Below are 57,671 nucleotides of genomic sequence, written 5' to 3'. Positions count from 1 at the left end.
TACTTGTTCAGGAATGCATCATGAGTAAAAATGAGTAAAAAAGAGAAAAAAAGAGTAAAAAAGAGTAAAGGAGTAGACGTGAATGGATAATGAAAATACCAAAAAAACGGCACCATCGATTGATGCCTGGTTAAAAGAAGCAAAAAATGATCCCCAAGCCTTACAGGAAGGCATGTATCTGGTTCATAATGGTACCGTCCGCCAAACCCCCAAAGCCAAGGTGCGAGAGGGTGTCGATGATGGATCGTTGGTTACCGGGATGGCATTCTTTTATGATGCCAGCAAGGTGGCGGCGGCGATCGAAGCGACCAAAAAAATGGACGGCATTTTCCACGTCCGGGTCTGGCTCAATGAAGGCCAGTTAGACCTGGGCGACGATATTATGCTTGTCCTCATCGGTGGTGATATTCGCCCCCATGTGATTGATGCCCTACAGTTTTTGGTGGAAACCATCAAATCCACCTGTGTCACTGAGATTGAGCAGAAGTCACAAGTTTGAGAATAATGAACAGACGCTAGCCCTTCAATGGAACAATGAAAGAGTACCAGTTTTGTCGCTAAATAAAATTTCGTGACAAAATAAGCCATAACAAAAAGCCAGCTGAAAGCTGGCTTTTTGTTTTAAATCATAGGATCATTAATTAATTGAAGCGGCTTTAACCTGCTCAAACTCATCCTGGATTTCCTGGGATGGTTCTTTGGTCAGTAGTGAAACGACCACAATAAAGGCGCAAGATACTAAGAAGGCGGGTAGTAGTTCGTAAATTCCGAAAACGCCGCCGATTGGCTTGATGAACAGTCGCCAGATAAAGACCATCCCAGCGCCGCCAAGCATTCCGGCAATAGCGCCTTCGCGGTTGGTTCGTTTCCAGAACAGCGAGAAGATCATCAGCGGGCCAAAGGTAGCCCCAAAACCGGCCCAGGCAAAGGATACAATATTAAAGATGACGCTGGTTTCATCAAGTGCCAGCAGCACCCCGATGATCGAAATGACAATCAGGGTAATATGGGAAACCCGCATGATTTCTTTATCGGTGGCATCTTTTTTGAGAATGCCCTCATAAATATTCTTAGAAAAAGCAGATGCGGCAATTAGCAGGTAGGAGTCGGATGAACTCATCGTTGCTGCCAGGATCCCGGCCATGACAAAGCCAGCAATGAGTGGTGGTAGCAGATTGGTTGACATCACGATAAAGATACTTTCCGCTCCGCTTGGGGTTAGTAGTTCTGTCGGGTATAAAACCCGGCCGATCAGACCGATAAAAACGGCAGCAAACAGCGAAATCACGCACCAAGTGGTAGCAATCCGTCGGGCTTTAGGAATTTCAGCAGCATCGCGGATGGCAATAAATCGCAGCAATACCTGGGGAACTCCAAAGTAGCCAAGACCCCAGGACATTGTCGAAATGATCGTTAAAAAGGTGTATGGTAAGGCGGGACCAAAAACCGGGTTACCAGCCAAGACCTGTTGGGCGCCGTCGACCACGGTGGGGTTGGCAATGCCAAAGAAATCAAAGAATCCGGGAATCCTCTGAATGTTTTCGCTGATCGCATTAATGCCACCGGCAGCGGTTGTACCCATCACCAGTACCAGTACCAAAGCAATGATCATGATAACCCCCTGCATAAAGTCTGAAACACTTTCAGCCAGGAAGCCACCTAATAAGGTATATAAAATAACAAAACATGCACCGGCGATCATCACAACCTGGTATTGAATGCCGAAAAGCGAATTAAACAGCTTACCCACGGTTACAAAGCAGCTGGCCGCGTAAACCGTAAAGAAAACCAGAATAAACAAGGAAGCAATCAGCATAATGACTTTTTTGTTTTCTTTAAAGCGATTACTAAAATATTCCGGAATGGTGATCGCATCACCAGCAACAGCGGAATAGTTTCGTAGTCGTCTGGCAGTAATCTTCCAGTTTAGATAGGTGCCGATTGCCAGACCTAAAGCAGTCCAGAAGGCATCGCTCCAGCCAAACCAGTAGGCTACACCGGGTAAACCCATCAAAAGCCACCCGCTCATATCAGATGCTTCTGCACTCATTGCCGCAACCCAGGGTCCCAGGGTACGACCGCCGATAAAATAATTGTCACTGTTTTCGTTGGCGATCTTTAAAAAATAGACGCCAATACCGAGTATCGCCGAGATGTAAATGATCATGGCGATCAGTATTTGGATGTTATCAGTACTCATTCTTTTCCTCCTCAAACAAAATTCATTGTATTATAGCATAGATTGAATTTTTATACAAAGAAATGGGTGAAAAATGGACAAAAAATACCGCTGCGATATGTCTAATGGCTTTCGAGTAGCATTTGAATGGGGATGATAAATTGCTCTTTTGGCTAATTTATAAATAGCTACCATGTCAATAGCTGACGATTCTTGAATTCTGAAAAAAAAACTGGCACACAAGTTGCCACATCTTGAAATATTTGGGTATAAAAGATACAATGTTTTTAATAAATTTAAAAGAAAGAAACAGTTTGTTCAATTGGCACCATTAGAATACGCGTAAAGCCGGCACCTCTGGTCTTGGTGGGAGCCGTGTAAATTGAGTAACGTTTAGAATTCTAGGATTGGTCAGCAGGGGCGATGAAAAAAGAGAAAATCACCATAATCGAAGAACAAGCAAGAAGCATATTTAACCAGGAATACCAGATTATAAAGATCTTGGGCAATGGTGGAATGGGTTGTGTTTTTCATGTGCAAAGTAATGGCCTGGAAAAAGCCGACTTTGCCTTGAAAGTACTGGATAAGGAAGCCTATACCGACAATCAATTGGATTTTATGCGCGAGGCAGATGTGATGATAGGCCTTGATCACCCCGGGATTCCTAAAATCATCGCAGTCACTGAGGATCAGGACTATGTCTATATGGTTCAGGAATATATCCGAGGAGAACCGCTCAGTCTGGTTATCCGAAAGTGCGGTAAAATTAGGGAAGAGTATCTGCGAATCTGGATGGAGAGCATGGCCGAAACCCTGGACTATCTGCATCGGCAGGGGCTGATTCATCGCGATATCAAACCGGATAATATGATGCTGACCGATAATTGTGAAATAAAAATCATCGATTTTGGGCTGGCTCGTAAAAAAGAGCAGATTGACCAGGCCGATAAAAAAGTCTTTGGAACGCTGTCCTTCACCGCTCCGGAGCGGTTTACTAAGAAGGTGGGGACGGCGCAAACCGATATTTATGGCTTCGGAGCGACCATGTATTATGTCACCACAGGTAAAAAACCCGAAAATATGAAAACCAGTCCCCAGGAAAGTTTTGCGATGATGGAGAAAAAATTAGCTAAAATCGTTCCACCGGAGATCACTCAGATCCTGACCAAATCGATTGCGGTTAAGCCCCATCAGCGTTACAAGAGTTTTGTTGAAATTCTAAGCGATCTCAATCATGACCAGCAGACGAAAGCTGAGCGAATTCAAGAGCGTCAGGTACAAGCCATCAATGTGTTGTTAATCTGGGCAACCCTTTTTATAATGGGGTTAATAACAGCCTATTAACTGTGAAGAGAAGGTATGGAAGAAGCGATGAGTAAAAAAATTAAGGACAATATAAAAAGTGATTTGGTGCTGATGTATGACGGCAAGATTTATGAATTGCAGGTAAGCCCGTTTATTTTGGGGCGGGATCCTAATTCAAGTGATTTTCATATCAACAATAAAAGAGTCAGTCGAAATCATGGTCAATTAACTCTAACGGATGGCAGTTGGTATCTGGAGGATCTCCATTCTAGTGCCGGGACGATTCTTAATGGGGTCAAGATTGAGCCTTCAAGAAAATATCAGATCGTCGCGGGCGATCGGCTGGAATTGTCCGAGGTGATTCTGGATGTATTGCCCGTCAATAATCAATCGACAGGCTCAGCAAATGCCGCAGATCCTCAAAAAAGTCAAGAACCGGTAGAAATTAAGACGGAAAAACAAATGAAGCGGATTCAGGGAAACCGCAGTTTTAAAAATCATCGGAGTGGTGACGGAGCCGGTTCTATTGGGGTTTTGAAAAAGGATGACGAAGTCCGGGAGTTGAATCATTTCAAGTCAACCCTGAGGCAGTTTATAAATGAGAATGACCTCGATCATAAGGCGATCAGCCGCTTAAAAAAAATCATTGAGCTGGCTCAGCGCTTGCCGGGAGAAGAAGCGGGTTTTAAAAATATCGTTCAGGACTTTTTCGACGAGGAAAATAAAAAAACGCTAGCTTTTGAACCAACCGTGAAATCAGCTTCACATAAAAAAGCATCTGGGGTCAAAGACAAGCCGCATCAAAATCAGGAATTAGCGGCCGATGGCGGGGTTCACAATGGGCCTGGAAAATTACCGGTGTTTCATCCGGTTAAGGTTGAAGGTGACTGGCTTGAAATAGTCGTTTCAAAAATACCATTCACCATTGGCAGAGGCCCCGATAATGTTGATTTTGTTTTGCGGGCAACCGGCATCAGCCGATCTCATTGTCTGGTTAGCTACCATGATGGTTGCTACCACATTGCAGATCTTGGTTCCACCAATGGCATCTTATTGAATAAAAAACAATTGAAGCCGAATGATAATTATGTCATAAAAAATGGCGATAGCGTTAGTTTTGGCGTCAACCAATTTTATCTCGAAATTCGATAAACGTTTAAAAGTAAAAATCAGCTTTTGCTGAGCACTTTTGCATGAAATAAAGGTTTGAAAGGGGTACTTATGAATTCAAAATCACGAAGAAAAAAAAGGACATCCTATGGAAAAACTGAGCTGCCAATCGAGCGAAATAACGACACTTTGGTAACTGATCAAAACAACACAAGTGCCGACGAGCAGGAAAAAAAGCTTGAGCAAGAAAAAAACCAGGTCTTGGCAGATCTAGTAGAAAACGAGCGCCATGAGGATTCGGTTGTTGACACAGAAGTAGAGCAAACCGCGGCGCTTGATAGCGATGATGGCGATCCTGAGGATGCTGCTGTCAAGCAGCAACTAGATCAAAAAAGCGAGGCTCAGCTTGCCGAAGAAAAAGCGATTGCGGGTGACGAGGAAGCCATTGAGGATGAAGAAAAAACCGAAGCCTTAATGATCGAAGATACAGAGGCTTTGATGAACGAGCAGACCGAAGCCTTAATGGACGAAAAAACCGAAGCACTTGTGGAAGTGATAAACGAACCCTATGTGATTGAAAATACCGAGTCGCTGGTGTTTAAACAACAGAAACCATTTAAGCATAAAAAACCGGTGATCATTGTCAGTTCCATCATCCTGAGCTTATTGCTGGTTGGTGGCGGTGTGGCTGCGTATTTAAACTACCAGCGCAACACAGAAATCAGTAATGACCTGAAAAATGGCGAAACGTTGCTGAGCGAAGCCAAATTCGATCAAGCGATGAAAGCTTTTGAAGACGTAGGCACGTTGGATGCAGACAATCCCGATGCTATCTTTGGTAAAGCTAAGGCTTATGCCGGTCTGGGAGACTATGGCAATGCCAGAACCTATTTTGAAGATAGCTTGAAACGGATCACTGATCTTGAAAAAATGAAACAGGTATATAATGCTTATATTGATTCAGAGGTTAATGCAAAGATCGGTGAAGAAGCCCTCTTTGCTCTGATGGATCGGGCGGCAAAGGATACTGGGGACGAGGGCTATATTAAACGAAAAGGTGAGTTTATGGTGAAAGCGCCTTCCTTTAATTTAAATCCCGGCTCTTACCAGGGAACACAGGCGGTCGATATTATCAAAGGCGATCCGGCTGATAAGATTTACTTTACCACCGATGGCTCGCAGCCAACGACCGCCTCGCCGGAGTACACGACGGTCATCGAACTGACCCCAGGGGAAAAGACCATTAAAGCCATTGAAGTCGGAGCCAATGGTTATCCCAGCAAAACGATTGAAGGTAAATATATCATTTCGGCTAGCAGTGAATCAATTCTGGAAAATAATATTTCCGGTTCATGGACATCGCGCTCCGGGTCTTATTTTTATCGATACTACTTTAGCAATGGGTACCTTACTTATTCATATAGTTATGGCAACAATAGTTCCTACTCATCGACCGGAAATTATCAGATTGTTGGGGTGAATCCCAATGGCACCATCGCAACCCTTTCCGTTTTCAATGTTACTGGATATTCGCTACCTAGCACCCTGAACATCAATTGTGAACCCCTGGGAGATAATATGATCTCGATCAATACCCGGGGTTACACGTATAGCCCGTGAACGTAAAAAAGGAGAGGAGAAAGCCATGCATATTCAAAATAAGAAGCGGTTCTATCTGATGATGGGACTGCTGGGATTCATAATCATCCTGCTGGGTTTTTCAATTTATATGATCTGGACCGCTATTTCAGCAAGAAATGTGCCGATAGCGCCGACTAGCAATACCGCTACCGTTGATTCGACCCAGGGAAACCGTACCGATACAGTGACTAGTCAGGCCATCGCCGACCCCACGGATATACTGGTCTTAGTCAATAAAACTACCAGTCTTGATCAAGATTATCTGCCACCTGATCTGGTATCGGTCGATTTACCGGGGGTTCGGGAAACCCAATTACGCAAAGAAGCAGCTACGGCGCTAGAGGATCTCTTTGACGCAGCCGCGCTGAAAAACCTGACGCTTTACTGTTGTTCGGGCTATCGTTCTTATCAAAGCCAGGATCAGCTATATGCTGAAAATGTCAATGCCTATGGTCAGAAGGAGGCCGATCTGGTCAGCGCAAAACCCGGCCAGAGCGAGCATCAGACCGGATTGGCAATGGATGTCACGGCTGAATCGGTTAACTTTGATCTGCTGGAAAGTTTCGGACAAACTCCGGAAGGCCAGTTTATTAAGAATAATGCCCATCTATATGGCTATATTATTCGTTATCCGGAGGATCAAACAGCCATCACCGGATACGCTTACGAACCCTGGCACCTACGTTACGTGGGAAAAGATGTAGCAGCAGAAATATTTAAAAATAGCCTGACATTTGAAGCCTATCTAACACAAGTTCAATAATTTGCAAAGACATTTTTGCTGGCCGTTTCGGCTATGGCGGAAGGAGCTAAAAAAACCACCGGTCGTGAAGTTTACTTCACAGACAGGTGGTTTTTTTATCAATAAACTGATACAATATGGCTATTCTAAAAAAACCGGAGGTCAACCGTGCAACCAAAAATAATTCTTGCTAGTCAGTCGCCCCGCCGACGGGAGCTGTTTAAGCTGGTAGCTAAAAGCCAGGGCATCAAGGATTTCGTTATCCAGGCGGCCGAAATCGACGAAAAACGGATTGAAGCTGAGATGCTGGCAGATCATGACGGCGATTTTCAGGAGACTGTAAAAAACCTGGTTGGTCAACTGGCGTCCAGAAAGGCTAGCGTTGTCCAAAAAATCAATCCTCGGGCACTGGTGGTCGGAGCAGACACGATGGTCGTGCTTGATGAACAGATTTTAGGCAAACCAGCCGATGAAATAGAAGCCTACCAGATGATTAAACAACTGGCCGGAAACACCCATCAGGTCTTAACCGGTGTCAGCATCCGCTATCGCGACCACGAAGAACGATTCGTCGCGATTTCGACGATCCGTTTTTATCAGTGGGATCATCAGATGCAGCGGGAAGTGGCAGATTATGTGGCCTCCGGAAAAGCGATCGACAAGGCCGGAGCCTATGGCATCCAGGAAGAAGCCGGCCTCTGGGTCAAGTGGATTAAGGGCGATTACAATAATATTGTCGGACTACCGATTGCCAAACTTAACAAGCAGCTCGGTAAAATGCTGGAGCAGATCGCTAACCAGTAAGCAAACCGACCGCCGAAATAAGCGGCCATTGAAAGGAAATAATAAGGATGTATTATGAAGAATATGGGGATCAGAAAAACCCGACCATTGTGTTACTCCATTGCGCGGCGATAGTCGAAATCTATTTAAAACAGCATGAGCTGTCCAGTCAGTATCATCTTGTTATTCCGCACCTTTATGGAAGCGGCCGCGAAGTGAAACAGGATTTTGAACTGGAAAAAACAATGCTGGCACTGATCCGTCTGATCAAAGGATTGGGCAGTCAGCCAGTTTATCTTGTCGGTCATTCAGAAGGGGCCAATCTGGCTTTGGCACTTGTTTCTCAGGAGCCTGAATTGTTTAAAAAGGCCATTATCAGCAGTCCCATGGTCGATGAAAATGATCGCATTTCGCGGCGTAAGGCCAGCTTTGTTTCGTTATTGTATCCACTGCTAAAGAAAGCTTGGATGGGCAAGGTTTACGTCAAATTTTTGGGGATTGATGAACCCGACCAGGCGCAGTTTTTTCTGGACTATTGGACTAAAATCAGCCGAACCACCTGGAAAAACTATTATACCGATCGGGTCACCTTTGAAAAATATCCGGGCTTTCCGGTCAGTTCGGTGCCAATTCTTTGTCTTTATGGGGAAAAAGAACCCAAAGTTATCGCAGCAACGGTAAAAAAAATGCTGGCTCTCAATCCCCATTGTGAAGTGAAGCGGATTGAAAAGGTCGGTCATGATCATCCCATTAAGAAATGGCGAAATTTTCAAGCCGAAATGAAGGGCTTCTTTAGATCGTAGTCCGCTGATGATTTGAAGCAGATCGGGTTGTTTGTTAGCGTAACCATAAGTTGCGATAAGCTAGGGTTCAATATTTTCTACAATTATTAAGTCAAAAATCGGACATGGCGGCAAATTTAGGACCAAATCTGATTAGTTCACCGCAATTGGGGTATAAAATAAACAGCTAATAGAAGGAGGTCTAACTTTATGAAATTCAGAGAATTTACGGTCAATAGTCACTCAACCAGAGAATTTGTCGATAGCAGTGTGGAAGAACGGGATATGAATGAGGTACAAACATATCTGGATGAGCTAAACACTAGCGTCGGTCAGGAAAAGGGTTTTTCCCTGTTCGTCTTAAAAAACGGCGCCGATGTGTATAGCGATCTGGAAGGCTCCGGCGGTTATGGTGGATTGATGATCAAGAGTCCGCATTACATCGCTTTGCGGTTGGATAAAGCCGACCAGGAACTGGAGGTTTACGGAGCTTTTTATATGCAGTCAGTGGTAAAAAAAATCTATGATCTGGGTTTAGGTAGCTGCTGGATCACCCTAAAAGAAATAAGCTCGGCACAAGAAGAAAAATTACTGGCGGGACAGACTGGTACAATTCAGCATTTGCTGGCGTTTGGAAAGCCCGCTAAAAAAGAAGCAAAAAGTGATAGGCATACAACGATCATTAATTGTGATACAAAATACGAACAAAACCCCTATGGAATCACTATGATTAATACTAGCGATGATGCGCGGCTGTCAGTGGTCGATACTATTTTTCTCCAAAACTGGGGAAACGTGGCGCCATTTAAAGAAATGGAAAAAAGAGGGGTTCTGGATCTGCTTTACTACGTCAGAAATTCACCCTCATATCAAAATGGTCAGCCTTGTCGACTGATTCTAAAGGATGGCTATGCGGAACTGTGCGTGGTTAATCCAGAGCAAGAAGAAAACTATACCGATGCCGGAATTATGTTATTCACCCTGGAGGGACTGGCCAAGGAACTGAGCTTTCCGTCTAACTGGCATTTTATCCAGGACGATTCTGGTAATACCGAATATCGCCGGGTCGCCCATTTTGATCTGTAAAACAATTATTAAACAAATAATGAAACTAAAAAGGGCTTTTGCACATCGTTTCTGATGGCAAAAGCTCCTTTTTTATAGATGCTGGAGATGTGTATTGGATCGATTGAGGTACATCAGAGCCAATTCCAGTTTCATTTCGATGCTATTTTTGAGATAAGCCCATTCATCTGTTCGCAGTTTTTTTGCTAAAGCGATTTCTTTTTCTGTGGGTAAGTTGGAACGAAGTTGTGACTTATCTATTGTTTTGCTGGTGCCTAGAATCAGTGAAATATCGTTAGTCTCTGGATGGTTTTCATAATAGGTTGCAAATCTTGACTGTACCATTGTTATTTCCTTTCGTAAAACAAATTTCGGATTAATCTTGTAAATACTTAATCGCTGATCTGATATCAGTATAAACTAAATTTGTTAAGGACTTTTGAACAAAAGGTTAAGGTTTTGTGAAGATTGCAAGAATATCCAAAAAATATCCCCAAAATATTCCGAGAAATTAACCCTGACTCGAAATCAACAGGACTTTTGTGAGTGCCCCTTCCTTGTCAGCAGCGGTCTTTTAACTTATAATAAAGATATCACAAAAGTCAGGTTCCCCACGGAACCGTCTATCGGAAACACCGATTTACAGGAGGTTGATCGTGACACTTAAAAAAAACCTGAGCCAGTATTTTGGCTATGATACATTTAAAGAAGGACAAGAAAAAATCATTACCGCCGCTATAAATGGCCAGGATGTGCTGGGGATCATGCCCACGGGTGGGGGCAAATCGCTGTGCTATCAGCTGCCTGCTACCCTGCTGCCGGGTATCACGCTGGTGATCTCACCGCTGATTTCACTGATGAAGGATCAGGTCGATGCACTGGGTGAAATGGGAATTGCTTCGACCTTTTTAAACAGCAGTCTCGATGACACGACCTATCAGGAGCGGCTTAAAAAGATCCGTGCCAATCACTATAAGCTCCTATATATCGCCCCGGAACGACTTTGCGCGCCAGCCTTTGTTGACCTGGTGCGGGAGCTTTCGGTTTCTTTGGTAGCAGTCGACGAAGCCCACTGTATTAGCCAGTGGGGCCATGATTTTAGACCCCACTACCGGGAGATTCCCGCTTTTATCAATAATATTTCACCCCGGCCGGTGGTGGCGGCCTATACCGCCACCGCCACCAAGAAAGTTATTCAGGAAATTAAAGCCTTGCTGGCGCTTAAGGAGCCGGTTGAATCGATCATTGGCTTTGACCGGCCCAACCTGCTTTATCAGGTCGTTAAAACCGGCGATAAACTCGGCTATCTCAAGAATACCATCACCCAGACATTTCCCGATCAGTCCGGGATTATCTATTGTGCCACCCGAAAAACGGTCGAAAGCGTTACGGCCAAGCTCAACAGTCTGGGATTTTTAGCTGGTGCCTATCATGGCGGGATGAGTCCCGAGGCGCGCGAGCAGAACCAGCAGGATTTCATTAATGACCGCCTCCATCTGATGGTGGCCACCAATGCCTTTGGGATGGGGATCAACAAGCCGGATGTCCGTTTTATCATCCATTATAATATGCCCCAGAATATGGAGGCCTATTATCAGGAAGCCGGTCGTGGCGGCCGTGATGGTGAACCCAGCCACTGCACCATTTTATATTCACCCGCCGATATTGTTAAACAGAAACAGCTGATCCAGCTCAATCAGACCTCTCCAGAGCGGGAGACCCTGCTGTTTGAGAATCTTCAGTATCTGGTCGATTATTGCCACACCAATGACTGCCTTAGAAAAAGCATCCTCCAATATTTTGGCGAAACCGCAGACTTTGAACGTTGTGGCAATTGCGGCAATTGTCTGGATCAGTCGGAAATGGTCGATATCACCCTGGACGCCCAAAAGATTCTTTCTTGCATTTATCGGATGAAAAACCGCTTTGGCCTGAACATGGTGATTGCGGTACTGCGGGGCTCGAAAAACAAAAAGGTCTTGGAGCTGGGCTTTGATAAGCTCTCAACCTACGGGATTCTGCAGGACCAGAGTGCCGAAAGCCTGCGGGAAATCATCATGACCCTGGTAGCAAAGGGCTATCTTGTTGTCACCGCCGATGAGTACCCGGTGCTCAAGCTGACCGCGGCCGCTGGCGGGATTTTAAAAGGCCAAGAAAGGGTCTTTCATAAAAAACACTTGCTCAATATCAAGGCTGCCAAAGCAAAAACTTCAGGTAAGGCCAAACCGCCGCTGGATTGTGATGAAGCCCTGTTTGAAGAATTGCGCAGCTTGAGACGCAGGATTGCTCAAGAAAAGGGGTTGCCGCCCTATGTGATTTTCCCCGATGCCGCCTTGAAAGAAATGGCAGCTTATTTTCCCCGCACGGAAGCCGAATTTTTAAAGATCAACGGCGTCGGTCAGGCCCGTTATGATCATTACGGGGCGGTTTTTATTGAAGCGATTAGCAGTTTTGCCGATCATAACCCGATCACCATCAGACCCCGGCCGATCGCGGCAGTTGATGACTCAGAAGCCCGGGTGTACATGCGACAAAGAGGAGAAAGTGAGGCCAAGCTTCCCTCATGGGAGCTCAGCTATGATCTGTTTGCTGGCGGGATGACCATTGCTGACATCGCCAAACAGCGTGACCTGACCGAAACCAGTATCGTTAATCATTTAATCCGCTGTGATCAGGAAGGGAAAGCGATCGACTGGAGTGATTTTGTCGATGATCAAAAAGAAATGGCAATCATCAACGCGATCGGAACAGTCGGTCTGGAAGCGCTGCGGCCGATCAAAGAAGCCCTGCCGGAGTCCTGCTCTTATAATGATATAAAAATTGTCATCCATAAAAATGACTTGCAATAGATAAAAATGACTTACACTAGATTGGAGAAAAGATGACCTCGACAAGTTTAAAAGTAATCGCCCTGATCTTGATGTTTCTGGATCATGTCGGGCAGTTTATCCCGGGCACGCCGTTGTGGCTGCACTGGATCGGACGGATTTCGGCGCCGGTGTTTTTTTTCTGTATGGCCTGGGGTTTTTATTACACCCATGACCGCAAAAAATATCTGCTGCGGATGTACCTTTTTGGTGTGGGGATGGGCTTAATTGATCTGATTAGCAATATTATCATCGCTGAACCCTATGCGCTGCTGTTTAACAATATCTTTGTGACGCTCTTGTTGGTCGGCGTGATTGTCTGGCTGATCGAAATCCGAAAAACCGATAAGCAAAAAGGCAACAAATATCTTGCCTTATTTGCAGTTTATCAGATTTTTACCACCCTGCTTTGCATCCTGGCGGGGCAAGTATTACCCCTTAATGGGATGATGAGCTTTGTCGGAGCTATCACCGGCAATCTGATTTTTAACGAGGGCAGTTTTATCTTTGTTTTTATGGGAGTGCTGATCTATTTTAACCGGACTGATAAAAAACGCCTGATCCTGGCCTATGGGCTTTTCTGCCTGGGCTTTTTAGGCCTTGAATGGGCAATCGATCCGCGACCAACCGCCCTGCTTTACAATAATTACCAGTGGATGATGATCGCGGCTCTGCCACTGATGCTTTCTTATAATGGCGAAAAAGGCAGCGGCCTGAAATACCTCTTTTATATTTTTTATCCACTGCACATTGTCGTCTTATTCTTTGTCGGCAATCTGTTTTTTTAGGGCGGATTGATAATTCCGGATAGTTTAATATGTCAAGCAATCAAAGGCCAATAAAGGGATCCATCAGTCAATGATGCCATGCCTGTATCAAGAAAGGAAGATCGCAGATGCCAAAATCCGTTAGAGCGCAAGAAGAAATAACCATCAAACTCCGCCACGAGATTCTGCTCTGCGGCCAGGAACAGGGAGTTAGTGCGGCCTGTAAAAAATACAAGATCTCCCGAACCCTTTACTATCGCTGGCATAAACGGTTTGATGAACAGGGGCTGGAAGGCTTAAAAGATCAGGTTCGCCATTATCTCCCGCCCAATAAAGCGGCGCTGGCGGTGGAGCAGGCGGTGCTGGATGCGATCGTTTCCTTTCCCGACTATGGCCCTCAAAGCATTGCCTGGTTGTTAGAGGATCAGGATATCATCATCAGTAGCAGCGGGGTTTACAATATTATGTGCCGTCATGAACTCAACCAGAGAGCGGCCAGAAAAAACTATAGCCGCAAAATAAGAACCGAACAGCATCAAGTACAAGAACCTGAGCAAAAAAACCGCTCGGATCGGGCGCCAGAGCCAGAGCAGCTGACTGTCGGCGAATGCTGGCTGGCCTGGACGGTTGAACGCGGTTATCAGCCGGGGATCGGCAATCTTTATCAGTATGCGGTAGTCGACTTAAAAAGCGGGGTGGCCTGTTCCCGGCTCTATACCAAAAAAAATTCCGCGTGTGCCCTGGATCTGCTACTGGGGGTGGCCATTCCGATGGGCAATGAGTTACTGATGCAGCCAAGCTGGATGATGACGCCCCATCAACAAGAATATACCAGTGGCAGAATTCACAGTCGCCATCTGTATAGCAGTAATCTTCGCGAAATCAATATCAAGCAGGTGATTTGGGAAGAAAAGAATAATCTGTATTCAAAAACCGTCCAGGTATTCAACCAGAAAAGTGGTGATTACCTGGAGTCACTGTTGGAATCGGCCGGTTCTTTTGAAGAAATCAAAGATGAATTTCAGAAATTCATTCGTGATTATAATCTTGAGATGTCGCTCGGTTATGGCGAAAATGCCGAGAAAACGCCGATGGAAATCGTTGTCGCGATCAAGGGCACCGGGGTGACATTGCCCCTGTGGTCTTATCTTAATCGAAAATACTAAGATCAAAAATATTAAAATCAAAAACGCTAGTGGCTTTTAAAAGCGAATGCGATGCTAGCAAGTGGCTAGATTAAAAGCGTCTAGAAATGACGATTAGCAAGGAGAGCAGAACCATGAAAAAGCAAATAGCAGTGGTCGGCGGTGGTTATGGTGGCCTGACGCTGGCCTTTTTTCTTGAAAAAGCCGGCCATGCAGTGACGGTTTTTGAACAGGAAGAACGGGCTGGTGGCCATCTCTGCACCGTCTTTCATAAAAAAGAGTGCTGTGAACTGGGAGTGGTGCTGGGAACCTCAGAAGCATTGATCAAGTTTCTCCGCCACTTAGGTGTTAAGGCCGAGTACAAGTATTTTCATCGCAATTTTTTAGGAGCAGACGGAAAAAAACAGGCACAGATCGCCCCTGATGAAATTGCTGCTTTTCAGGAGCAATTAAAGCGGCTGCCAGAAATTCTGGCGCCGTATCAAGGCGCCTTAAATGCGCTGGGCTGGGAAAACATTCCCGACGCCTTGACGCAGTCCTTTGAATCATGGTGCCATAAAAATAAGCTCCATACCTTGCTTAAGGTTTATACCCCCCATCTGGTCGCCTTTGGCTTTGGGAAGTCAAGTGAGATTCCGGCCATCTATGCCCTAAAGTATTTGGATCTGATGACCCTGTCATCGATGATTGAGTCGCGGAAGCTGATTGCCTTTAGCAATGGCGCTACCGAAATCATGACGAGACTGGCACAAAAGTTGGAAGACCTCCGCTTAAATACCCCCGTTACCGGCATTATTCCCGGAGAGCATCATCGGGTGACGATTGCAAGTCCCGTCGGCAAGGAGGATTTTGATGCGGTGGTGATCACCGTGCCGCTAGATCAGTCAGTGATCCAATCCCCGGAGCATGCCAGTCTGATGGGCTGCTATAGAAGAAAAGCCTACAATGTGCTGGCCTATGTGGCGCAGCAAAACTACCGTACCACTACTTATTTTAGCCATAATTTTGAAAAGGAAGGGCACCTGTTGCTTTTGTATAGCAGTAAACCGGATAAGCCCGGCCCGTTGTTGACCGCCTATGCCACCGGCGAGCTGCCGATTAAGGATTTGAAAGCCCAGATTGACGTCGATCTGAAAGCGGCTGGCTTTAAAGCCGACCGCCTGTTTGCCTATAAACAGTGGCAGACCTTTCCCCATGTCAGCGGGGCCAAAATAAAAGATGGCTTTTACGATCAGGTAAAGACCTGCCAGGGCAAGCAGGGGATTTATTTTTCGGGCAGCCTGACCTGTTTTCCGACCCTCGACAAACTGACCCAATACCTCAGCGATTTTGCCAACCGCTATTTTGGATCTGAGGAGTAGTTATTTAGTTTAGCTTGCTGTTTACAGAATTGTACTAGCAGCAGGGGTTCCCTATGAAGACATCCCGTCAAACTGTTAACACCAAGTGAAAACAGCTGGCGGGATGTGTTTTTATGCGCTGTTAAATTGTTGTCAAAGTTATTTGGATAGCATATAATCAATGCAAAGAAGCAGCTGAAAACAATTACAAAACGGATGAACCGCCGTCTGCTTGGCTGCTGCTTTCTGACAAACAATTGTGTTGTGGAAACCAACAGCTAAGCACCTATCGTTTGGTAAGGTGAGTCTTGTAATTAACAAAGAACAAGGGAAAGCGAGAAATAAAATGGAAATTTACAAGGTTCTGGAAATCAAAAAAAGCGTTTATGAGAATAACGACCGCGAGGCAGATTTACTCAGACAGGAATTAAAAAAGGAGCAGACCTTTTTATTGAATCTGATGTCATCACCAGGCTCGGGAAAAACAACAACCCTGCTGAGAACCATTGAAGCACTAAAAGATGAGCTGCGCATTGCCATCCTAGAAGCCGATATCGACTCAGATGTGGATGCCCATGCTGTCGCCAAAACCGGAACCCGGGTGATTCAGCTCCATACCGGTGGGATGTGCCATCTCGATGCCGGGATGACCCGCCAGGGTCTGGAAGGGATTGGTACCGATCAGACCGATCTGGTGGTGCTGGAAAATGTCGGCAATCTGGTCTGTCCGGCTGAGTTTGATACCGGTGCCTCTAAAAACGCGATGATTCTGAGTGTCCCGGAAGGCGATGATAAACCACTGAAATATCCGCTGATGTTTTCGCTGGTTGATGTGCTGCTGATCAATAAGATCGATGTAAAGGATCATTTTGATTTTGATCTGGCGGTGCTGCGGGAGCGGGTTAAAAAATTAAACCCTAACCTGGTCGTCATCCCGATATCGGCCAAAACTGGCGAGGGCATCGGGGAATGGGCCGACTGGCTGCGCGGGGCGGTAAAAAGCTGGAATCAGCCGGAATAACCAGAAGCGCGTCAAGACCGAGACCAGTGCTATGCGTTTTAGGCGCTGTTTGTAAATTTGGAATCACTTATGGCTAGGGTGTCGTAAGCAGTTTTGACCGGGTTGACATACATTATGTTGATATAACAATCACTCGGAAATTAATATGCTGTACAGCAAACGGCTTGAATTGAATTTTGACACCACAACCACTTATTGATAAATAAAAATTGAGAAGTAAAATTATAAAAATAGAAATAGAGGAGCTCAAATGAATAATAAATCAGAACCGACAAATTTTAACAAGTCAACCCGCTTCAATTTTGCCTTAAGCTGGGCGGATGTCAATGACCGGCCCTATCGTCAGGAAATTGTTGATCTGGCCAATAAAATTGGCCGTACCAAGGCCGGAACCGGCCGCGAAGCAATTCCCTATGGGCCTGAGTATTATGCCCTGGCGCCAATTCTTGATCCCTATCAGGCCAAGATTGCGATGCATCTGGCATTTCGGGAAAAGATGACTGCACAAGCCGTCGCGACCGCCGCCGGCGAACCGCTTGATCAAGTAACGGCCGCTCTTGAGCATATTGCCTGGGCTGGGGTTGCCTTCGTTAATACCGTCGATGGGGTAGATCTATACTGGCAGGATATTTTTGTCCCCGGTCATCTGGAAATGATCAACAATAACAAAGAACTAGTCGCCAAACATCCGGAAGTTGCGGAAGCATTTTATTATTTTGGCGGTAAAAAAGGCCCCATGGCTGTTGGCATCATGCCAATTGGTAGCGGTCCGATGCGGGTTTTACCGATTGAACGGGCCATTGATGGCAATTCAAAAAAAGTGACCTATGAAGAGGTGTCCCACCATTTGAATGAGGCGAGCGTTTTTTCGGTCTCGGATTGCTCCTGTCGAACCTCCCGGGAAGCCATGGGCGAAGGTTGCGGCCACTTAAAAGAAGAAATGTGTATTCAACTGGACCATGCGGCCGAGTATTATATCAAAACTGGTCGGGGACGGGAAATCTCCAAAGCGGAGGCCTTTGAGATCATCAAGAAAGCCGAGGACAATGGCCTGATGCATTCGGTTCCCAATCTCGATAGCCCGGGACACACCCATGCCATTTGTAATTGCTGCGGCTGTGGCTGCTATGCGATGCGGCTGGCCAACGAATACTTAAACAATGACATCGTCCGATCCAATTATAAATCGGTGGTTGATGAGAGCAAATGTGTTGCCTGCGGGGAATGCGTCGACGTCTGTCCGACTAATGCCATCAGACTGGGCCAGAAACTATGCACTAAAACACCACTTGACGAGACCATCACCAAGGTGACACCGCGCAATACCGAATGGCAAGAAGACAAATGGAACAGCGATTACCGCATCAACCGCAAAAATGCCCTGGATTCGGGAACTGCTCCCTGTATTACCAAATGCCCGGCCCATATCCCGGTTCAGGGTTATATTAAACTGGCCTCCCAGGGACGCTATACCGAGGCGCTGGAGCTGATTAAAAAGCATAATCCACTGCCGGCCGTCTGCGGACGGATCTGTCCGCGGCTATGCGAGGAAGATTGTACCCGCGGCGATATTGACCAAGCAGTCGCGGTTGATGATATCAAAAAGTTTATCGCCGAAAAGGATTTGGAACTGGCCTCCCGTTTCATCCCGGTTAAGCGACACGATTACAGCGACAAGAAAATTGCGATCATCGGTTCTGGCCCATCGGGACTGACCTGCGCCTATGATCTGGCTATCGACGGATACGATGTTACTGTTTTTGAAAAAGAACGCCGCCTGGGCGGGATGCTAACCATGGGGATTCCTTCGTATCGACTGGAAAAAGACGTTTTAACCGCAGAAATTGAGATAATTAGAGAGCTGGGGGTCAAGTTTGAAACCGGCGTCGAAATTGGTCAGGATATGACCCTTCAGGAACTGCGAAAGCAGGGGTTTAAGGCCTTTTATGTGGCGATTGGCGCCCAGGATGGACGCACCCTCGGGATTGACGGCGAAACGGCTCAAGGGGTCTTTAGCGGAGTCGATTTTCTGCGCCGCACCAATTTAGCCGAAGCAATCGATGTTAAGGGCAAGCTTGTGGTAATCGGCGGCGGCAATGTGGCCATTGATGTAGCTCGCAGTGCGACCAGACTAGCAGGCGTCAGCCAAACTGATTTGTACTGTCTGGAAGCCCGCGATCAGATGCCCGCTCATCCCGAGGAAGTGACCGAGGCGGTGAGTGAGGAAATTGCTGTTCATAATGGCTGGGGACCAACCCGGATCGTCAGCGAAAATGGCAAGGTCACCGGGGTGGAGTTTAAGCGCTGCCTGTCGACCCTTGACGTTGCTGGTCGTTTTAACCCCCAATTTGAAGAAGCCGACCGGATCGTGGTCGCCTGTGACAATGTGATCCTGTCAGTCGGACAAACCTATGCTTATGGCAATTTGTTTGCCGGTGAAGCGGTTGAGCTGAGCAGCCGTAACACCGTGGTCGTCGATCCAATCACCTTACAGTCTTCAAGAGCTGACATCTTTTCTGGTGGCGATGTCGCCAGCGGACCCAAACTGGCTATTGACGCGATTGCAGCCGGTAAAGAAGCGGCGGTATCGATCCATCGCTTTGTCCAAAAAGGTCAGTCACTAGTGTTTGGCCGCGATAATCATAGTTATACGATGCTGGACAAGGATAATCTCGATGAGCACATCGATTACGACGGCAGCGAGCGACAACGGATTGCCCATGTCGATGGCAAGGTCTCGAAAACGACCTTTAAAGATTTGCGCGGGGTTTTAACTGAAGCGCAGATTCAGAAAGAAACAGCCCGCTGCTTAAGCTGTGGTGCCAGCAAGGTTGATGAGTATTTATGCGTTGGTTGTGGCGCCTGCACCCTGAAATGTAAATTTGAGGCGATTACGTTAGAACGGGTTTATGATGAGATGGGCTATGAAATTGATGACTTGCCAAAAGCAGTCCTTAAAAAAGCCCTCGGCCGAAAAGCCAAAATCATGCTGAACAAGGTCAATCCTTTTTCAGAAACACGATAAGTTTGTTGTTTAACTAAAGAAATAGAAAAAGAGGTGTCAGGCCATGCATGAACTTGGGATTGTTTTTGAAGTGATTAAAATCGTTGACGAATTTGTTATAGCAAATGATTTAACTAAGGTCGATAAGATAATTTTGGAGATCGGGCAATTGTCACAGACGATTCCTCATTTTGTCGAGGCCTGTTACCCGGCGGCAGTCAGTGATACCCCTTATCAAGAGACTAAACTGGAAATCATTGTGCTGCCGGCCAGGGGGGAATGCCAGCTTTGCCATCAAATTTTTAATGTGGTTGACCACCGCAAGATTTGCCCAAACTGTCAGGGTGAAGATTTCCGTTTGATATCCGGCCGGGAGTTTAATATCAAGGAGGTCGTCGCCTATTAAGATGGGGCGACGACCACGCGTGCTTGATTAATAAATGATCCATAATAAATCCTTTTAGCTTTATTTTTCCGGGAATTCTGGTATACTAAGTTTATCTTTTAAACGAAACTAATAAAGGAGAACTTATGCCCGATAAACGATTTAACCTGGAGGATTATCTTAAGCGGATTGATTATAGCGGGGACAGCCAGGTTTGTGCCAAAAGCCTGAAACAACTGCATCTTGGCCATGTGATGAACATTCCCTTTGAAAACCTCGACGTTTTTGAAAGAAAGAATATTTCGCTGGAACTTGACGATCTTTTTGAGAAGATGGTAAAAAACCGTCGCGGCGGTTATTGTTTTGAAATGAATAGCCTCTTTGCGGCGGTGCTGACCGAGATGGGTTTTTCGCTGACCCGCCACCTGGCGCGGGTCTATCATGGCGGTTTTGACAACTCGGGTAAAACCCATATGGTATTGCTGGTTCAAGCCGACGGTCAGAAGTGGGTCTGTGATGTGGGCTTTGGTGGGAACAGTCTGGCCGCACCGCTATTATTTGAGGAAGGCCTGGAGCAGCAACATCTAGGCCGTATTCATCGGGTGATGGCCGACCCGGTTTATGGTTACCGGGTGGAGTTTAAAACTGCCACCGGTTTTGAACCGATCTACGCCTTTACTTTGGAAGCCTGCTGTCCGGCCGATTATCTGATTGCCAATCATTATACTGCCACCTACCCGGAATCCTTCTTCAGGCAGGCACAGATGTGCGCCCTGGTCACCGCAACCGGCAAGATCACCTTTTTTGACGGTCAACTAAAGATCACAGACGGTGAGTCGCTGACCGAAACCACCATCACCGGCGCTGCCGCAATCAAAGACGCCTTGAAAAGCTATTTCGGAGTGGAATTGTCTTAAAAGCCGGTACTAAAAAAGCAACAAACGCTGATGGCGATTTGTTGCTGAGGTTGTCGAATACTGCCGTACCGACCAATTGTTAATCTGTTGTTCGCTGCGGAATCGGACAGGCTATCGCCATGTCCGCTCCGATGCGTACAACATGATGTAACAATTGTCGGTACTGGGTCGTGCTTCTGAACAAACTGGTTACTAAAAAAGCAACAAGCCTTTAATCGGTTTGTTGCTTTTGCGTTTTAAGAGTTATTTCTGGGTGGCCAGGAAGGCGTCTATTTCTGCGGCGGTGGGCAGCGATGGCTGTGCACCGAGCTGGGTACAGGTCAGAGCGCCAGATGCGCTGGCATATTTGGCTGCTTCAACCAGGTCGCCCATTTCGACAAAGGCCTTGGCCAGGGTTCCGGTGTAGGCATCGCCGGCGGCGGTGGGATCGATGGCGTCAACCTTGTAGGGTGGTACCATGACATCCAGGCCATCGCCATAGAGATAAGAGCCGCGTTCGCCCAATTTCAGCACTACAAATTTACAACCGTTGCGCTCCATCAGTTTTTTGGCGGCGGCCCGACAAGATTCTTCATCAGCGGGGTAGATGCCAACCAGGGCTTTGGTTTCGGTTTCGTTGGGGGACAGGATGGTTACTGGCGGCAGTTTTTCCAGCGGATAAGGCTGCGCTGGGCCGGCATCCAGAACCGTGATAATGCCTTTTTTATTAGCCAGTTCAATCGCCTTGGCATTGGTTTCCAGCGGAATTTCAAATTGTAGCAGGACGGCATCAAAGTCATTTTCAAATACTTTTTCCAGTTCGTCCGGAGGGGTCAGCATATTTGCGCCCGGGAAGATGATCAGGCGGTTTTGGCCGCTGTCTTCCAGGGTGATAGCCACAAAACCGGTATTAGCACCATCTTTAACGATGGTATAGGTGGTGTCCACCCCTTCTTTTTTCCAACAATCCAAGAGATATTCACCGTTTGTATCATTGCCAACAGTGGCATAGGCGGAAACCTGGGCGCCGGTTCGGGCGGCTGCTACTGCTGCATTGCTGCCCTTTCCTCCAGGAGCATTGCGGTAGTCGTGCCCTAAAACACTTTCACTGGGTTCTGGTGCCCGTTCACACCGAAGAATAAGATCCATCATCACACTGCCGACTAATAGAATTTTAGCTGCCATAAATAGCCTCCTTAAAATTTGCCGGGTCAGGGTAAAAGCATTCATTACACCTCGGGGACGACAGAACAGATGTCGAACAAAATGATCCCACTGGTGTGAAAATGTTACACTGATTCCGGTGGATTGTTTACATATGCAAACATTATCACGAGATGAAGACGCTGTCAATCAGATCATGTGGCAATATATTGACACTAATCTGCAAAAAAATGAGCCATTTAATATTGCCAGGGAGATTATTTTGCATTCATATTCGCGTGGTGGCCTTGCCTCAAACTTAAAAGTGATAATTTAAGGAGATTTGCGCTTTCTAATTGACAAAAGCCCAGCTTTTGTTTAGAATGAGTGCAATGAAAATCTCAGTGAAAATCATCTTTGAGAGTGGTATTGTCGAGATATTGCGATAAACACTCTTTTTTAGTCGGATATTAAAGACAATTTGGAGATTGTTTGACAAAGCCTGAGAAATTAAACAGGAGAAGAATGAATGAAGAAAAAAATTTCTAAGCCGATACTGATCGGCGGTGTTTTACTGATCGTCAGTGCTGTCTTGATCGGCTTTGTGCTACTGATGATCTTTGGTGGCGATAAAGAAGAGGTCAGCACCGATCCCTTAAATCTCTACAACAAGGTGCTGGTGGGGATGACTAAGGAAGAAGCCGAAAAGGTGCTAAAAGTAGAAAGTTCGGCTAAGGGGAAAGGCTTTAACTATATTGATGAGAACACTGGCTACGGGGTAACCGTCAGCTATAAGATTATCAGCATCGAAGATATGGAGGAAGGCGAAGCTGCGGAAGCAGCAGAAACCACTGAGGTGGTGGTCTTTAAACAACTCTTTGTGCCAGATAATAGCTACCTCGATGGCCTGGTCAACGCCAATGTCACGGCTGATCAAGTTAATTCGCTAAAAGAAGGGATGACTTATCAGGAAGTCAAGACTATTTTCGGTGGGACAGATGGTACCGAAATCAATTCAGCCTATAATAAAAAAGACGCGGCCACACCCTATTCGGTTATGGCCTGGTTTAATCCTGATCACTCGGTGGCCTATATTACTTTTCTGGGCTATCAGGGGACAGTGATGGTCTTTGAATACCGTCCCGGAAAATAAAAAAAGCGCAACCTGCGACGGTTGCGTTTTTTTATTTGCTTTTTAGTACCGCAATGATTTCTTTTATAATGGTGTCGGCATCGTCATAAGGGATCTGGCAGGTGCCCACCATGTGATGGCCGCCACCGCCGTACTTGAGCATCAGCTTGCCGATATCAGCAGTACAGCTACGGTTTAAGATACTGTAACCGCAGGCAATCGAGACATTCTGTTTCTGCTTGCCGTCGACGATCCAGAGCGATACATTCTGGTCAGGAAAGATGCTGTAAATCATAAAGCGGTTCCCGGTGTAGATGGTTTCAACATCTCGCAAATCGGTAACCAGCACATTATCGATCAGTTCGCTATGGGCGGTAACCATTTCGGTAAAGAGGCGCGCCTGATCATTGTAGAGTTCAACCCGTTCCTTGACGTCCGGCAATTCGAGGATTTCTTCAATCGAAAGGTTTCTAAAAAGATTGATCAGTTCTTCCATTAACTGGTAGTTGCTGATTCGAAAATCTCGAAATCGGCCTAATCCGGTGCGGGGATCAGAAATGAAGCCCAGCAGGATCCAGCCGGTCGGGTTTAAGATCTCATCGCGGGTAAGATTTCCGGAGTCTACCTTATCGACGGAAAAAATCATCTCTTGGTAATTGGGAAACTTTTCGATGCCGCCATAATAGTCATATATGATCCGGGCAGCAGAAGGTGCCAGGCGGCTCTCGCCGGCCACTCCGGGATGCCATCCCATCCGGTCTTTCTCAGATGAATGGTGATCAAACCACATACCGCAACCGGGTACATAGGGAACATTGGCCAGTACATCATTTTCAGTGGGGGAGAAGAGACCGTCCTGCAGGTCTTTGGGATGAACAAAAATCCAGTCGTCAATAATGCCGGCTTCTTTTAACAGCATACCACAGATTAAACCGTCAAAATCCGAACGAGTAACTAAACGCATATGAAACCTCCTAAAGAAAAAATAATAGCTAAATGCCACTTTAAATTTAAAAGCCAACGGGGCTGTTAATGTCAGTAAGAATTTAGAAACAGTTTTTATATTGTACCATTTAAGATGGTGATTTTCCATCTTTTCAATAAAAAAAAACATGGAATTAACAGGTCATTCATTAATAGTCTTAAGGATTTGAAAATAATTATTAAAAAGTTTGCTTTATTGACTGGATCGTGTTATTATAAACAAGAACTTAAATTAACAGTAAATGAATTTAACAGTATTATTTTTTAATAGGTACTATGCTTTACAGTATTATCCTAATTTAGAAATGTAGTTGTTATCCGTATTACAGGATTTAGGGAATAAAATTAGGAGGTACTCATCAATGAATGGTACAGTGAAATGGTTTAACTCGGAAAAAGGTTTTGGTTTTATTACAGGGGAAGATGGTAAAGATGTATTTGCACATTTTTCACAAATTCAATCAAGCGGTTACAAGTCTTTAGAAGAAGGCCAAGAAGTTTCTTTTGAAATCACTCAAGGACCTAAAGGCCCACAAGCCGAAAATATTCAAGTTATCTAATAACACAGATATTTTAAACTTATGCCTGAAAATGGCATAAGTTTTTTTTTATCTTGTCATAAAATGACAACACTGATCCCCGATCATTAACAGCGATCTGACAGGGTTGCCGGATTATTTGGGGAAAAGGAGGGGACATATGTCAATCAACAATATCGAAGCGATGAAAAAACTAATTGAAGAAAAGAAAAAGATAAGTGCACAGCAGGGAATAAGAGCTGACAAGCCGAGTCAAAGCAAGGTCAGTGATCGAAAAGCCTTTAAAACAACAAAACGAGGCGGATTTTTCGATAAATAAATCAATTTTCTAAGGAACGCTACCGGCGTTCTTCAGGTTGTCGGCAAACAACCGTACCGACCAATGACCGAGGGGTCAGACCCTTGTTAATCTGTTGTTCGCCGCGGGATCGGACAGGCGCTGCCGTGTCCGCCCCGATGCGAACAACATGATGTAACAATTGTCGGTACTGCTTTATCAGAATGTCTACAATCTAGGAACGCTACCGGCGTTCTTTATTTATGATAGGGTTGATCCGTTAAATTAATCAGCCCGTGGAGCACTTGCATAATAAAGGAGAAACTATTGCAATTTGAAAATTTAAATATTATACAGCCAATTCAGAAGGCTTTAAAAGCTGAAGGATATACTGAGGCCACCCCAATTCAGGAAAAGGCTATTCCGTCTTTACTGGAAGGTCGGGATTTATTGGGCTGCGCCCAAACCGGAACTGGAAAAACTGCCGCCTTTGCGATCCCGATTTTACAGGGACTTTCGTATGAGCAGCGAAATCTCAAAGGAAACCGTCCGATCAAAGCTCTAGTGCTGGCACCTACCCGGGAACTGGCGCTGCAGATTAGTGATTCGTTTAAAGCCTATGGCAAGTTTTTAGGACTACGCACCCTGGTTATTTATGGTGGTGTATCCCAGAACCCTCAGACCAAGGCCTTAGCCGCCGGAGTTGATATTCTAGTAGCAACCCCGGGTCGGTTGCTGGATTTGATTAATCAGAAATATATCAAACTGGGTCAGATCAAACACTTTGTTCTCGATGAAGCGGATATGATGCTCGATATGGGGATGCTTCAGGATGTCCGAAAAATCATCAAGCACATGCCCGCCGAACGACAGAATATGCTGTTTTCAGCTACCATGCCGATCGAAATTGCTAAATTGGCGGGATCGATTCTAAAAAATCCGACCAAGGTCACGATTACCCCGGTTTCATCAACCGTTGAAGTGATTGAGCAGAATGTTTTTTATGTCAATAAAAGTAATAAGATCCATCTGTTAATCCATTTGCTAAAAAACAAGGAAATTATTTCAGCACTGGTTTTTTCTCGAACGAAACATGGGGCAGATAAGATTGTTAAGCATCTCGAACGTTCTGGTTTCAAGGCTCAGGCGATTCATGGTAATAAATCCCAGAATGCCAGGCAATTGGCGCTGAATAACTTTAAGGAGCGCAAAACCCGGATTTTGGTGGCTACTGACATTGCCGCCCGGGGCATCGATATTGAAGAGTTATCACATGTCTTTAATTATGATTTACCCGAGGTACCAGAAACTTATGTACATCGGATTGGTCGTACCGGACGTGCCGGCTTTGGCGGTATCGCGATAGCATTTTGCGATCAGGAAGAGATGCCATTACTGGAAGGTATTGAAAAGTTGGTATTAAAATCAATTCCCGTGGTTGAGGTACATCCCTTTCCGATGGTTGAGATGCCGGCCGAACTAAAAATTGCGTCTTCCCGCCGGCCATCGGCACATCAGACCGCGGCCCCCCGGAATCGTCGCGGAAGCGCTAGTGGCTCAGGAAAAAATACCGGCGGAAAAAAAGAGCGTGATCGTTTTTATTCAAAAAATAAGAATAAATAGAGTTTTTCGGATTGTGACAAAAATAAGGTTATCCAGACACATTCCGGGGATTAAGTATTCTAAAAGTTTTAAGTAAATATTACTTGACGAAGACTAAGGATAACAATTAGAATTAATATAGCATGAACTTTTCGATTCGATTAAAAAGGCGGTGGATTTATGGAAAATATTAGAGTGATGATAGTAGACGATTCAACTTTTTCAATAGCAGTCCTCAAACGGATGCTTCAAAAAGATGGGATAGAGATTGTTGCAACGGCACTGAACATGAAGGACGCAATCCAAAAAGCCCAGGAGATCAAACCAGATCTGATTACAATGGATATGACCTTGCCAGATGGTGATGGAATCGAGTGTACAAAAGAAATTCTAAAACATTTGCATGATACTAAAATCATTGCCATCAGTGCGATGATGGATGAAGAAATTATTCAGCGAGCCAAAAAAGTCGGTATCAAAGGTTACTTACAAAAACCAGTTGATCAGACCGATCTTGATGCGGCCATTGAACGACTTTTTGAAGGCGAAGAACTTTATGGGGTTTTAAAGAATAATTTTGAAGAAGCCTTTAAAGAATCGATCTTTAGTTTTCTAAAACGAGAAATCGGCGGCGAGGTTGTCATTGAAAAGGTAGACGAACATCCGATGACCACAAATTCTTCGGGGATTTCGGTAGCGATTGGAATCATTGGCCGCCATGATGGTCGCTTAATTATGGATATGTCCGAAAGTACTGCCTTGGGCATGACCCGAAAAATCCTCCAGGATGAAGGCCAGCAGATTGATGACGCCATTAATTTCTTAAGTGAGTTTACTAATGTGATTGGCGGTAACGCCTGTTCGCTGTTGAACGGGCTTAATCGTTCCTTTGGTCTGCGGGTTTCACCGCCGACGGTCTTCCGGGGAAAGGATATTACCATTTCGATTGGCGATATTATGAGTGAGTCTTTTGTAATCAAAACCGATCTGGGTGATGTCTTTATGAATGTTGGCTTTCAAAAGGGGGATGTCGAATGGATGTAGCAATTATTAATCCTTTCATTGCGTCAGTTACCGATATAATGCCGCAGTTGGGCTTTGAAAATATTATTTTAAAAGAACAAAGTGAAAAGTCAAAGAAAATTGTCGCTAGCGGAATTGTTCTAACCTTGGGGATCGTTGGCGATAAAAAGGGCAATGTTGCCTATGCCATCGATACCGCGGGAGCCAAACAGATTGCCTCGATCATGATGATGGGGATGCCGGTGGAAGAACTCGATGATATGGCCAAAAGTGCAATCTCCGAGCTGTCCAATATGTTAACCGCCAATGCCGCGATCAATTTTTCAAACGATAATATCACTGTCGATATTTCGCCGCCAACGATGTTGACCGGGGAAAGCATTGAACTGAGCATGAGTCGGGAACAGGTGATGTGTGTCGAGTTTGATGTCGATGGCATTAAGATTGAAATTAATGTAGCGCTGGATTAACGTAGTTACCAATAAACTTTTATGCCGACCAATGACTGCGAAACAGATCCTGCGGTCATTGACGGTACTACCGCTACTTAAAAAAGGACATCGTTTTTAACGGTGTTTTTTTAGTTAACGATAAACGACCCCTGCAATACCGATTTCTAGGCGGTGTTGCAGGGGTCGTTTTGGTGATTGTGACTGGTTTAGTGGGTCAATTCAAATTTACTGACCATGTTTTTAAGCAGTTCCGCCTGGCTGTACAGCTCTTGACTGGCGGCGGCGCTTTCTTCGGCGGTCGCCGAGTTGGTTTGGACAACCTGAGCAACCTGGTCAATACCAACGTTGATCTGGTTGATTGAAGCGGTTTGCTCATTGGAAGCGGTATCAATCTTATTGACTAAGGCGGCGACCTTGGCGACACCGTCAACAATTTCATTGAGGGAGTCAGCGGTATTGTTGGCAATCACCGTACCTTCTGAAACCTTGGCGATTGAACCTTCAATCAGTTCGGTGGTTTCTTTAGCCGCTTCAGCACTGCGTCCAGCCAGGGTTCGAACCTCCTCGGCGACGACAGCGAAGCCCTTGCCTTGTTGACCAGCCCGGGCAGCTTCGACGGCCGCATTTAAGGCCAGAATATTGGTCTGGAAGGCAATGTCATCGATGACCTTGATGATGTTCGAAATCTTCGCCGAGGAAGCATTGATTTCTGTCATTGAGCGGAGCATCTGCTGCATCTGGGTATTGCCGTTTTCGGCGTTTTGCTGGGCGGCCGGGTCAGCTGATTGGCCTGGTCGGCGTTGATGGCGTTTTCGCGGGTTTGCTCAGCGACCTCATCAATCGAGGCGTTGAGCTCTTCCATCGAGCTGGCTTGTTCGGTAGCACCCTGGGCGAGCGCCTGACTGCCCTCAGATACTTGTCTGGAACCAGATGCGACTTGATCAGCCGAATCGTTGATGCTGCCGAGGATCGTATTGAGTGAGTTCATGGTATCATTCAGGGAATCTTTGATAATCCCATAGGAGCCGCGATAATCGCCTTCCATAGCCTGAGTCAGATTGCCGGCAGCCATTTGTTCAAGGACCATAACGGCCTCGTTGATGGGCTGTTCGATGGCATCCAGGGTCTGATTAAAACCATTGACGATATCCCGATAACCACCCTCGAAGCGGGATGCATCGCTGCGGATTTCGAGCTTGCCGTTGATCCCGGCCTGAGCCAGATTGCGGGATTCTTCAATCAGGTTGTCGATGGTTGACAGGGTCGCAATTACCGAGGGGGTCATTTGATCATTTTCGGAACGTTTGCCAATCGCAACGAAGTCACTGAGCCGGCTGGTATCGCCTTTTGAAATTTCAATAAAGGCTTGCTGAATATTGAGTAAGCGGGTATGAACCAGGTTGATTTCATCTGCGAATTCTGCCATATTGCCCTGGTAGTTGCCAGTCATTGAAAGGGTATAGTCATTGGTGGCCATTTTGGTCATCACTTGACGGGCTTCGTTAATAGGAGCCAGCAGCGAGTTTAAGGTATTGTTAAAGCCCTCGATGATTTTTCTAAAATCACCGCTGTGCTTGGTCGCATCAGCCTGAATTTCGAGTTGGCCGGCGGTGGCGGCCTGAGCCAGCATATTGACATCGGCGACTAGGGCGTTGATATTGTCGATACAGGCATTCAGGTTTTCTTTAATGGTATTAAAGTCGCCATGATAGGTAGCGGTGATTTTTTCAGGAATTTGACCACGGCTGATTTTATCAACATAGTCAGCCGACATGTTGAGCGGCACGACCACAGCGTTAAGGGTATTATTGACGCCGACGACAATATCGCGGTATTTGCCCTGGAACTTGTTGGCATCGCCGCGAACCGATAAATGACCATCGGTGGCCGATTGGGTCAGCATTTCGACCTCGGATTCGAGGTTCTTGAGGTTTTCAACCACTTCGATCAGACTCTTGGATTGAATATCCTGATCGGATTTGACATCGACCGCTACTTCGAGATTACCCAAAGAAATTTGTTCCAGGGTTGCAATATTTTCTTGAATATTTTCAGATAGTTTCTGGAAGGAGAGACCCAGTTGACCCAGCTCATCCTTTCGGCTGATGATCGTTTCAGGAATTTCGCTATTAAAATCTCCCAATTCAGCCTTATGGAAAAGCTCGGTGATCAGGACAATCGGGTTGACGACACCCTTGATCTGTCTGACAATGATAAAGCTCAACACAATCAAGGTTAATAAAATTAAGCCAACCAGCTGGAAAATCAGCATCATGATTGGGGCATTGAGTTCGCTTTGGGGCTCCATTATCGCCAGTGTCCAACCGGTTTCCGGGATCGGCGCGTAATAGATGTTATTCTTGCCAGCATCATCGCTAAAGACTCCGGATCCGGTTTCACCGTTTAGCATATTATCGCCCAGGGCGGCCAGGCTGGCGTTGGGATCTTCAAGCAGATTGACACGCATCGCCTTGGCGGCATCGACATCGGCGATATAGAGGCCGGTCTGATCGACCAGAAAGGCACGGCCGGTTTCGCCGACCTTGATCTCACTAATCAGCTGCTGGAGACTGGAAAGATCGATATCACCGGTGACCACGCCGCGGAAGTTTTTGCTGGTGTCATAGATTGCCGCGGCAGCCGTAACCATCGAAATCCCAAGGGCGTCATCTTTAAACGGCGCTGACCAGGCTATTTCACCGCCGGCATTTTTACCAACCGTGTACCATTCCTGATTAGGATAATCATAGTCGTCAGTACTAAATAGCGCTTCCGCATAGGCGATACTCGAATTCTCCCGGTAGGCATAGGGGCCAAAATACTTAAGCTCCGGTTGGTAGGCATTGTAATCGTAAAAGACTCCCACGCCGTAGATATCGTCAGTTAGACCCACATATTGGGTTAGTAGATCGCTGTAATCCGGGGCTGTCATCTGAGTACCGGTGACGCCGATGGTGGCGCTTAAAGTGCTGACCGCCTTACTATGATTACTAAGAATCTGTTCAATCTCGTTAATGGTATTACTGAGCTGGAGATTCATCTTTTCTTCGATGCTCCGGTTTTCATTGTTAATGCTCAAAACCGTAACGGTGATGCCGATCACTAGCAATGCCAGGGCTACAAAAAGATCACCATCGAGGTGATTTTATTGCCGATAGAGTTCTTGTTAAAGATTTTCATGTTGATTTCCGCCTTTGCTTTTTTTAGGTGCGTGAGATTTGTTCGGGGTGTTGCTGTTTTAAAATCTTCTGTTGGTAAATTTATATACCACATTCTACAGTATTTAAACCGACAACACTATAAAATTATAGTTAAAAATAAGTTAAATGAAAGACTGCTATGATATCACATTTTATCGTATTTTAAACAGAAAAGCGATGTAGTTTCTGGTTTGAAATGTAAATTTAATGCGATTGAACCTGCAGCTGTAAAAAATTTTGACCCGGGGCATTGCTAATATTAGGTAAACCGAAATGGGTAAACAGTTCCATCAGAGCTGTCCAGTAGGGCGGGTAAAGATCTCGACCCCGAGAAATCACCGCGTCCTGATTATTAATCATGATTTTTAGATCCCAGCCAAAGACACTTTCAAAATTTTCAGGGGCAGCCGCAATTTGATACTCCGCCTTCCAGTCCAGGACATAAAGCTTATAAAAATCTGCTAATAACTGCTGCCACTGCTGCTGATTGATGTAAATCTCTGGCAGATCCGGATAATAACAAAGAAACGGCCCTTCAATGGTGGCACCGGAAGCGGTTTTGGTAAAGGTCAGGTTTTGACTGGCGGCTCCCTTTTGATAGGTGTTTAGGACGATCTGGCGGGTGGTTGCGATCAGTTCATGGTGATCGCCACCAAACTTACGCTGGCAGTCGCGGCAATCAATTTGGGAAAATGTCGCCGGGCTGGTATTGGTGCCACCACATTTTGGGCAAATATCTGGACTCATATGGGTCTCCTTTCGTCGATAAAGATGCGGGTGTTGGTGGTTACTTCTTCAATGCATTCGTTGAGCCATTCGAGGTAGGATTTTTCGCGTTTGATGGCTGATTTCAGGACGATGTAGTCGCCGTATTCGGGGCTCTGGATTCTTGAAATATCCTTGCTGGCCAGCAACAGTTCCATATTGTTTTGCAGTTTTGCCAGTTTTTGCTGGCGCTGCGAAAGCTGATAATTAAAGTGAGCCAGGATTTCTTGATTGCTCAGCGACTCGATAAAATAAGCTTTTAGTCTAAAAATGTCTTTTGGCGTCGGTTCCAGCAAATCCTGCTGTAAGATCCAGTTGTGAAAATCCTGTTTTCCTTTTTCTGTGATTGAATAGCTTTTTTTGCGGAGCTTGTCTCCTTCGGGCAAGATTTGATAGGTGATCATCCCTTCATCGGTGAGTTTTTTAAGCTCGGGGTAGATCTGGCTGTGCTTGGCATACCAGAAATTGACGAGTTCCATATTAAATACCTTCATTAAATCGTATCCAGTCATCGTTTCCCGGTTAATTAATCCCAGGATAGCATATTTTAATGTTCGCATGTTGTGTAAGCCTTTCCTTATTGTCAGATAGTTGTACCTCTCTATTTTATCTGATTTTTGACCAGATTGCATTGATTTTCTTAGTTAGTTTGAAATATTAACATAAACAAGCAATTTATTTGCCTTGACTAGATTAAAAAGAATCATTTACAATATAGTAATACAACAAAAAAGGAGAAATTCAATGAAGCAACTAGATCTGCCGGAAGCTTACAGCAAACAGGATGCCATTTTAATGGCTGGTTTTTGTTATCAGACCTACCCGTTTTTTGATCAGCAACAGCTGGCGCTACCGGCTGGTTTTGAGATGAAGCTGTCATTTAACGGTAAGGCCGGAGTGACCCAAAAAATGGAAGAAAATTTTGGCTTTATCGCCGAGTCAGCAGACCGCATTGTGCTGGCTTTTCGAGGCTCCGATTCAACCCCCAATCTGGATTCGGATTTGGATCTTTTTCAGATTCCCTTTCCTTATGTAAAAAACGCCGGAGCCAGTCATCGCGGCGTCACTAGGGTTTATCAGTCGCTGCGCGAAGAAGTAATGAAGTTCATCCGTCAACGACCCATTAATAAAAAACTTTACATCACTGGCCACAGTCTGGGTGGCGATCTGGCGATTATGGCGGCGCTCGATGTTGCTGTTAATATCGGCCTAAAAGATGCGCTTGTTTACACCTATGCCGCTGGCCGACCCGGTGATCGTGATTTTGTCGGGCTTTACAATGCCCAGGTCAAAAATAGTTTCCGGATTTTTAATGTCCATGATTTTATCCCAACCCTGCCGGCAGCCGAATATCCAGCTCCATTTACCGAAACTGGCTTAGTCTACGAGCACGTCGACGCTGCGGTGCCGATTGATTTTCAGATGAACAATCTATTTTTAAATCACCGGATCAACTGTTATTTCCAAAAACTGGGGGAGCAGGATATCAACTATATGAATGGCCTGCGGATGAACAGCCCGGGCTTTTGTCCGGAGCCGATAAACCTGCAGAAATTGGCTGTTCAATGAAAAATAACTAGTGGTTAGGCGTCAATCCTGATTGACATCGAAGGGGAGGTTTACATGATTAAGAAAATCGACAATACTGATTTAGCAGCTGCGGTGGAGCTGGCCAATCAGGTTTTTTACGAATTTATTGCCGATGGCTACACCGATGAAGGCCGCCAGACCTTTACTGAGTATCTAAATTATAAGCTCGAAGAAATGGCCGAGGATTTAGAAACTGGCCACAAGACACTGTGGGGCTATTATAAAGACAAACGGATTGTCGGGGTCATTGGTACCCGCGATTGCTTTCATGTATCGCTGATGTTTGTCGATAAGAAATATCACCAGCAGGGCATCGCCCGAGCCTTATTTGACACGGTGCTGGCGGATTTAAAGAGTCAGCAGCCTAAACCTTTTGAAATGACGGTCAATTCGTCCCCTTATGCGGTCGCAGTTTACCAACGCTTTGGTTTTGTGGCAACCGCTACCGAACAAGTTAACAAGGGGATTCGCTTTGTTCCGATGAAGCTGAAGGTGGGTTAAGCGATTCTTGAAATTCGATAATGATTGCGTTATCAGCAAAAAATAATTTGACAAAAACGCCAATATCGATTAAGCTTTATCTAATTTAATCGTTCAATCAAACCGTTGACGTGGAGATAACGGTGTATCGTGCAGTTACAGAGAGCGGGGAAGGCTGAGAGCCTCGCACGACGCAGAGCATCAAATGGACCACTGAGGGCGCAGTCAAAGGAAAGTAATCTTTCTGAGTATGCTGCGACGTGACGCATACGTCAGTTGCGAGGGATATGTTTGTATCCTGCAGAGTGTACAGGGGTTTTTCTCTGTAAATTAAGGTGGTACCGCGGGCTTGTAATTTTTGCGCTCGTCCTTGATTAATTTTTATTAATCAGGGGCGGGCGTTTTTTTATTACTTAAAAAGCGCATAAATAGGTGGGGACGCTGATTGTTGCTGGATAAAGGGTGAGCGCGTCACTGACTAACCGACCAATGACCGAGGGGTCAGACCCTTATTAATTTGTTGTTAGCTGCGGAATCGGACAGGCTTTGCCGTGTCCGCTCCGATGCGTAGGGTCTGACCCCCTGGTCACAACATGATGTAACAATTGTCGGTACTGGGGTAGTAGTGGGTTTTGATGTTTGTCTCATCCTTTTTGATCAGCTAATTAACAAAGTAGCAGGTACCACTGTGTCAACAACATGTTTCAAAAACAATGTAATTCTAAACACAAAAACTAGGTTGCTTTGATGGTGGTTTCGCGTAACCAGCATTAAAGCTCACAACACTATTCAAACATAAACCAACCAACGAAAGGATACAATTATGATTAAACCATCAATGGAAGACGCCAGAGGGTATTGCCGGGATTATCAGAGCATCCCGATTAGTCTGGAGCTGTTTTCAGATATTAAGACACCGATTGAGGTGCTTAAAGTTTTAAAAGGAACTGGCAAAAAGTGTTATTTGCTGGAAAGTGTCGAAGGCGGCGAAAAGTGGGGACGGTATTCGTTTCTGGGTTTTGACCCGACCCTGGAAGTGACCTGTCTGGATGGTGAATTGGTGGTAAAAAACGGTAAGACCAAAGACATTCTGACCGATGATCCGCGGACGGTGTTGCGGGAAATTCTGGCGCAGTGGAAAAGTCCCAAGCTGGATTTTTTGCCAGTCTTTACCGGTGGCTTTGTCGGCTACATTTCCTACGATTTTGTTAAATACACCGAAACCAATCTGGTGCTTACAAATGAAAATGCTGAAAACTTTGATGACATGAATCTGATGCTTTTTGACAAGGTCATCGCCTATGATCATCTGCGTCAGAAAATTGTCGTGATTGTCAATATTAAAACCGATAACTTTGAGAAAAACTATATCGACGGGGTGATCGCGCTTAAGGAAATTGAAGCGCTGATTAAAAACGGCAGCAGCACCCTGGCTTTTCGGGGTCAGGTGACCTCGGAATATCGTTCGTTGTTTAGCAAAGCATATTATTGTGAGATGGTCGAAAAAACCCGCGACCATATTGTTCAGGGCGATATTTTCCAGGCGGTGATTTCCAACCGACTTGAAGCTGACTTTGCGGGCGATCTGCTGTCTGCCTATCGGGTGCTGCGAACCGTTAATCCCTCGCCCTACATGTTTTATATCGATTTTGACACGATTCAGGTGGCCGGAGCCTCGCCGGAAACCCTGGTCTCGCTGAAAAATTCGCGGCTGTCGACCTTTCCGATTGCCGGCACCTGTCCCCGAGGTGAGACTCCCGAAGAGGACGAAGCCTTTATTGCCGAGTTGCTCAAGGACGAAAAGGAACTCAGCGAACACAATATGCTGGTCGATCTGGGTCGCAACGATCTCGGCAAGGTCAGTGAGTTTGGTTCAGTGAAAGTGGAAACCTATCAGGAGGTGGTCCGTTACTCCCATGTTGCGCACATTTCTTCGACCGTCACGGGCACCTTAAAAGCCGGGCTCGATCAGCTGGATGCCCTGGGGGCGGTCTTGCCAGCCGGAACCTTATCCGGGGCGCCAAAAAAACGGGCGATTGAAATCATCAATGCCGTGGAAGGCCAGAAGCGTGGCGTCTACGGCGGGGCAGTCGGTTATATCGACTTTTCCGGCAACATGGATATGTGCATTGCGATTCGGATGGCGGTTCGCAAAAACGACAAGGTTTATGTCTCGGCCGGCGCCGGGATCGTTGCTGACAGCATTCCGGAAAATGAATTTAGTGAATCACAAAACAAGGCCAGAGCGATGTTTGAAGCCCTGGATCGAGCCCAGGAGGTGGAATAATGATTTTACTGATCGACAATTACGACAGCTTTTCCTATAACCTGTATCAATATGTGGGGATCATCAATCCCGATATCCGGGTGATTAAAAATGATGAATTGAGTCTGGCTGAAATCGCCGCGCTGGCACCGGATCACATCATCGTTTCGCCGGGGCCGGGACGACCAGCCGAGGCCGGGATCTGTGAAGAGGTGATCACCACTTTCAAAGACAAAACTCCGATTCTGGGGGTCTGCCTGGGTCATCAGGCCATCTGTGAGGTTTTTGGCGGCAATATCATCTATGCCAGTACCCTGATGCACGGCAAAAGCAGCAACGTCCATATCGCCAACGGTAGTCCGATCTTTCGGGGTTTGCCGCCGATTATTGCGGCCGGTCGCTATCATTCGCTTAGTGCCGAGCGTAGCAGTTTGCCGGATGAGCTGCTGATTATCGCCGAGGATGACGCGGGTGAGGTGATGGCGGTCAAGCATCGCAATTATGATGTTTACGGAGTCCAGTTCCATCCCGAATCGATCCTCACCGTTGATGGCCACAAAATGATTGAAAACTTTTTAAAGATAGGAAGCGAAAATGATTAAAGCAGCGATATATGATATTGTCAACGGTAAGGATCTGTCGCTGGAGCGAACCCGCGAGGTCATGGATCAGATGATGAATGGCCAGGCCAGCAATGCCCAGATCGCTTCATTTCTGACGGCGATGCGGATGAAGGGCGAAACTATCGATGAGATTACCGCCTGCGCCATGGTAATGCGGGATAAATGCACCAAGATTTTCCCGAAAACCGATGTCCTGGATATTGTCGGTACCGGCGGCGATGAGGTCTCAACCTTTAATATTTCGACGGTGTCGGCGCTGGTGATTGCTGCCGGTGGGGTGCCGGTCGCCAAGCACGGCAACCGCAGTGTCTCGAGCAAGTGCGGATCGGCCGATCTGCTGGAAGCCCTGGGTGTCAATATTGAACTGTCGGCCGAAAAAAGCGCGGTAATGCTGGACGAGTTGGGGATCTGCTTTATGTTTGCCCCGACCTATCACGCCTCGATGAAATACGCCGGGCCGGTCCGCAAAGAACTGGGGATCCGGACGATCTTTAATATTCTCGGGCCGCTGGCCAATCCGGCCGGCGCCAATATGCAGCTGCTGGGGGTCTATGACGAAAACCTGGTCGAACCGCTGGCCAATGTCCTCAACAAGCTTAAAATCAAGCGGGGGATGGTCGTTCATGGCCACGACGGTCTGGATGAGATTACCCTGACCACCACCACCACCATCTGTGAAATTGCCGATGGCAAGATTAACAGCTTTTTTATTACCCCGGAACAATTGGGACTAAAACGCTGTCAATTGTCCGACCTGGTCGGTGGCGAAAAGGAAGAAAATGCAGTTATTGCCTTAAATATCTTAAACGGTGAAAAAGGCCCCAAGCGCGATGTGGTGGTACTGAACTCGGCCTTCTGCCTGTATATGTCCCACAACGATATCACCCTCCGGGATTGCGTCAGGATGGCCGAGGAGATTATTGATTCCGGCAAGGCCAAAGCTAAGCTGGATGAATTTGTCAAACGCAGCAATGCGCTTGCTTTTGAGGTGCTGGTATGATACTTGACCAAATTGTGGCGGCCACTGCCAAACGGGTGGCGGTACTTAAAGAAACCACCACGCTGGACGCCTTAAAAAGCCAGGCCAAACCTGCTAAAATGCCCTTTGCTTTTGAAAAAGCCCTAGCCAGAAAGTCAGCCGCCGGGGAAATCGCCTTTATCTGCGAAGTCAAAAAAGCCTCGCCGTCTAAAGGGGTGATTGCGGTCGATTTCCCTTATCTGGAGATCGCCCGGGACTATCAGGCCGCCGGAGCCGATGCCATTTCAGTGTTGACCGAGCCGGATTTTTTTCAGGGCGCCAATGCTTATCTGACGGAAATCAAGACCCAGGTAAATATCCCGGTGCTACGTAAAGATTTTATCATCGACCCAATTCAGATTTATGAAGCCAGTCGGATCGGGGCCGATGCGATTTTACTGATCTGCGCGATTCTCACAACCGCGCAGATTAAGGAATATATTGGCATCGCCGATGCGCTGGGGCTGTCGGCGCTGGTCGAAGCCCATGACGAAACCGAAGTTAAACAGGCGTTGGCTGCCGGCGCCCGGATAATTGGGGTCAACAACCGCAATTTAAAGACTTTTGAGGTGGATATAAAGAACAGCATTCGCTTGCGGAAGCTAGTGCCGCCGGAAATCTTGTTTGTTTCGGAAAGTGGGATTGGCACACCAGAAGATATTGCAAAACTGCGAGAAAATGGGACCAATGCGGTGCTAATTGGTGAAACGCTGATGCGAAGTGGGGATAAGAAGGGGGCGCTGGATCAGCTGCGGGGGTAGCAGCGGCTGTGCTGCGGGCGAGGGTCTGACACCTTGGTCATCACGGAGCGCCCCTACGAATTGATGATAGACGGTGCTGTTTAAATAGTATCCACCAACGTGATGAGTTAGGTTGTAGGGGCGGACAGTGTCCGCCCGCAAGCGTGGATTTTATGCCAAACGTTTATTATAAAATCAGCGGCAGATTGACTAAAGAATGAGGAGAGTATCATGACAAAAGTAAAAATCTGCGGCTTATCCCGCTTTGAAGATATTGCGGCGGTGAACGTCGCTCAACCCGATTATATCGGCTTTGTCTTTGCCCAAAGCAAACGCCAGATCGATTGGGAAACGGCGCAAGCTTTAAAGCAAAGCCTGGATCCCGCCATCAAAGCGGTGGGAGTATTTGTCAACCACCCGGTGGCCGAGATCATCGCGCTGGCCGGGGCGGGCATTATCGATCTCATCCAGCTGCATGGCGATGAGGACGAAGCCACCGTGCGGCTGCTGCAGGCCCAAAGCGGTTTGCCGGTAATCCGGGCTTTGCGGATCAGCAGTCCGGCCGACATCCAGGCCACCGCCGCCGATTACCGGCTCTTTGACACCTACGACCCCAGCCAATACGGCGGTTCCGGAGCCGCCTTCAACTGGGAGCTGCTGCAGGATGTTACAGGCGACTTTTTTCTGGCCGGCGGCCTCAACAGCAACAATATCGCCGCCGCTATCCAGCAGGTGCGCCCCTATTGTGTTGATATTAGCAGCGGCGTCGAAACCGACGGGGTGAAAGATCGGGATAAGATTATTGAGATTGTGGAAATGATCAGGAAGATTAGCTGTTAATAAATGATATGAGCTAAGCACTGAAATAAGTTCACTGACGTAACGCATTATTCCGTAGGGGCGGTCATTGACCGCCCGCAAGCGTAGATCTTATGCCATGCGTTTATCTTAAAACCAACAACTTCCGGACGATCACGGATCGCCCCTACAAACCGAGGATAGACGATGCAGTCCAATAAAGGACGATACGAAAAAGGAGAAGAAAATGAGTAAAGGAAAATACGGGATCCACGGTGGTCAGTACACACCAGAAACACTGATGAATGCCATTATTGAAGTGGAAAAAGCCTATGAACACTATAAAAACGATCCGACCTTTCAGGCCGAGTTAACCGAGCTGTTAAATGAATACGCCGGCCGCCCCTCGCGGCTGTATTATGCCAAAAAAATGACCGCTGATCTGGGCGGCGCCAAGATTTATCTCAAGCGCGAAGATTTAAACCATACCGGCTCTCATAAGATCAATAACGTCCTGGGTCAGGCGCTGCTGGCTAAGAAAATGGGAAAAACCCGGCTGATTGCCGAAACTGGCGCCGGTCAGCATGGGGTCGCCACGGCCACCGCCGCCGCCCTGATGGGCTTTGAATGCGAGATCTTTATGGGCAAAGAAGACACCGACCGCCAGGCCCTTAATGTTTTTCGGATGGAACTGTTAGGCGCCAAGGTTCATGTCGTCACCTCCGGAACGATGACCTTAAAGGACGCCGTTAACCAAACCTTTCGAGAATGGACTACCCGGGTCGACGACACCCACTACGTCCTCGGATCAGTGATGGGGCCCCATCCCTTCCCGGAAATGGTGCGCGATTTTCAGAGCGTCATCAGCAAAGAAGCCCGGGCTCAGATTCTTGAAAAAGAAGGCCGTCTGCCCAGTGCCGTGATCGCCTGTGTCGGCGGCGGTAGCAATGCCATCGGTGCCTTTTATAACTTTATTCCCGATGCCAAAGTCCAGCTGATTGGCTGTGAGGCGGCCGGCAAAGGGGTCGATACCGCCCTCCATGCGGCCACCATTGCCAATGGCAGCCTGGGGATCTTCCACGGCATGAAATCCTATTTCTGTCAGGACGAATACGGCCAGATTGCCCCGGTCTACTCGATTTCGGCGGGGCTTGACTATCCCGGGATCGGGCCGGAACATGCCCATCTTCATGACAGCAAACGGGCCGAGTATGTGCCGATCACCGATGATGAAGCGGTCGCTGCCTTTGAATACCTGTCCCGAACCGAGGGGATTATTCCGGCCATTGAATCAGCCCATGCAATTGCCCACGCCATGGTGCTTGCGCCGACGATGAAGCGAGACGAAATCATTATCGTCAATGTCTCTGGCCGGGGTGATAAGGATGTCGCGGCGATTGCCCGCTACAAGGGGGAAAATATCTATGAGTAATATAGTAGAAGCAAATAAAATAAAAACCAACAAAATTTCGCAAATCTTTTCCGATCAGAAAGCCTTTATCGCTTTTTTAACCGCTGGCGATCCCAGCCTCGATAAAACGGAAGAATTTATCTTGGCGATGAGTGAGGCCGGGGCGGATCTGATTGAAATCGGGATTCCTTTTTCTGATCCCATCGCTGAAGGGCCAGTGATTGAAGCCGCCAATGAACGGGCGCTCAGTGTCGGCACGACGACCGACAAGATTTTTGCGATGGTTGCCCGGGTTCGCCAAAAAACTTCCATTCCGCTGGTCTTTTTAACCTATATCAACCCGGTTTTTGTTTACGGGCTGGAACGGTTTTTCAAAAGCTGTCAGGAAGTAGGGATCAATGGTATCATTATCCCGGATCTGCCCTTTGAAGAAAAAGGCGAGATTTTAAGCGTCGCCCATGCCCATGAAGTCGACGTGATCACCCTGATCGCTCCGACTTCCCAGGATCGGATTCAGATGCTGGCGCGGGAGGCGACCGGTTTTATCTATCTGGTCTCATCGATGGGGGTGACTGGGGTGCGCAGTGAGATCAAAACCGATCTTGCCGCGATTATCAAAGATATCCGCGCAGTGACCCCGACCCCCATTGCGGTCGGCTTTGGAATCGCCACCCCGGAACAGGCGACAGCGATTTCGCAGCTTGCCGATGGCGTGATCGTCGGCAGCGCGATCGTCCGGATTATTGCCGAGCATGGGCAAGCCGCCACCGATCCGCTGAGTCACTACGTCCGCAAAATGAAGGCGGCACTGGTTTAGGGGGATGGCATTAGAAACCGTATCGCCTAATGACCGAGCGGTCAGCCCCTTGGTCACAACATGAGCTAACAATTATCGGCACTGGTTTTGCTATCTAGGCAAGCTATCAAGGGATGCTATCTAGATTTGCTTTTAAGGTTAATCTCAAAATAGTATCGGACAACATTAACCATCATTTGGCTCATTTCAAATCACAAAGAATTTACAATCGCTTAACAAAAACTTTATATTATCAACCCAAACCCTATTGACGTAACGAATTTTTGCAGGTTCACTTGATTATTTTTCAGGAATCAGTCAAGTCCGTCCAAAAAAAATCACTTGATATCGTTTTTTTACATTCATAATGGGTAAAAACGTGTTATAGTATGGATTAGAGTACTAATAATGTTTATAGGAGGAAGTCTTATGAAAAAATTTATTAACGATGTAGAAAATGTGGAAAATGAAATGCTAGAAGGTATCGTTCTGGCCCATCCCGAATATGTTGCCCGTGTTGAAGGGTTTGACGTGCTGGTTCGTGCTGACAAAAAAGTCGGCAAGGTTGCTTTGGTCAGCGGCGGCGGCAGCGGACATGAACCATCACACGGTGGATTTGTCGGCAAAGGGATGCTTGACGGTGCTGTGGCAGGTTCTGTATTTACTTCTCCCACACCCGACCAGGTATTTGAAGCGATCAAAGCAGTTGATGCCGGTCAAGGGGTATTATTAGTTATCAAAAATTACACCGGTGATATCATGAATTTCGAAATGGCTGCTGAATTGGCCGAAGCCGAAGGCATTAAGGTAGCTAATGTGGTTACCAATGATGATGTTGCGGTTGAAGATAGTCTTTATACCACCGGCCGTCGCGGCGTGGCAGGAACCGTTTTTGTCCATAAAATTGCCGGTGCCAAGGCCGAAGCGGGAGCCAGCTTAGATGAAGTAAAAGCAACTGCCGAAAAGGTCATTGCTAACGTCCGTACCATGGGTGTGGCGCTAAAGGCTTGTACTGTTCCAGCAGCTGGAAAACCAGGCTTTGAACTGACCGAAGATGAAATGGAACTGGGGATCGGCATCCACGGCGAACCGGGAACCGAACGCAAACCCATTCAGACGGCTGATGAAATCGTCGATTACCTGATGGAACGGATCTTAAAAGATATGGATCCTAAGGCGGGTGACGAAGTAGCGGTCATGATCAATGGCGCTGGTGCAACCCCACCAATGGAACTCTATATCCTTAATCGTCGGGTCCAACAAATTTTAGCGGACAAAGGCGTTAAAGTATTTAAAACTTTCGTCGGCGATTATATGACCTCGATCGATATGGCCGGCGCATCAATCACCTTATTAAAACTCGATGCCGAGCTAAAAGACTTATTACTCGCTCAAGCTGATACCATCGGCTTCAAAATGTATTAAAATTTCGCGATACTAATTGGTTGACACTTCGCTGGCGTACCGACCAATTGTTAATCTGTTGTTCGCCACAAGCTCGGACAGGTTTATCAACCTGTCCGCCTTGATGCGTACAACATGATGTAACAAGGGTCTGACCCCTTGGTCATTGTCGGTACTTAGTTTGGTGTTATTATAAAGGTTTTTCAGAACTAATTGAGAAGAACATAGAAACGAGGAAAATAAATGGCAACAAAGGCAGAAGTGCTGGATTTTATCCGGATTTATGCGGATAAGATGGCAGAACATCGACAAGAACTGACTGATTTAGACCAGGCCATCGGTGACGGTGACCATGGGATTAATATGAGCCGGGGATTTAAAGCGGTAATCGAGAAATTACCGACGGTTTATGATAAAAATATTGATGATATTTTAAAAGCTGTGGGGATGACCCTGGTTTCCACTGTCGGCGGGGCTTCCGGGCCACTGTACGGCACCGCCTTTATGAAAGCTGGGGCAGCCGTTAAAGGTAAGGAAGAATTATCCGATGAGGATGTGATTCTGGCCTTTGAAGAAGCGGTCGGCGGGATTCAGTTCCGGGGCAAGGCGGTTAAGGGCGAAAAAACCATCCTCGACAGTATGATTCCGGCCATCGATGCGATTAAAGCAAGCATCGCCGAGGGAAAATCGATGACTGAAGCCCTGGTTGAAGCGGAAGCGGCAGCCTGGGATGGGGTCGAATATACGAAAAGCATCATTGCTACTAAAGGTCGAGCCTCTTATCTGGGTGAACGCAGCATCGGGCATCAGGATCCCGGTGCCACCTCGATGGCTTATGCTTTTCAGGCAGCTAACGAAGTCGCAGCGAAGGCAGGTAATTAAAAAATGGTCGGAATTGTAGTTGTTTCACACAGTCAGAAAATTGCCGAAGGGGCAATGGAACTGGCTAAACAAATGGCACCAGCGGCCAGAATTGCCGCCGCGGGCGGGATGGAAGATGGCAGCATCGGTACCGATGTTTCAAAAATAATGACTGCTATTGAAGCAGTTTCGGAAGGTGATGGGGTGGTAATTTTAGTCGATCTCGGCAGTGCCGTGATGAGCTCAGAAATGGCCATCGAAATGCTTCCGGACATCAGCCAGGTTAAAATTATTGATGCGCCGATTGTCGAAGGAACGATCTTTAGTTCGGTTGAGGCATCGATCGGCTCATCCTTTGACGAAGTCGTCGAAGTGCTGGCTGGAGCAAAAGCCTATAAAAAATTCTAAACACGATCAAATCATCAAAAACACCCCGGGTATCCCGGGGTGTCTTTTTGTATAAAACTTTTGTCGAGAAGGTGAAGAGTTTTTACGAAATATGATGAAATTTGTGAGCAATTGTGTTATACTGCTTTTAAATAATATCACGAACGCATTCAAAGCTCAAAGCATCGTTGCCAGAGCGGGTCACCATATGAAAGGAGAATGATCATGGATCCAGTTACTTTAAATGCCGTCGGAACTCAGGCTACGGCCGCGTCGCTGTCAAAAAAGGTCGATGCGGTTACTGTTAAACCGACCGGAGATAGCGTCAATGCACAGAACGCCGCCAATCAGGCAAATTCTTACTACAAATATGATACCATGGAACTTAGTCGGGAATACGTTGGGTATCGGATGAAGAGCGATAATAGCAACGTCAACAGCGATACCGATCAGGATAATTCGATCGTTGATCAGAAATTCTCGCGGATCGATCCGGATGAAGAAGAAAAACGCGAACAAAAGGAAACCAAAAGCCAGAGCACTGATGCTGATGAAACCGAAGAAGAGAAGGTTTCCAGTAATAAGCTGGGTGGCTATACCAGCTCTGAATTAAAGGGTCTGGTTTTGTCCGGCAAGATTACGGTGGCAACATACAATGCCGAAATCAAAAGCCGCCAGGACGATACAAAGCCGGCTGAGCCACAGCCTAAAAAACCGATCATTGGTCAGTCTGCTAAAAAGGTATCAAACAGTATTTTCTAGTACATTAAGCGCCAGACATAATATCGCAAAAAGAAGCACATCCCCGGATCTCTATCATCCGGGAGGAGGCTTCTTTTTTGTGTTTGTCGATAGCCGCGATGGTAATGAAGCGGCCTGTCAAAATTAGTCGGGAGCTAATGTCAGTGGCATCCTGCTAGCTTACTGTTGTCGGAATGGCAGCACCACAGTTTAACAAGAGGCTATGATGAAAAAATCGATCGTAATTTTTTTTGATTTGTTTTAGATAATCTGTTCTTTAATCAGGATATCAACGATAACTGGGTCAAATTGAGTCCCGGCACAATCAATCAGCACTTGTTTTGCTTTTTCTGCAGAGAGACCATTTTTTCGGTAGGGTCTTTTCGCAGTCATGGCATCATATGCGTCAGCAATGGTGATGATTCTTGATTCGATGGGAATTTCAGTACCTTTGATTCCGTTTGGATAGCCATTCCCGTCCCATCTTTCATGGTGACTCAAAACGCCTTTGGCAATGTTTGAAAATTCATTTGTTGCCGTCAACATCCGATAGCCGATGGCGGGATGCTTTTTGATTTCGTTATATTCTGCTTCCGTGAGCCGTCCTGGTTTTTCAAGGATTTCTCCAGAAACAATGATTTTACCGATATCGTGCAATAATCCTAAAGTTGCAATGTCATCGATCGTATGCTGAGAGAGATTTAATGCTTTGGCTATTTTAACTGCAAGCTCTTTGACCCGTTGCGAGTGGCTTTCTTCCCGTGGACTTTTTTCATACAGGGTTTTAAGGATCGTCTTGATGGTTAAGCCGCGAACACCCTGGCTTTCGCTAATTTTTCTTTTATACATGTATTCTTCAGCATTTTTGAAAACATCCTCAAAACTAATGGTAGCGTCTGTTTTGGTATCCCAGCCAAAAGCAATCGAGAGGATACCCTTGCTTGTTTCTAATTGACTAATCGCATAATTCATGCGATCGACAATATTTTGGGTCTGATCTGAGGTTGTTTGTGGCATCAGAATAACAAACTCGTCGCCGCCCCAGCGAGCAGCGATATCATCGGCTCTCAGATGGGTTTTAAATAAACTAGCGGTCTGTTTTAATAAGATATCGCCCTGATGATGTCCAAAGGCATCATTTGTCAGCTTCAGGCCATTTAAATCAGCCATGATGATGGTTAGTGGATAGTTTCTTGGTGTATCAAGCCGTATAATCTCCGCTTCAAAAAATCGTCGATTATAGAGACCGGTCAGGGCGTCATGGAAACTGAGATATTCAATCTGCCTTATTTGGCTTCTTTTTTGGGTCACATCGCGAAAGACCAGTACCACGCCAAGCATTTGGTTGTGTTGATTTTTAATTGGCGAGGCACTGTCTTCCAGCATATAAAACTGCCCATCCTTAGATGTTAAGATGGCGTGATTGCCTAACTCATAATTTATCCCAAATTTAAGAACCTCGGCAATCGGGTCAATGATATCACAGCTTGGATCTTCATGAGATAGTCTTAATACATCCAGATAATGCATCCCTTTTGCTTCCACTTCGGTCCAGCCAGTCATTTTGGCACAGACCTTATTGATCAGCTCGATTTTTTCATCTAAGCCGACAACCAGGACACCCTCATCGATTGAGACTAAAGTCGATAAATATTTGTTTTTCTCGATCTCAAGTTCGTCTCGGTATTTAGATTTCTCAATCATATTCCAGACGCCACTCATCAGTGTCGTAACCTGGTAGATATCATTTTCATCGTAATCAACAGGGCGATTCGCTAGCCCGACGGTGGCGACGATGTGATGATCGACAAAAACGGGAACGGCCATCCAATTATAGAGTTGAACATGCCCCTGGGGATAGCCTTGCTTGAGCGGATTCGGTTTGTTGAAGTCATTGATGATCATGGGCTTTCGCTGGCGGATGACCTCACCCCAAATACCGACGCCATCTAATTGATAAAGAGTCTTTTTCTCGGCCACCAGACAGGCTGCCATCACACCCTTTGACCATGAATTGAGCGTGAGTTGGTTTGTTGCTTCGTCGAACAAATAGATATAACCAAATTCACTGCCGGTCACTGCGATCATTTCATTCAGGACATAATCGAGTCGATCGGTGACCGAACTATACTCTTGATTCATAACGTTAAACATAATGGTATTGCGGTAGAGATTGTTCTGCAATTTTGCTGTTTGCCGTTTGACTTCTTTACGAATCATGATAAAAGAAAATAACAACAAAGCAACAATTGCAGCAAGCAGGGCGCCAAAAAAATAGATGGCAATTTGTCGATAATCTGGTTTCGTATCGACCAGAAAGGGGAACCATTTGCGATAAAGTGCCTCATAGGTACCGTTTTCTGAGACAATCGCGAGACCTTCATTGAGTAAGGCTAATAGCTCCTTATCACCTTCATTGACGGCAAAACAGAATTTTTGTTCAAAGCCACTAAGGGAAACCTTGACCCTGTCAACACCATCGTCAGACAGGCGGGTAACGGCTTCAATATTTTTTATTTTTAAGTCATTAATTAACTTTTGACCAACTAAGCTTTGCGCAAGAACCGCATCATGAGAACCTGAAATCAGTAATTGAAAGGCCTCGGCATAGGTATCCACAAGAATCAGTTCGTCAGTAAAATTCATGCTTTAGGCATAGTCTTGAGCATTATCGCCTTTCATGACGATAATTTCTTTGCCAAACAAATCCGCTTCCGATTTGATTTTCGGATCATCCTGTCGGACAAAAATATTGCCGCGCATGACAATATAGGGGGCCGTAAAATCAAAATACTGATCGCGTTCTTCGGAGTAACCAACCAGTGGCAAGACATCTAAGCTGCCATCTTCAAGTTCTTGTTTGATCGTCGACCAATGATCGACCTTGAACTCAATCTCTAGCCCCATCTCATTGGCGACCGCCTGTAACAGCTCAACTGAAAAACCATCGGCCTGGCCATCGGTTACCACGGAGAAGGGCGGATAATCATATTCGGTGGCACTTTTGTAGACAAGCTTTTGCGGTTCGATCGCATAGCTCGAAAAGCTGTTATCAGTGATACTTAAACATAGTATCGCACAAGTAAGTCCAAGTAGCATCATGACCTTTATTTTGACTTTCATATCTACCTCCAGAAAACGTTTGTAAAAACATCGGACGTTGAAGCAAAATCTGGTTTTGTAAAAGTTCATCATAACATGACAAGGGGGTTCTTTACTATATTTAAGGTGTTAATTTGATGGGCAGTATTTATTGTTGGCGTCAAAGGGACTATTTTAGGCAAACAAAGACGATATGCACACATTGTAACATTACTTTTTAGCAGCTTTCAATCATTTTTAGAAAAAATATTGATTATCAATTTTTAACCATGTCTGTCTCAGCAGAGTGACCGCAGTACAAGTATTTCGTGGTATTCGAGAGTATCGACTTGAAGTTAGATGGGGCGGTACAGTGGATCTTAACTGCACAGCTAATTTTGCCTTTCAGCTTGTAAAATATCAGGCAAAAACCCCCAACGCTGACACGGTGTCAGTGGTGGGGGTTTTTTTAGGCCAATGTTTTGGCGTAGGCGCCGATTTTTTTATCCATCCCAGAAATATGTTTGGTCAGCCATTCAACGACCATTTGGTTGGCATTGATGATCACTGAAATATTCCCTCCTGATGTATCATAGGCGGCTTTTAGCTTAGTCAGTTCGGCCACAAAATTCTTGTGGGCGGTCTGCTGCTCAGCCAGATCGGGATACTTGATGCTGGCCATATAGCTTTCTTCATCGCGGAAATGCTGCCTGGTATAAGCGTCCAAAAAATTTAGCAAATCACCAATTTTTTCTTTTGACTTACCGGTTTTACCGGCTTCAAAAAGATCATTTGCCATGGTGAATAATTGTTGATGTTGTCCGTCAATGCTTTTAACACCGACTGATAAATCCTGAGTCCATACGATTGCCATATTAAATCCTCCTCGAGAAAAGTGAAATTTAGGGTTATTTCTAGATTATAACGCTGATCGAAGAAGAAATCAAGAGTCATTCTAAATAATCGCAATTTGGCATCAGTAGGTGTATCATTTTTTAGATAGGTGCAAAAAAAGAAAAATATGATGGCGGGACGCGTAACAAAACTGTCCTTGATTAACGGCTTAAGAATAGGGTAGAATAAGTACAATTAAAGATGCTAATAGATGGCATTCTAATAGGCGGCATAATAATAGCCAGTAGCCGACGTGATAACAAGATCGAATTACTAGGGAACGAATAAAAGAATTACGAAAGTTGGTAAGCAGATGGAACAGAAAAACAATCACAGACAGCTTTTTTTAGACGCCTTGTTGGCGATGGATCGGATCGGTTCCGAAAAGGTGTTACGCGATGCGGCTCAACAGCAACAGTCTTTTGAGGCAGTCGAGCAGATCATCTCCGAAACCCTAAATATCATTGGGGAAGGCTGGGAAATCGGTGATTATTCCTTGTCGCAGATTTATATGAGCGGGGTAATCTGCGAGGAGATCATCACCCGGATGCTGCCGGAATTTCGCCGTGACCGCAAAAACAGCCCTAAAATCGGCATCGGTGTGCTGATTGATCATCACGCTCTGGGTAAGCGGATTGTTAAGGCTGTGGTGCAGGCGGAAGGCTTTGAGATCTTTGATTTTGGGGATGGTCTTTCAGTCGAGGAAATCGTCGATAAAACGATGGCCTACCGCATCGATGTGTTACTGGTCTCGACCCTGATGCTACCATCAGCCCTGAAGGTTAAAGAAATACGCCAACAATTTGATCACCGCAAAATAAAAACTTGGCTGATTGTCGGCGGGGCTCCGTTTCGCTTGGATAGTAGCCTGTGGCTACAGGTTGGCGCCGATGCCGATGGCAAAAATGGCACGGCCGTGATTCCGATGATTGAAAGGCTGGTGGCGACACAATGAAAACTGAAATGACATCAATGGAGCGGGTCTTAACCGCCTTATCCCATCAGGAACCAGATCGGGTACCGCTGCTACTGTTATTCTCGCTTTATGGCGCCCGAGAACTGGAAATGTCAATTAAAGACTATTTTATGGATCCGGAGCTGGTTGTAAAAACCCAACTGATGTTGCAAAAAAAATACCGCAGCGACTGCCTCTATAGCTTTGCTTATGGGGCGATAGAAACCGAGGCCTTTGGCGGTGAGGTAGTCTTTACCGATGATGGTCCGCCCAACGCCGGGGAACCGCTGATTGGGAGCCTTGATCTGATTCCCAGCCTGAATCTGCCGGATATTGGCAGTAGCCCGGGTCTGCAGCGGATTCTTGCGGTAACCCGCGGCCTTAAACAGGCGGCTGGCGACAGCATCCCGATTATCGGGGTGGTGGTGGCGCCCTTTTCCTTGCCGGTGATGCAGTTGGGTTTTGAAAAATACCTCGAACTGATTTATTTCAGACCTGAGCTGTTTGCCCAGCTGATGGCGCTTAATAGTGCCTTTTGTGTTAAATGGGCCAATGCCCAGCTGGCTGCCGGAGCGACGGCGATCTGTTATTTTAATCCGCTGGCTTCACCGACGATGATTGAGAAAGATACCTATTTGAAAATCGCTTATCCGCTTGATTGCCAGACGCTGGCAAAGATCAAGGGGCCGACCGCCACTCATCTGGCCTCGGGGATAACGCTGCCGGTGCTGGATGAGATTATCGCCAGCAAAACCGCTATTTTGGGCTTTGGTCAGTGTGATGATGTCACCTGCTTAAAGGCGCGCGCCAGCCATAAGATTGCCTTGGTCGGGAACCTCAATGCAATCGAAATGGTCAACTGGAGCCCTGAAAAAGCCCAGTCAACCGTCAAAACGCTGATCAGTCAAGCGGCAGCCGGGGGCGGCTTTCTGATTTCCGACTCACATGGGGAAATTCCTTATCAGGTACCGCCGGAGGTTTTAGTAAACATTGCCGACACCGTAGCAGAGTGGGGACAGTATCCCCTCAAATCGATAGGAGTGGATCAGGATGCATCTTAATCTCTATGTTTGTGAAAATTTCGCCTGGGATTATCGCCAGATTATTGAGAAAAACGACTATGGTTTTGTCACCGTGGTGCCGTTTGCCTGCATCTGTAGTGACCGTAAAAAGAAGCAGGCGGTGGCACAGCAAATTTCTACGGATCAGGGCAACAAGATGATCATCACCAGCCGTGACTGTGGGGTCGCAAAAATGGTATCTCAGGACGATGATTTAACCGTCATTTATGAGGGGGATCATTGTTTTCACGATTATCTCAATGAAAAATTTATTGATTACATCATCGTAAAAGGCGGCTATATTCTCACTGGCGGCTGGCTTCATCGTTGGGAAAAATGGCTGTTTGAAGGGGGCTTTGACCAAAAAACAGCGCGCCAGTTCTACGCCGAGTCCTGCTCTGAGCTGGTGCTGCTCGATACCGGCAATGATCCGACCATTGAGACAAAGCTGGCCGCTTTTGCCGATTATATCAATCTGCCCTATCGGATGATCTATGTCGGCACAGAGGGGTTGTCGCTTTATCTGGGCAGACTGATCAATGATTGGCGCCAGACTCGCGAAGGGCTAAAAGAGGAAAAGCAGCTGCTCGAAGATCTTAAGAAACAGGGCGCCGAATATGCGGCAGTCCTGCATATCATCGAGGAAATCACCGGCTTTACAAAAAAGCGCGATATCATTGCTAAAATTAAAGAGCTCTTTCATTTTATTTTTGGTGCCGGACGGGTGCGCTTTCTAGAGCGCGGTGATGACGATTATTTTGAAACCTATCTCAGCGACGAATTTCTAGACCCTGATGACGAATTTAAAATCGATCAAAGCAGTCATTATCTGGTGGTCAAGCTGATCCGCTATGGCGAAATCTTTGGCGCCCTGGAAATTGGAGACTTTCAAAAACCAGAGAAAATTAATGACTATGCCAACTTTGCCCTGAGTATTGCCAGGGTTAGCGCTTTGGCCATTTCTAATTCGGTACAGTATGAGCTGCTCGAACGATCCCGCGATGAGGTTGCCTATATCAGTTATCATGATTCGCTGACCGGTCTGTATAACCGCAATTATTTTAATCAGGAGATAAACAAGCAGCCAATCCCCGCCAATGTCTGCGCCTTTGTGTGTGACATCGACGGTCTTAAGCGGGTTAACGACGATTATGGCCATGCTTGGGGGGATGAGTTGATCATCGCGGCCGGCCGGGCACTCAAAAAAGCCTTTCGAGAAACCGATCTGGTGGCCAGAGTGGGCGGTGATGAGTTTTATATCATTGTCTATGACTGTGATATCAATACCACCGAAACCCTAAAACAGCGGCTTGCGACGATTATTGCAAAACATAATGACAGCATTGCTGAACCCGTCTTAAAGCTGGGTCTTTCGGTCGGCTACTACCACGGCGATGAAGGCAAAGCACCTGGCGATAAGCCCTGGACTTGGGAAGAAATCTTCCACCAGGCCGACCAGCGGATGTATGCCCAAAAATCCGAAAGAAAGCAAAAAAATAAGAACAGCCTACTCAATAAATAACAAAACCCCCAAGCCGGCGTACCGGATGGGGGTTTTCGTGTTAATTCGTGTTAAATTGATATTGATTTTCTTTTAATACTTATCGTTGTCGAGATCCCAGTCATCGAGCCGGATTTCAGGCTCTTTAGGGATCGGCGCGTCGGGTATGTGATGTTTTACGATCGGTGGGGCGACACGATTGCCGTTGTACTGATCCTTTAAGGCAAAGCTGCCGACCATTTGTTTAAGCATTTCGGCTTGACCGGAGAGTTCCTCGCTGGCGGCAGCGCTTTCCTCAGCAGTGGCCGAGTTGGTTTGAACGACGTGGGAAACCTGCTCAATACCCTGGGTAATCTGAGCGATCTCTGAGGCCTGATCGTTGGAAGCTTGGGCGATATTACCGACTAGTGACGTGACTTTCTCGATATCAGAAAGGATCTGGGTCAGGCTTTCGGCGGTTTCATCGGCAATTTTTGTACCAACTACGACCTTGTCAATCGAGCCTTCGATCAGTCCGGTGGTTTCTTTGGCGGCTTCAGCAGAGCGAGCGGCCAGCGTTCGGACTTCTTCGGCGACGACCGCAAAGCCCTTGCCATGTTGGCCGGCGCGGGCGGCTTCGACGGCCGCATTGAGCGCCAGAATATTGGTCTGGAAAGCAATGTCATCAATCACTTTGATGATTTTTGAAATATTTTGTGATGAGCTATTAATGTCAACCATCGCAGTAACCATGTTATTCATCCGGACATTGCCGATTTCGGCGTTGTTGCGAACTTCAATCGAGCGTTGGTTGGCTTCATTGGCACGCATCGCATTTTGTTTAGTTTCCTGGGCGACCTCATCGATTGAGGCGGTTAGTTGCTGAATCGCACTGGCTTGTTCAGTGGCGCCCTGAGCTAACGCCTGACCACCATCGGAAATCTGACGGGAACCACTTTCGACTTGTAGGGCGGCGGTGTTAATATCCGATAGGGTACCGCTTAAGCTGCCAGTAATGCTGTTAAGCGCCAATTTAATGGCCTGGAAGTCGCCTAAATAGGTGGTGGTAATTTCCTGATTGAGATTGCCGCGACCGATTTCTTCTAAGGTATGGGTAATTTCTTTGACATATTCTTTCAAGAAGGCAATGGTCTGGTTCATATCGTTTTTGATTTGACCATGCTGGCCTTTGAAATCGCCGTGCATTTCGATATGGAGGTTACCCTGAGACAGTTCTTTCAGAGTAGCCGAGGCGGCGTTGATCGGTTCGATAACGACATCGAGGGTCTGATTGAAGCCTTCGACCACCTTGGCGTATTCGCCCTGGAATTTGGTGACATCACCACGATTGGTCAGATCCCCCTCGACGGCAATCCGGGTCATCGTTTGGGTTTCGGTTACCAGCAGGGCAATGCTTTCGATCATTGAAATCAGGCTTGGCACCAAGGTGTCATTGGCGCTGCGTTGGCCAATTTCCTTTAAGGCGTCAAGATCACAAAGGTTACCAGCGGCAATATTGGTGGTGATTTCGATGATTCGGGTCAGCTGGTCATGTACGCCATTGATCGATTCGCCAATTTCGGCATAAATACCGGTATAGTTGCCTTCAAAATTTTGCGACAGATCGTTGGCGCTAAGCAGTGCCAGCACCTCTTTCCCTTCGGTCAGGGCACCCAAGCCGTCGATACAGGCGTTGATGCTATTTTTCAGGTCGTTGAAATCACCCTTGTATTCGGTTGTAATTGGTGGTGGGATGACCCCGTTGCCAATGCGCTCAATCGCCTTAGTAGCGACTTTAAGGGGTTTGACAAAGGTATTGACCATGTTGTTGAGACTGATGATCATGTCCTTATAGGCTCCGCTATACTCGGTGGTGTTGCCACGGTAGTTAAGCTGACCATCCTGGGCAGCCGTGCCGATTTTTTTAATCCCTTGGTTGACCTTGCTCATTTCCGCAACCATCTCAATCAGCGAGTAGGCCAGCACATCCTTGTTGGACTGGGGAATGATCTCAACGTCGAAATCACCCTGCGATAAACGTTGGGCGGCATCAGCCTGGTCTTTGCGATTTTTGATGATTGTAGCAAAGGAATCCATCAGCGCGCCGATTTCGTCCTCACTCGATGCGCTAATCGTCAGATCGACATCACCGAGTGCCATCTGATCGGCCAGGGCAGTTAAATCAACAATCGGTTTGCTGATCTTTTTAGCCAGATAATAGGCCGCGGCGCCGCCCAGTAACAGCGCCATCAGCGAGACCAGCATCGTAATATTGCGCAAGTTGGTCATTGGAGCTAGCACATCACTTTCAAACTGGGTGATGACCAGTGTCCAATCGGTACCGGGAATCGGGGCGGTGGCACCGATCTTGCTTTCGCCATCATAAAGATAGGTAATCCGTCCGGTTTGTCCGACACCCAGCTCTTGAATCGCCAGGCCAAAATCTTTCCATGCGCCGTTTTCGTCTATGTCGGTAAAGATATTGGCTTGTTCCTCGACTACCGCGTCATTGGGATGGGCCATTAAATCGCCATTGGCACATATAACCAGGCCATACTGACGGACGCCATCACCCATGGCATTGGTAATGTCCTTTAAAAAGGTTGGATCACGGCGGCCGACCAGTAAGCCAACGACCTGACCATTACTTTTTATCGGAGCGACATCAAAGACGACCGGCTTTAGGGTGACCTTGCAGACGGCGACGTCAGAAATGGCGGTCTCGCCCTTGAACCCATTCTCATACCAGAATTGACCGGCAGCGTCAAATTCGCCACCGCCGGCTAGATATTTGGCATGACCATTTAGATCCATAACGGCGATATCCTCGTAACCAAGCTTTTCGACATCAGCAGCTAAAGCCGCGACCTGGGTGGGATAGTCCATCGAGGCGATCCCCTGGCGCAGGGTCACCTGACTGAGGGTTTCCAGATTACCGGCGATGATCGCCGCCACATGGGCAGCGCCTTCAGTCGTATACTTCTCGGCATCGGCATTGGCTTGTTCTATAATGGCTGATGAGCCGATGCTATAGGAGATAATGCCAAGGGCGATAACGGCAACCGCCAGGATGCTCAGGGTAAAGCCTAGCACCTTGGTGGACAGGTGTTTTTTGATGATACGCCGCTGATTACCAAGAGTCGGCTCGGTGATCGGAATCTCAGTATTGTCGATCAGGGATTGTTGATTTTCTTCCATAAATAAACCTCTTTCTATTTTGTTTTCGGGGCAACTACTTTGGTGGTCGGCTCTAAGTGCAGCTCCAATCCTTAAGAATTGTCACACGAGCTGGGTTTAAAGCCGGAGTTTGCAAAGCAAGTTAGCGCTTTGCAGCCAATGACAAAAAAGCGCCAGCAGCTTTGCAATCACGAATGAATCCTAAAGCAGTTCGAAAGCGTTATTATTATATCATTTAGCCAGATAAATTGCTAGTGTTATTGTTAAAAAAAAGTCAAAAAATAGATAAATAAAATACAAGAATCTGGCACTGTAAAGGGGTTTAAAAAAAAGACAGGAAAAAAATGCTGAATAAATTATGAATGTTGAAAAATTTTAAATTGATTTGAACAAAACCACTAGTTTATAGAAAATCACAAAAAATTACACTTGTAAGTGGTTAATAAAAAGATTATGATTAGCTCAGTTAATATGAATAATGAAAGAAATAATTGAAAATAAATCTTTTAGCAAATATAATAAAGTCGGAACAGGCAACATCGAAACAGAGGAGGGATTATGTCATTACTGAGTAAAAAAATCGCCGAATATATTGAAGAAAGCGGTGAAACCACGCAGTCTTTAGCTGAAAAGGCAAACATCAACCGCACCACCCTGCAACGAGTTAAATCCGGGGAACGGCTACCCACCCGGGCTTTTTTTAAGAAAATGACCAGAGCACTGCGGCTATCGGCAGTTGAAGAAGCAGAACTAGAAACCCTACTAGAAATCGCGCAAGTGGGCGAAGGCAGATATCGCAACCGCAAAAAGATCATTGAACTGATCGAGGCTATTTCTGAATTAACCGAGCATCAGATCCCCTTTTCTAAGGAACTGCAGAAAAAGAAATATGGGCAAGCTTCACAGCAGCTTACCGATTCGATGAAGATTGTATCTGGACAAAAACAGGTGCTAAGCCTGATTGAACAAAGTCTTGACGGGGAGCTGGCTGGGCAAGCCGAGCCGGCTGTAAAGCTGGCGATTCCCTATAGCTTTCAGGCGGTTTATGATTATCTTTTTTTACAGATGCTGGGAAATACAAAAAGACTAGATCTTAAAGATGTCCTGACGCTGCGTCGCGAAGTCAACGAGACTGCCGCTGATCCGATGGTAGGTGCACTAAAACACCTGATTGCGCTGACACTGCTGGACAATGTCAATTATCTGTCCCATTGTTGTATCATCGAAACCGATAAAATCGCCGCAGTCCAGGAAATCAGCGCCTTGTTCCCGTATTTTATCCTAACCTCCGCGGCTTTGATCACCATTTCCAGGGATTTAAACCAGGCGATTCGATATCACGACCCAAGCTTTATGTCCTTATATGTTGATAGTTTTCAAGAAATGATCGCGATGACAAAGCCTTTTATTCTAGAGAGCAATGACCTCTTTCGGGTTTTTGATTTAGATCGTAACTTCAAGGTTGAGATCGTCGTTGAACCGTTACCCTGTTTTGCGTATTATACCGATCGGCAAATGTTAGAACGCAAACTGAACAAAGAATTTCCCTGTTATGAGGTCTTGCTGGAGGCGACGGATCGCTATTACAACTATTTCAGGCAGGTCAGCCATGGGATGCTTAATATTTTCTCCCTTAAAAACCTCCGCCAGTTTATGGAAGATGGTAGTCTCGTCTTTCCAGAAGAAATTTATCACCGCTTGACCCCGACTGAGCGGTTGACGACCTTAAGACAGGTGCGAGATGATCTTTTTCATCAGC

At 46.4% G+C, this 57,671-nt stretch carries 50 protein-coding genes and 1 pseudogene (1 of these 51 only partly in view); 39 read left to right on the top strand and 12 right to left on the bottom strand.

Going from position 1 to position 57,671, the window contains the following annotated elements:
• Nucleotides 1-82: 82 nt before the first annotated feature.
• Nucleotides 83-499 (top strand): molybdenum cofactor biosynthesis protein MoaE, encoded by a 417-nt coding sequence (locus QZ998_RS04655; protein WP_296558428.1) that lies wholly within the window; start codon nucleotides 83-85, stop codon nucleotides 497-499.
• A 138-nt stretch (nucleotides 500-637) separates the two neighbouring features.
• On the opposite strand, the gene putP is transcribed toward QZ998_RS04655, so the two are convergent.
• Nucleotides 638-2,200, bottom strand: coding sequence for a sodium/proline symporter PutP (putP, locus tag QZ998_RS04650; RefSeq protein WP_296558425.1), 1,563 nt, complete (start codon nucleotides 2,198-2,200; stop codon nucleotides 638-640).
• 402 nt (nucleotides 2,201-2,602) lie between these two features.
• On the opposite strand from putP, the gene QZ998_RS04645 reads away from it, so the two are divergent.
• From QZ998_RS04645 to QZ998_RS04615, 7 genes are all read left to right on the top strand, one after another.
• The gene (locus tag QZ998_RS04645) at nucleotides 2,603-3,523 is read left to right on the top strand and encodes a serine/threonine-protein kinase (RefSeq protein ID WP_296558424.1); all 921 of its coding nucleotides are present in this window, start codon (nucleotides 2,603-2,605) and stop codon (nucleotides 3,521-3,523) included.
• A 27-nt stretch (nucleotides 3,524-3,550) separates the two neighbouring features.
• Nucleotides 3,551-4,636, top strand: coding sequence for an FHA domain-containing protein (locus tag QZ998_RS04640; RefSeq protein ID WP_296558422.1), 1,086 nt, complete (start codon nucleotides 3,551-3,553; stop codon nucleotides 4,634-4,636).
• A gap of 69 nt (nucleotides 4,637-4,705) precedes the next feature.
• The gene (locus QZ998_RS04635) at nucleotides 4,706-6,214 is read left to right on the top strand and encodes a chitobiase/beta-hexosaminidase C-terminal domain-containing protein (protein WP_296558421.1); all 1,509 of its coding nucleotides are present in this window, start codon (nucleotides 4,706-4,708) and stop codon (nucleotides 6,212-6,214) included.
• A 25-nt stretch (nucleotides 6,215-6,239) separates the two neighbouring features.
• A complete protein-coding gene (locus QZ998_RS04630; RefSeq protein WP_296558420.1) occupies nucleotides 6,240-6,998 on the top strand; it encodes a M15 family metallopeptidase in 759 nt (252 codons plus the stop codon).
• A gap of 147 nt (nucleotides 6,999-7,145) precedes the next feature.
• On the top strand, nucleotides 7,146-7,781 hold the full coding sequence (locus QZ998_RS04625) for a Maf family protein (RefSeq protein ID WP_296558418.1): 636 nt from the start codon (nucleotides 7,146-7,148) through the stop codon (nucleotides 7,779-7,781).
• Between the two features lie 47 nt (nucleotides 7,782-7,828).
• Nucleotides 7,829-8,563, top strand: a complete 735-nt coding sequence (locus QZ998_RS04620; protein ID WP_296558417.1) for an alpha/beta hydrolase — start codon at nucleotides 7,829-7,831, stop codon at nucleotides 8,561-8,563.
• 189 nt (nucleotides 8,564-8,752) lie between these two features.
• Nucleotides 8,753-9,628, top strand: coding sequence for a nitroreductase family protein (locus QZ998_RS04615; protein ID WP_296558416.1), 876 nt, complete (start codon nucleotides 8,753-8,755; stop codon nucleotides 9,626-9,628).
• Nucleotides 9,629-9,700: 72 nt separating this feature from the next.
• On the opposite strand, the gene QZ998_RS04610 is transcribed toward QZ998_RS04615, so the two are convergent.
• Nucleotides 9,701-9,952, bottom strand: a complete 252-nt coding sequence (locus tag QZ998_RS04610) for a hypothetical protein (RefSeq protein WP_296558414.1) — start codon at nucleotides 9,950-9,952, stop codon at nucleotides 9,701-9,703.
• A 311-nt stretch (nucleotides 9,953-10,263) separates the two neighbouring features.
• Here QZ998_RS04610 and recQ point away from each other — a divergent pair, with 311 nt between their 5' ends.
• The 8 genes from recQ to QZ998_RS04570 all read left to right on the top strand — a co-directional run bounded on the left by recQ (nucleotide 10,264) and on the right by QZ998_RS04570 (nucleotide 21,053).
• Nucleotides 10,264-12,456, top strand: coding sequence for a DNA helicase RecQ (gene recQ, locus QZ998_RS04605; RefSeq protein ID WP_296558413.1), 2,193 nt, complete (start codon nucleotides 10,264-10,266; stop codon nucleotides 12,454-12,456).
• 32 nt (nucleotides 12,457-12,488) lie between these two features.
• Nucleotides 12,489-13,262: a TraX family protein gene (locus QZ998_RS04600; RefSeq protein WP_296558411.1), complete on the top strand. Its 774-nt coding sequence runs from the start codon at nucleotides 12,489-12,491 to the stop codon at nucleotides 13,260-13,262.
• A 107-nt stretch (nucleotides 13,263-13,369) separates the two neighbouring features.
• A complete protein-coding gene (locus QZ998_RS04595; protein ID WP_296558410.1) occupies nucleotides 13,370-14,407 on the top strand; it encodes a helix-turn-helix domain-containing protein in 1,038 nt (345 codons plus the stop codon).
• Between the two features lie 113 nt (nucleotides 14,408-14,520).
• Nucleotides 14,521-15,747, top strand: coding sequence for an FAD-dependent oxidoreductase (locus tag QZ998_RS04590; RefSeq protein ID WP_296558409.1), 1,227 nt, complete (start codon nucleotides 14,521-14,523; stop codon nucleotides 15,745-15,747).
• A 325-nt stretch (nucleotides 15,748-16,072) separates the two neighbouring features.
• Nucleotides 16,073-16,747 carry a hydrogenase nickel incorporation protein HypB gene (gene hypB / locus QZ998_RS04585; RefSeq protein ID WP_296558407.1) on the top strand — a complete coding sequence of 225 codons (675 nt, stop codon included), beginning with the start codon at nucleotides 16,073-16,075 and terminating at the stop codon, nucleotides 16,745-16,747.
• A 250-nt stretch (nucleotides 16,748-16,997) separates the two neighbouring features.
• Nucleotides 16,998-19,772: an FAD-dependent oxidoreductase gene (locus QZ998_RS04580; protein ID WP_296558405.1), complete on the top strand. Its 2,775-nt coding sequence runs from the start codon at nucleotides 16,998-17,000 to the stop codon at nucleotides 19,770-19,772.
• A gap of 43 nt (nucleotides 19,773-19,815) precedes the next feature.
• Entirely contained in the window at nucleotides 19,816-20,157 is a 342-nt protein-coding gene (locus QZ998_RS04575) for a hydrogenase maturation nickel metallochaperone HypA (protein ID WP_296558403.1), read from the top strand.
• Between the two features lie 125 nt (nucleotides 20,158-20,282).
• Nucleotides 20,283-21,053: an arylamine N-acetyltransferase gene (locus QZ998_RS04570; RefSeq protein WP_296558401.1), complete on the top strand. Its 771-nt coding sequence runs from the start codon at nucleotides 20,283-20,285 to the stop codon at nucleotides 21,051-21,053.
• A 243-nt stretch (nucleotides 21,054-21,296) separates the two neighbouring features.
• Here the strand turns inward: QZ998_RS04570 and QZ998_RS04565 are convergent, their stop codons facing one another.
• Entirely contained in the window at nucleotides 21,297-22,217 is a 921-nt protein-coding gene (locus QZ998_RS04565) for a ribokinase (RefSeq protein ID WP_296558399.1), read from the bottom strand.
• 487 nt (nucleotides 22,218-22,704) lie between these two features.
• Here QZ998_RS04565 and QZ998_RS04560 point away from each other — a divergent pair, with 487 nt between their 5' ends.
• On the top strand, nucleotides 22,705-23,328 hold the full coding sequence (locus tag QZ998_RS04560; protein ID WP_296558397.1) for a hypothetical protein: 624 nt from the start codon (nucleotides 22,705-22,707) through the stop codon (nucleotides 23,326-23,328).
• A gap of 31 nt (nucleotides 23,329-23,359) precedes the next feature.
• Here the strand turns inward: QZ998_RS04560 and QZ998_RS04555 are convergent, their stop codons facing one another.
• Entirely contained in the window at nucleotides 23,360-24,271 is a 912-nt protein-coding gene (locus QZ998_RS04555) for an exopolyphosphatase (RefSeq protein WP_296558396.1), read from the bottom strand.
• Between the two features lie 382 nt (nucleotides 24,272-24,653).
• Between QZ998_RS04555 and QZ998_RS04550 the strand changes: the two genes are divergently transcribed.
• The 5 genes from QZ998_RS04550 to QZ998_RS04530 all read left to right on the top strand — a co-directional run bounded on the left by QZ998_RS04550 (nucleotide 24,654) and on the right by QZ998_RS04530 (nucleotide 28,202).
• Nucleotides 24,654-24,851, top strand: a complete 198-nt coding sequence (locus QZ998_RS04550) for a cold-shock protein (protein WP_111886821.1) — start codon at nucleotides 24,654-24,656, stop codon at nucleotides 24,849-24,851.
• A gap of 139 nt (nucleotides 24,852-24,990) precedes the next feature.
• On the top strand, nucleotides 24,991-25,149 hold the full coding sequence (locus QZ998_RS04545) for a hypothetical protein (protein WP_296558393.1): 159 nt from the start codon (nucleotides 24,991-24,993) through the stop codon (nucleotides 25,147-25,149).
• A 285-nt stretch (nucleotides 25,150-25,434) separates the two neighbouring features.
• Nucleotides 25,435-26,730 carry a DEAD/DEAH box helicase gene (locus QZ998_RS04540; protein ID WP_296558391.1) on the top strand — a complete coding sequence of 432 codons (1,296 nt, stop codon included), beginning with the start codon at nucleotides 25,435-25,437 and terminating at the stop codon, nucleotides 26,728-26,730.
• A 159-nt stretch (nucleotides 26,731-26,889) separates the two neighbouring features.
• Entirely contained in the window at nucleotides 26,890-27,753 is an 864-nt protein-coding gene (locus QZ998_RS04535) for a response regulator (protein ID WP_296558389.1), read from the top strand.
• Nucleotides 27,744-28,202, top strand: coding sequence for a chemotaxis protein CheX (locus QZ998_RS04530; RefSeq protein WP_296558388.1), 459 nt, complete (start codon nucleotides 27,744-27,746; stop codon nucleotides 28,200-28,202). Before QZ998_RS04535 ends, QZ998_RS04530 begins: the two co-directional genes overlap by 10 nt.
• Before the next feature lie 188 nt (nucleotides 28,203-28,390).
• On the opposite strand, the gene QZ998_RS04525 is transcribed toward QZ998_RS04530, so the two are convergent.
• From QZ998_RS04525 to QZ998_RS04510, 4 genes are all read right to left on the bottom strand, one after another.
• The gene (locus QZ998_RS04525; RefSeq protein ID WP_296558386.1) at nucleotides 28,391-28,900 is read right to left on the bottom strand and encodes a methyl-accepting chemotaxis protein; all 510 of its coding nucleotides are present in this window, start codon (nucleotides 28,898-28,900) and stop codon (nucleotides 28,391-28,393) included.
• The gene (locus tag QZ998_RS04520) at nucleotides 28,897-31,287 is read right to left on the bottom strand and encodes a cache domain-containing protein (protein ID WP_296558464.1); all 2,391 of its coding nucleotides are present in this window, start codon (nucleotides 31,285-31,287) and stop codon (nucleotides 28,897-28,899) included. Before QZ998_RS04520 ends, QZ998_RS04525 begins: the two co-directional genes overlap by 4 nt.
• A gap of 301 nt (nucleotides 31,288-31,588) precedes the next feature.
• A complete protein-coding gene (locus tag QZ998_RS04515; RefSeq protein WP_296558384.1) occupies nucleotides 31,589-32,131 on the bottom strand; it encodes a hypothetical protein in 543 nt (180 codons plus the stop codon).
• Complete coding sequence (locus QZ998_RS04510; RefSeq protein WP_296558382.1) at nucleotides 32,128-32,709, bottom strand: PadR family transcriptional regulator; 582 nt, start codon at nucleotides 32,707-32,709, stop codon at nucleotides 32,128-32,130. The genes QZ998_RS04515 and QZ998_RS04510 overlap by 4 nt, the downstream gene beginning before the upstream one ends.
• A gap of 184 nt (nucleotides 32,710-32,893) precedes the next feature.
• On the opposite strand from QZ998_RS04510, the gene QZ998_RS04505 reads away from it, so the two are divergent.
• From QZ998_RS04505 to QZ998_RS04445, 13 genes are all read left to right on the top strand, one after another.
• Nucleotides 32,894-33,718: a lipase family protein gene (locus QZ998_RS04505; RefSeq protein ID WP_296558380.1), complete on the top strand. Its 825-nt coding sequence runs from the start codon at nucleotides 32,894-32,896 to the stop codon at nucleotides 33,716-33,718.
• A gap of 54 nt (nucleotides 33,719-33,772) precedes the next feature.
• The gene (locus QZ998_RS04500; protein ID WP_296558378.1) at nucleotides 33,773-34,240 is read left to right on the top strand and encodes a GNAT family N-acetyltransferase; all 468 of its coding nucleotides are present in this window, start codon (nucleotides 33,773-33,775) and stop codon (nucleotides 34,238-34,240) included.
• Nucleotides 34,241-35,042: 802 nt separating this feature from the next.
• On the top strand, nucleotides 35,043-36,506 hold the full coding sequence (gene trpE / locus QZ998_RS04495; RefSeq protein ID WP_296558377.1) for an anthranilate synthase component I: 1,464 nt from the start codon (nucleotides 35,043-35,045) through the stop codon (nucleotides 36,504-36,506).
• On the top strand, nucleotides 36,506-37,087 hold the full coding sequence (locus QZ998_RS04490) for an aminodeoxychorismate/anthranilate synthase component II (RefSeq protein ID WP_296558375.1): 582 nt from the start codon (nucleotides 36,506-36,508) through the stop codon (nucleotides 37,085-37,087). The genes trpE and QZ998_RS04490 overlap by 1 nt, the downstream gene beginning before the upstream one ends.
• Nucleotides 37,080-38,108: an anthranilate phosphoribosyltransferase gene (trpD, locus tag QZ998_RS04485; protein ID WP_296558373.1), complete on the top strand. Its 1,029-nt coding sequence runs from the start codon at nucleotides 37,080-37,082 to the stop codon at nucleotides 38,106-38,108. Before QZ998_RS04490 ends, trpD begins: the two co-directional genes overlap by 8 nt.
• On the top strand, nucleotides 38,105-38,887 hold the full coding sequence (gene trpC / locus QZ998_RS04480; RefSeq protein WP_296558369.1) for an indole-3-glycerol phosphate synthase TrpC: 783 nt from the start codon (nucleotides 38,105-38,107) through the stop codon (nucleotides 38,885-38,887). Before trpD ends, trpC begins: the two co-directional genes overlap by 4 nt.
• 210 nt (nucleotides 38,888-39,097) lie before the next feature.
• Nucleotides 39,098-39,706: a phosphoribosylanthranilate isomerase gene (locus tag QZ998_RS04475; protein ID WP_296558367.1), complete on the top strand. Its 609-nt coding sequence runs from the start codon at nucleotides 39,098-39,100 to the stop codon at nucleotides 39,704-39,706.
• Between the two features lie 205 nt (nucleotides 39,707-39,911).
• Nucleotides 39,912-41,096 carry a tryptophan synthase subunit beta gene (trpB, locus tag QZ998_RS04470; protein WP_296558366.1) on the top strand — a complete coding sequence of 395 codons (1,185 nt, stop codon included), beginning with the start codon at nucleotides 39,912-39,914 and terminating at the stop codon, nucleotides 41,094-41,096.
• A complete protein-coding gene (gene trpA, locus QZ998_RS04465) occupies nucleotides 41,089-41,892 on the top strand; it encodes a tryptophan synthase subunit alpha (protein ID WP_296558364.1) in 804 nt (267 codons plus the stop codon). The genes trpB and trpA overlap by 8 nt, the downstream gene beginning before the upstream one ends.
• 408 nt (nucleotides 41,893-42,300) lie before the next feature.
• Entirely contained in the window at nucleotides 42,301-43,296 is a 996-nt protein-coding gene (gene dhaK, locus QZ998_RS04460; RefSeq protein WP_296558361.1) for a dihydroxyacetone kinase subunit DhaK, read from the top strand.
• Nucleotides 43,297-43,518: 222 nt separating this feature from the next.
• Nucleotides 43,519-44,157 (top strand): dihydroxyacetone kinase subunit DhaL, encoded by a 639-nt coding sequence (gene dhaL, locus QZ998_RS04455; RefSeq protein ID WP_296558360.1) that lies wholly within the window; start codon nucleotides 43,519-43,521, stop codon nucleotides 44,155-44,157.
• A gap of 3 nt (nucleotides 44,158-44,160) precedes the next feature.
• Nucleotides 44,161-44,544 (top strand): dihydroxyacetone kinase phosphoryl donor subunit DhaM, encoded by a 384-nt coding sequence (dhaM, locus tag QZ998_RS04450; protein ID WP_296558356.1) that lies wholly within the window; start codon nucleotides 44,161-44,163, stop codon nucleotides 44,542-44,544.
• A gap of 204 nt (nucleotides 44,545-44,748) precedes the next feature.
• Entirely contained in the window at nucleotides 44,749-45,285 is a 537-nt protein-coding gene (locus QZ998_RS04445) for a hypothetical protein (protein ID WP_296558354.1), read from the top strand.
• A gap of 240 nt (nucleotides 45,286-45,525) precedes the next feature.
• Here the strand turns inward: QZ998_RS04445 and QZ998_RS16885 are convergent, their stop codons facing one another.
• The 3 genes and pseudogenes from QZ998_RS16885 to QZ998_RS04430 form a co-directional block, all read right to left on the bottom strand.
• Complete coding sequence (locus QZ998_RS16885; protein WP_366512395.1) at nucleotides 45,526-46,968, bottom strand: HD domain-containing phosphohydrolase; 1,443 nt, start codon at nucleotides 46,966-46,968, stop codon at nucleotides 45,526-45,528.
• A gap of 3 nt (nucleotides 46,969-46,971) precedes the next feature.
• Nucleotides 46,972-48,363: pseudogene (locus tag QZ998_RS16880) on the bottom strand (transporter substrate-binding domain-containing protein); the annotation flags it as partial.
• 451 nt (nucleotides 48,364-48,814) lie between these two features.
• Complete coding sequence (locus tag QZ998_RS04430) at nucleotides 48,815-49,219, bottom strand: bacteriohemerythrin (RefSeq protein ID WP_296558353.1); 405 nt, start codon at nucleotides 49,217-49,219, stop codon at nucleotides 48,815-48,817.
• 333 nt (nucleotides 49,220-49,552) lie between these two features.
• Between QZ998_RS04430 and QZ998_RS04425 the strand changes: the two genes are divergently transcribed.
• From QZ998_RS04425 to QZ998_RS04415, 3 genes are read left to right on the top strand one after another with little or no spacing between them, the layout of a single operon-like run.
• Nucleotides 49,553-50,194, top strand: a complete 642-nt coding sequence (locus QZ998_RS04425; RefSeq protein ID WP_296558351.1) for a cobalamin-dependent protein — start codon at nucleotides 49,553-49,555, stop codon at nucleotides 50,192-50,194.
• Nucleotides 50,191-51,255: a uroporphyrinogen decarboxylase family protein gene (locus QZ998_RS04420; RefSeq protein WP_296558349.1), complete on the top strand. Its 1,065-nt coding sequence runs from the start codon at nucleotides 50,191-50,193 to the stop codon at nucleotides 51,253-51,255. The genes QZ998_RS04425 and QZ998_RS04420 overlap by 4 nt, the downstream gene beginning before the upstream one ends.
• Nucleotides 51,245-52,777: a diguanylate cyclase gene (locus tag QZ998_RS04415; protein ID WP_296558348.1), complete on the top strand. Its 1,533-nt coding sequence runs from the start codon at nucleotides 51,245-51,247 to the stop codon at nucleotides 52,775-52,777. Before QZ998_RS04420 ends, QZ998_RS04415 begins: the two co-directional genes overlap by 11 nt.
• A gap of 72 nt (nucleotides 52,778-52,849) precedes the next feature.
• On the opposite strand, the gene QZ998_RS04410 is transcribed toward QZ998_RS04415, so the two are convergent.
• Nucleotides 52,850-55,933, bottom strand: coding sequence for a methyl-accepting chemotaxis protein (locus QZ998_RS04410; protein ID WP_296558347.1), 3,084 nt, complete (start codon nucleotides 55,931-55,933; stop codon nucleotides 52,850-52,852).
• A 537-nt stretch (nucleotides 55,934-56,470) separates the two neighbouring features.
• On the opposite strand from QZ998_RS04410, the gene QZ998_RS04405 reads away from it, so the two are divergent.
• Nucleotides 56,471-57,671, top strand: the 5' portion of a protein-coding gene (locus QZ998_RS04405; RefSeq protein ID WP_296558346.1) for a helix-turn-helix transcriptional regulator. Its footprint extends 281 nt past the window's final position; the window shows 1,201 of its 1,482 coding nt (coding positions 1-1,201); the start codon lies at nucleotides 56,471-56,473; its stop codon lies beyond the right edge, outside the window.

It is taken from the genome of uncultured Acetobacterium sp. (assembly GCF_927416815.1).
Lineage (GTDB): Bacteria > Bacillota > Clostridia > Eubacteriales > Eubacteriaceae > Acetobacterium.
This window is presented reverse-complemented; position numbering and strand designations above follow the sequence as displayed.

Coding starts and splice junctions, on each gene's coding strand:
- QZ998_RS04515 (WP_296558384.1), bottom strand. CDS start 32,131: ATGAGTCCAGATATTTGCCCAAAATGTGGTGGCACCAATACCAGCCCG.
- putP (WP_296558425.1), bottom strand. CDS start 2,200: ATGAGTACTGATAACATCCAAATACTGATCGCCATGATCATTTACATC.
- QZ998_RS04490 (WP_296558375.1), top strand. CDS start 36,506: ATGATTTTACTGATCGACAATTACGACAGCTTTTCCTATAACCTGTAT.
- QZ998_RS04530 (WP_296558388.1), top strand. CDS start 27,744: ATGGATGTAGCAATTATTAATCCTTTCATTGCGTCAGTTACCGATATA.
- QZ998_RS04580 (WP_296558405.1), top strand. CDS start 16,998: ATGAATAATAAATCAGAACCGACAAATTTTAACAAGTCAACCCGCTTC.
- QZ998_RS04565 (WP_296558399.1), bottom strand. CDS start 22,217: ATGGCAGCTAAAATTCTATTAGTCGGCAGTGTGATGATGGATCTTATT.
- QZ998_RS04445 (WP_296558354.1), top strand. CDS start 44,749: ATGGATCCAGTTACTTTAAATGCCGTCGGAACTCAGGCTACGGCCGCG.
- hypB (WP_296558407.1), top strand. CDS start 16,073: ATGGAAATTTACAAGGTTCTGGAAATCAAAAAAAGCGTTTATGAGAAT.
- QZ998_RS04590 (WP_296558409.1), top strand. CDS start 14,521: ATGAAAAAGCAAATAGCAGTGGTCGGCGGTGGTTATGGTGGCCTGACG.
- QZ998_RS04475 (WP_296558367.1), top strand. CDS start 39,098: ATGACAAAAGTAAAAATCTGCGGCTTATCCCGCTTTGAAGATATTGCG.
- QZ998_RS04595 (WP_296558410.1), top strand. CDS start 13,370: ATGCCAAAATCCGTTAGAGCGCAAGAAGAAATAACCATCAAACTCCGC.
- QZ998_RS04645 (WP_296558424.1), top strand. CDS start 2,603: ATGAAAAAAGAGAAAATCACCATAATCGAAGAACAAGCAAGAAGCATA.
- QZ998_RS04635 (WP_296558421.1), top strand. CDS start 4,706: ATGAATTCAAAATCACGAAGAAAAAAAAGGACATCCTATGGAAAAACT.
- QZ998_RS04610 (WP_296558414.1), bottom strand. CDS start 9,952: ATGGTACAGTCAAGATTTGCAACCTATTATGAAAACCATCCAGAGACT.
- dhaL (WP_296558360.1), top strand. CDS start 43,519: ATGGCAACAAAGGCAGAAGTGCTGGATTTTATCCGGATTTATGCGGAT.
- QZ998_RS04575 (WP_296558403.1), top strand. CDS start 19,816: ATGCATGAACTTGGGATTGTTTTTGAAGTGATTAAAATCGTTGACGAA.
- QZ998_RS04630 (WP_296558420.1), top strand. CDS start 6,240: ATGCATATTCAAAATAAGAAGCGGTTCTATCTGATGATGGGACTGCTG.
- QZ998_RS04550 (WP_111886821.1), top strand. CDS start 24,654: ATGAATGGTACAGTGAAATGGTTTAACTCGGAAAAAGGTTTTGGTTTT.
- trpC (WP_296558369.1), top strand. CDS start 38,105: ATGATACTTGACCAAATTGTGGCGGCCACTGCCAAACGGGTGGCGGTA.
- QZ998_RS04615 (WP_296558416.1), top strand. CDS start 8,753: ATGAAATTCAGAGAATTTACGGTCAATAGTCACTCAACCAGAGAATTT.
- QZ998_RS04560 (WP_296558397.1), top strand. CDS start 22,705: ATGAAGAAAAAAATTTCTAAGCCGATACTGATCGGCGGTGTTTTACTG.
- QZ998_RS04600 (WP_296558411.1), top strand. CDS start 12,489: ATGACCTCGACAAGTTTAAAAGTAATCGCCCTGATCTTGATGTTTCTG.
- QZ998_RS04415 (WP_296558348.1), top strand. CDS start 51,245: ATGCATCTTAATCTCTATGTTTGTGAAAATTTCGCCTGGGATTATCGC.
- QZ998_RS04525 (WP_296558386.1), bottom strand. CDS start 28,900: ATGACAGAAATCAATGCTTCCTCGGCGAAGATTTCGAACATCATCAAG.
- dhaK (WP_296558361.1), top strand. CDS start 42,301: ATGAAAAAATTTATTAACGATGTAGAAAATGTGGAAAATGAAATGCTA.
- dhaM (WP_296558356.1), top strand. CDS start 44,161: ATGGTCGGAATTGTAGTTGTTTCACACAGTCAGAAAATTGCCGAAGGG.
- QZ998_RS04510 (WP_296558382.1), bottom strand. CDS start 32,709: ATGCGAACATTAAAATATGCTATCCTGGGATTAATTAACCGGGAAACG.
- QZ998_RS16885 (WP_366512395.1), bottom strand. CDS start 46,968: ATGATTGAGAAATCTAAATACCGAGACGAACTTGAGATCGAGAAAAAC.
- QZ998_RS04545 (WP_296558393.1), top strand. CDS start 24,991: ATGTCAATCAACAATATCGAAGCGATGAAAAAACTAATTGAAGAAAAG.
- trpD (WP_296558373.1), top strand. CDS start 37,080: ATGATTAAAGCAGCGATATATGATATTGTCAACGGTAAGGATCTGTCG.
- QZ998_RS04620 (WP_296558417.1), top strand. CDS start 7,829: ATGTATTATGAAGAATATGGGGATCAGAAAAACCCGACCATTGTGTTA.
- QZ998_RS04555 (WP_296558396.1), bottom strand. CDS start 24,271: ATGCGTTTAGTTACTCGTTCGGATTTTGACGGTTTAATCTGTGGTATG.
- QZ998_RS04420 (WP_296558349.1), top strand. CDS start 50,191: ATGAAAACTGAAATGACATCAATGGAGCGGGTCTTAACCGCCTTATCC.
- QZ998_RS04500 (WP_296558378.1), top strand. CDS start 33,773: ATGATTAAGAAAATCGACAATACTGATTTAGCAGCTGCGGTGGAGCTG.
- trpB (WP_296558366.1), top strand. CDS start 39,912: ATGAGTAAAGGAAAATACGGGATCCACGGTGGTCAGTACACACCAGAA.
- QZ998_RS04425 (WP_296558351.1), top strand. CDS start 49,553: ATGGAACAGAAAAACAATCACAGACAGCTTTTTTTAGACGCCTTGTTG.
- trpA (WP_296558364.1), top strand. CDS start 41,089: ATGAGTAATATAGTAGAAGCAAATAAAATAAAAACCAACAAAATTTCG.
- QZ998_RS04640 (WP_296558422.1), top strand. CDS start 3,551: ATGAGTAAAAAAATTAAGGACAATATAAAAAGTGATTTGGTGCTGATG.
- QZ998_RS04535 (WP_296558389.1), top strand. CDS start 26,890: ATGGAAAATATTAGAGTGATGATAGTAGACGATTCAACTTTTTCAATA.
- QZ998_RS04430 (WP_296558353.1), bottom strand. CDS start 49,219: ATGGCAATCGTATGGACTCAGGATTTATCAGTCGGTGTTAAAAGCATT.
- QZ998_RS04505 (WP_296558380.1), top strand. CDS start 32,894: ATGAAGCAACTAGATCTGCCGGAAGCTTACAGCAAACAGGATGCCATT.
- QZ998_RS04410 (WP_296558347.1), bottom strand. CDS start 55,933: ATGGAAGAAAATCAACAATCCCTGATCGACAATACTGAGATTCCGATC.
- trpE (WP_296558377.1), top strand. CDS start 35,043: ATGATTAAACCATCAATGGAAGACGCCAGAGGGTATTGCCGGGATTAT.
- QZ998_RS04570 (WP_296558401.1), top strand. CDS start 20,283: ATGCCCGATAAACGATTTAACCTGGAGGATTATCTTAAGCGGATTGAT.
- QZ998_RS04655 (WP_296558428.1), top strand. CDS start 83: ATGGATAATGAAAATACCAAAAAAACGGCACCATCGATTGATGCCTGG.